The following is a 57,671-nucleotide window of genomic DNA, read 5'->3' on the forward strand; positions in this document are numbered from 1 at the left end:
GTGTATCAGTCCGTTTGGAAAAATTGCCTCGAAGCGCTCCAGGCCGAGCTACCGGCTCGTGATTTTGGAACCTGGATCCGTCCATTACAAGCTGACAGCTCGCATGACGCACTGACTTTGTATGCGCCTAACCGCTTTGTGTTGGATTGGGTGCGTGACAAATACCTGAACCGGATCAATGAACTGATCCAGGGCTACTGTGGCGATCATGCGCCACGTTTACGCTTTGATGTAGGTTCAACCCAAAAGCCTTTGGCCGCCCCTGTGAATCAATTGCCACGAGTTGCACCAGCTGCAGCTCCGGTGGCTGCTATGCCTGAGCCAGCGCCAAAAACTATAGTGAATAGCAACGTCAATGCTAAACACAACTTCGATAACTTTGTAGAAGGTAAATCGAACCAGTTAGCGCGCGCTGCAGCCAAACAAGTGGCCGATAATCCGGGCACAGCTTATAACCCGCTGTTTTTATATGGCGGTACAGGTTTAGGTAAAACTCACTTATTGCATGCGGTCGGTAACGGTATTCTGGCGAAAAATCCAAATGCTAAAGTGATTTACATGCACTCAGAACGTTTTGTACAGGATATGGTAAAAGCCTTGCAAAACAATGCGATAGAAGAGTTTAAACGCTATTACCGCTCTGTGGATGCGCTGCTTATCGATGATATTCAGTTCTTCGCGAAAAAAGATCGTTCCCAGGAAGAGTTCTTCCATACCTTTAATGCCTTGCTTGAAGGTAACCAGCAGATCATTTTAACCAGCGATCGTTATCCAAAAGAAATTGACGGCGTGGAAGAGCGCTTAAAAAGTCGTTTCGGTTGGGGTTTAACTATCGCCATCGAACCACCAGAGCTGGAAACCCGGGTTGCGATCCTGATGCGTAAAGCGCAGGAGATCAATATTCGTTTGCCGGAAGAAGTAGCGTTTTTTGTCGCTAAACGTCTTCGCTCCAATGTGCGTGAATTAGAAGGTGCGTTAAACCGTATTTCTGCCAACGCCAACTTTACTGGCCGTCCTATTACCATCGATTTTGTGCGCGAAGCATTACGCGATATGCTGGCTTTGCAGGACAAGTTAGTCACGATCGAAAATATTCAGAAAACTGTGGCCGAGTACTACAAAATACGGGTGGCGGATTTATTGTCTAAACGCCGCAGTCGTTCAGTCGCTCGTCCTCGTCAAATGGCGATGGCTTTGGCGAAAGAACTGACCAACCACAGCTTGCCAGAAATTGGTGATGCTTTTGGTGGCCGTGACCACACCACAGTCTTGCATGCGTGTCGTAAAATCGAATCGTTAAAAGAAGAGACGCATGAAATTAAAGAAGATTTCCAAAACTTAATTCGAACATTGTCTTCATAATAGGGAATGGTGATGCAATTTACTATTGAACGCGACGCTCTGCTCAAACCCTTACAAATGGTGTCAGGTGCTATTGAACGGCGCCATACTTTACCTATTTTGTCGAATGTGTTGATTGAAGCGCGCGAGGACGGTCAATTAATTCTGACCGGTACCGACTTAGAAATCGAACTGGTGGCCATGTCACCTATCCAGCAACTGATAAGCCCAGGCCGTATTACTGTGCCGGCGAAAAAGATTCTGGATATTTGCCGCAGTTTACCCGACACCTCTTTATTAAGTGTCACAGTGCAAGGCGATAACTGTGTGGTCAGCACAGGCAAAAGTAAATTCACCTTATCGACCTTAAGCGCCAACGATTATCCAAATTTAGAAAGCTGGCAAGGTGAGGTCGACTTACAGTTACCACGTAGCCAGTTGCGTCATTTGTTAGACGACACCGCATTTTCAATGGCAAATCAGGATGTGCGTTATTACCTGAACGGTTTGTTATTTGAAGTGGATAACGGTACTTTACGTTCGGTCGCAACTGACGGTCACCGTCTGGCGATGAGTTCTATTGAATTGGCTGCTACAGCTGGTCATTCAAAACAAATCATTATTCCGCGCAAAGGCGTGCTGGAAGTGATGCGTTTACTCATTGCCGATGATCAACTGGTGACTTTAAGTTTAGGTCAAAACCATATTCGTTTAACGGACACTCAGTTCAGCTTCAGCTGTAAATTGATTGACGGCCGTTTCCCTGACTATCGTCGTGTATTGCCACGCAACAGCACTAAGCTGGTGACAGCACACCGTGATGTATTAAAAGACTCCTGTGTTCGCGCTTCCATTTTATCGAATGAAAAATACCGCGGCGTGCGTTTTACTTTGAGTTCAGGCGAGCTGCAAATTGTGGCGAATAACCCTGAGCATGAACAAGCGGAAGAAAGCATTGAAGTGGAATACCAGGGCGATACACTGGAAATTGGTTTTAACGTGGGCTACTTGCTCGACGTACTGAATACCTTATCAACCGACCTGGTGGTGCTGCATTTAAGTGACGGTAACTCCAGTGCGCTGATTGAAGGTGTAGCCGGTAAGTCAGGCGCCATGTACGTTGTGATGCCAATGCGTTTATAGTGAATGGCATTAAATACGCTTAGAATTCAGCAGTTTCGCAACATTGCCGAAGCTCACTTAGAGTTTCGTTCCGGGATAAACCTGATTTATGGCGAAAATGGCAGCGGCAAAACCAGTTTGCTCGAGGCCATTTATTATTTGGCGCATGGCCGCTCTTTTCGCAGCAGCAGACCAGAAAAACTGATCCGCTACGAGCAACCGGCATTTTTACTGAATGCCAAAGTTGAAATGGCGCAGCAGATATTAACTCTCGGCTTGCAGCGTGAACGCGAAGGCGAGCTGCGGATGCGGTTAAACGGCGAAGACCTGAACCGTGTCTCTGAACTCGCGCAATTGCTGCCGGTACAATTAATTACCCCAGAGAGCTTTAAGCTGTTACTGGGCGGCCCAAAAGAAAGACGGCAGTTTTTTGATATGGGATTGTTTCACGTGGAACACAGTTTCTATTCCTTGTGGAGCAAATTGCAGCGTGTACTGAAACATCGCAATGCGTTGTTAAAAACACAAAAGCGTTATAACGATGAATATGCGTACTGGGATCAGAATCTGGCCAGTTTAGCATTTGAATTACAGGCTTTACGCCAACGTTATATTTCGGCTTTAGATGCGGCGGTTCAGCCTCTATTGGTTGATGCGCACTGGGCTTCGGGTTTAACCATGCAGTTGTATTCAGGCTGGCCCGAACGCATCGATACGCCGGAGCAACTACAGCAATTATTGCAGCAGAATTTTCTGCAGGACTTGCGCTTAGGACATTGTCAGTTTGGCCCACAAAAGGCGGATTTAAAGCTGAAAGTAGCGGGCCAGGCGGTAGAAGAAGTGTTGTCGCGTGGACAACTGAAAGTATTACTCTTTGCGCTGAAAGTTGCGCAAAGTAACGTGATTTATAACTACGGCCATAAAAAGCCGGTGTTATTAATTGATGATTTGGCCTCGGAATTAGACGATAATTCCAAGCGTCATATATTTAGTTTTTTAAACACCATTAATTCGCAGGTATTTATTTCAGCGATTAATACTGATCAGGTTCTGCCAGCAATACCGGATGTGAATCCAGCATTGTTTCACGTGGAACACGGACAGATAACAATACGGACAGAATGAAGATGGCCGAAGAACATATTTACGACTCGTCGAGTATCAAAGTATTAAAAGGCCTGGATGCCGTACGTAAAAGACCCGGTATGTATATCGGTGATACGGACGACGGTTCAGGCTTACACCACATGGTATTCGAAGTCGTCGACAACTCCATCGATGAAGCCTTAGCTGGCCACTGTACTGATGTATGGGTAACTATCCACACAGATAACTCAGTATCAGTACGCGACAACGGTCGTGGTATTCCTACAGATATGCACGAAGAGGGCGTATCTGCAGCTGAAGTCATCATGACGGTATTACACGCCGGTGGTAAATTCGATGATAACTCCTACAAAGTATCAGGTGGTTTGCACGGTGTAGGTGTCTCTGTAGTAAACGCTTTATCTGACAAGTTAGAGCTGACCATTCGCCGTAAGCAAAAAGTGCATTCACAAATCTACCGTTTAGGTGTGCCAGACGCGCCTTTAGCTGTAGTAGGTGAAACTGAAGGCACTGGTACTTCCATTCGTTTCTGGCCAAGTTCAACCATATTCAGCGATATCAATTTCCACTACGATATTCTGGCCAAACGTTTACGCGAATTGTCATTCCTGAACTCTGGTGTCAGCATTATTCTGACCGACGAACGTGACGACAAAACCGACCATTTCAAATACGAAGGTGGTATCGAAGCTTTTGTGCAGTACTTAAACCGCACTAAAACTCCGGTTCACCAGAAAGCTTTTTACTTCACCTCACACCGTGAAGAAGATGGTATTTCAGTAGAAGTAGCAATGCAGTGGAACGATTCTTTCCAGGAAGGTATTTACTGTTTCACCAACAACATTCCACAACGGGATGGTGGTGCTCACTTAGCGGGTTTCCGCTCGGCGTTAACCCGGGTGTTAAACACCTATATTGAGCACGAAGGCTACGCTAAAAAAATGAAAGTTTCGGCCACAGGCGACGACGCCCGTGAAGGTTTAACTGCTGTTATCAGCGTTAAAGTGCCGGATCCTAAGTTCAGTTCTCAGACCAAAGACAAGCTGGTTTCCAGTGAAGTGAAGTCTGCAGTTGAAAGTGCGATGCACGAAAAACTGAACGAATACCTGTTAGAAAACCCGGGTGAAGCCCGCATCATTGTTGGCAAAATTGTAGACGCAGCCCGTGCCCGTGAAGCCGCGCGTAAAGCCCGTGAAATGACTCGCCGTAAAGGCGCGTTAGATATCGCTGGTTTACCAGGTAAACTGGCCGACTGTCAGGAAAAAGATCCAGCATTATCAGAACTTTACCTGGTAGAGGGTGATTCTGCGGGTGGTTCTGCCAAGCAGGGCCGTAACCGCAAAAATCAGGCTATTCTGCCGTTAAAAGGTAAAATCCTGAACGTAGAAAAAGCCCGTTTCGACAAGATGATTTCATCTCAGGAAGTAGGCACGCTGATCACAGCTTTAGGTTGTGGTATTGGTCGTGACGAATACAACCCGGACAAAACCCGTTACCACAGCATCATCCTGATGACGGATGCTGACGTCGATGGTTCTCACATCCGTACTCTGTTACTGACATTCTTCTACCGTCAAACACCAGAGCTGATTGAACGTGGTTATATCTATATTGCTCAGCCACCTTTATACAAAGTGAAAAAAGGTAAGCAAGAACAGTATATTAAAGACGATCCGGCTTTGACTGAATACTTAACCACATTGGCGCTTGATGAAGCTACTCTGCACGTCAATGCAGATGCTCCTGGCATTGGTGGTCTGCAGCTGGAAACCTTAGTACAGCTGTATCATAAAGTGTCAGCCACTATCACTCGTTTAAGCCGTAAGATCCCTTCGAACTTATTGAACGAACTGGTGTATGTGCCTGCTATTACGCCTGAGCTTTGCAAAGATGCTGCTTTAGCGGAAAGCTGGGCCAAGAACATAGTCACTCGCTTACAAGAGCGTGAAGGCGATGGTTCAAGCTATGGCTATGCTGTAGTAGAAGACCGCGAACGTCAGCTGTTTATACCAAAAGTCATTATCCGTCAGCACGGTATCGATAACGAATACCTGCTGCATTACGACTTTATCACTTCAGTGGACTACGGCCGTATTGTTGAATTAGGTGCTGCTATAGCTGACCTGATTGAAGAAGGTGGTTATGTTCGCCGTGGTGAGAAAATCAAGCCAATAGAAAGCTTTGTTGAAGGGCTTGAATGGCTGATGGCCGAATCCAAACGTGGTTTATATATCCAGCGCTATAAAGGACTGGGTGAGATGAACCCTGAGCAGTTATGGGAAACCACCATGGATCCAAATACTCGCCGCATGCTGCGTGTGACTATTGAAGACGCCATTGGTGCCGACCAGCTGTTTAGCACCCTGATGGGTGACGACGTAGAACCACGCCGTAACTTTATCGAAGAAAACGCGCTGCGGGTTGCAAACCTGGACGTGTAAGCTGTAAAGCTTGAAAACAGAAAAGGCTCCGTAAGGGGCCTTTCTGATTTAATAAAGCTTAAAAAACCCATAAAAAACGCGGCTTAGCGCTACAGTTCAGCGGCGCAAATAGGTATACTTTTCAGTCATTTTTACCAGCAGGTCAGGCTAATGCAAAAGTACGATATGAAGACCTTCCAGGGGTTGATCCTGGCATTACAAGATTATTGGGCACGCCAGGGCTGCGTTATTGTTCAGCCGCTGGATATGGAAGTAGGGGCCGGTACTTTCCATCCTATGACTTTTTTACGTTCTTTAGGCCCAGAGCCGACCAACGTGGCTTATGTGCAGCCTTGCCGCCGTCCTACAGATGGCCGTTACGGTGAAAACCCTAACCGTCTGCAGCACTACTATCAGTTTCAGGTGATCTTAAAGCCGTCACCAGCCAATATTCAGGAGCTGTATTTAGGTTCCTTACGTGAACTGGGTATTGATACTCTGGTGCACGATATCCGCTTTGTAGAAGACAACTGGGAATCGCCAACGCTGGGCGCCTGGGGTCTGGGCTGGGAAGTGTGGCTAAACGGCATGGAAGTGACTCAGTTCACTTATTTCCAGCAAGTAGGTGGGTTAGAGTGCCGTCCTGTCACAGGCGAAATTACCTATGGTTTAGAGCGTCTGGCGATGTACATCCAGGGCGTCGACAGTATTTATGATCTGGTATGGGCTGATGGTCCTTTAGGCCGTGTCACTTATGGTGATGTGTTCCACCAGAACGAAGTAGAGCAGTCCACCTACAACTTTGAATACGCTGACGTACCAGCGCTGTTCACTTACTTCGACCAGTGTGAAGCGGAAAGCCAGAAGCTGATTGAAGCAGGTTTAGCTTTGCCGGCTTATGAAAAAGTAATGAAAGCCTCACATGCGTTTAACTTACTGGATGCCCGTCACGCCATTTCTGTGACCGAGCGTCAGCGTTATATTCTGCGGGTGCGCACCCTGGCTAAAGCCTGTGCTGAAGCCTATTTCGCTGCACGGGAAAAGTTAGGTTTTCCCCTATGTAGTGATAGCAAGAGCCGTAACCAGTCTAAGCAGGAGGCATAATGTCTGTGCAAGATTTTTTCGTAGAAATTGGTACCGAAGAGTTACCACCAAAAGCTTTAAAAACCTTAGCTACTGCTTTTTGCGATAACATAGTTGAAGAGCTTACAAAACAAAACTTAAGCCATGGCGAAGTCAGCTGGTATGCAGCGCCACGCCGTTTAGCGGTTCGTGTGAATCAACTGGCGTTGCAACAGCAAGACAAAGTGGTAGAAAAACGTGGCCCGGCTTTAGCTGCTGCTTTTGATGCCGATGGTCAGCCAACCAAAGCTGCTGCAGCTTGGGCTGCGTCGAACGGTATTACTGCCGATCAGGCTGAACGTTTAGAAACTGACAAAGGCGCCTGGTTGATTCACAAAGCGCTGATTAAAGGCGAAAGCACAGCTTCTTTATTACCAGCTGTGATCACCACAGCTTTAGCTAAGTTGCCAATTGCCAAGCCAATGCGCTGGGGTAATTCAACAGCTGAATTTATCCGCCCTGTGCACACTGTCACCTTGTTATTAGGTGACGACGTAGTGCCTGCTACTATTCTGGGCAAAGAATCGGGTCGTGTTAGCTATGGCCATCGTTTCCATGCTCCAGCTTTGGTCGAAATCAAAAATGCCGATGCCTACTTAAGCACGCTGGAACAGTCTTATGTCATTGCCGACTTCGCCAAACGTAAAGCCATTATTGCTGAAAACGTGGCGGCTCAGGCCAAAGCCTTAAACGGCGTGGCGCTGATGGATGATGCCTTGCTGGAAGAAGTTGCCTCTTTAGTTGAATGGCCAGTTGTGCTGGTCGGTTCTTTTGAAGAACGTTTCCTGCAGGTTCCGGCTGAGCCTTTAATCTCCACCATGAAAGACAACCAGAAGTATTTCCCGCTGGTTGATAACAATGGCAAGTTACTGAATAAATTCATTTTTGTGGCCAACATTGCCAGCAAAGACCCAAGCCAGATCATCTCTGGTAACGAAAAAGTAGTGCGCCCACGTTTATCTGACGCTCAGTTCTTTTTTGTGACAGATGCTAAAACCAAACTGGTTGATCGTCTGCCAGCTTTAAGTACCGTATTGTTCCAGCAAAAGCTGGGTACTTTATTAGAAAAATCAGAGCGTATCGCCAAAGTAGCAGCTTTTATTGCTGGCAAAATTGGTGCTGATGTTACTCATGCAGAACGCGCTGGTTTGTTATCTAAAACCGACTTAATGACCAATATGGTTGGCGAGTTCCCTGAAGTGCAGGGCGTGATGGGCATGCATTATGCCCGTCTGGACGGTGAAGCCGAAGCCGTTGCTGTAGCGCTGAACGAGCAATACAAACCACGTTTTGCCGGTGACAGCCTGCCAAGCCAGCTTGAAGCTTGTGCTGTAGCTATCGCCGATAAAATGGATTCGCTGGTCGGTATTTTTGGTATAGGTCAGGCGCCAAAAGGCGATAAAGACCCGTTCGCCTTACGCCGTGCTGCTATTGGCGCGCTGCGTATTATGGTGGAAAAGCAGTTACCACTGGATCTGATAGAACTGATTGAATTCAGCAAAACCACCTTCGCTGACAAGCTGACTCAACAAAGTGTATCCGACGAAGTGCTGGACTTCATGTTAGGCCGTTTCCGCGCCTGGTACGAAGGCGAAGGTTTTGGTGTAGATGTGATCCAGGCTGTATTAGCCCGCCGTCCAACCAATCCGGCCGACTTCGACCGCCGTGTTAAAGCTGTAGCCGAATTCCGCAAACTGGACGCTGCTTTAGCTTTAGCAGCCGCCAATAAGCGGGTAGCGAATATTCTGGCCAAAGTCACAGAAGCTATTCCTGCCAGTATCAACAGCGCGCTGCTGAGCGAAGACGCCGAGCAAGCTCTGTATAAGGCCATAGTGGCAGAACAGGCCTATCAGGCGACTGTACGCAGCTACGCTGAAGGTTTAAGCCATCTGGCCGCCATGCGCGATGTAGTAGACCAGTTCTTCGACAAAGTAATGGTAAACGCCGACGATGCAGCAGTACGCTTAAACCGTCAGGCCTTGTTACAGCAATTACGTGAATTATTCCTGCGTGTAGCGGATATTTCAGTATTGCAGTGATATGTCGCCTTAATGGCTAACTGGTTGATACAAAATGAAAAGGAGCTTCGGCTCCTTTTTTAATTCAAGGTTTTGTAGTATTCGTTTTATCCAGCATTACTATTAGCAAAAAATATTGAAAATCAATTAATTAAAAGCTAACTTAATTTCTTGATATAGGAACTAATGAACGACACGTTCGCATATCAAGAAGTTGAATTAGCTAATAAAAATAGTAATGAAAGGTGTAAGTATGAAAATACGGTTAGAACAACAGAATATCGGTGCTGCAGTAATGCAGATAGCAGAACACGATCAATTTACTGCTATTAACTCGTTAAAAGTCAGCGGTAAAGCAGTCAGTAATTCCTTCCTAATAAACAGTCATATTGCAATTCTCTGTAAATACGCTTCAGAACCTAATGCGAGTGGCGAGTATGCTTTTACTTTTACCGAAGATCAAATGAAGACCCTTTCTTCCCTGTTAGCGAAGCATGAGCAGCTATTCTTCGGTTTAGTATGTGTTGAGGTTGGTGAAATCTGTTGCTTGCCCAAAGCTCAGTTTCAAGAGCTCATAGGTTATAGAAAGGCTTCTGCGGGAAAAGACGAGTTACAGTACACGATCTTGGTTACTTTGAAAGCAGGCTCAAGCTTTAGAGTTTATGTGAACGCTGCTGGAACAAAAGGTAAATTTGCAGGAGAGCGATTAACTATTCCTCGTAAAGACTTCCCTGATTCAATCTTTGGTTAACTTAGTCAAATTTAGACTTTAATACTTCTCGGTGAGTAGGTATTTATTGCACCAAAAGCCGAACGTTGATTAACTTAATCTTCACTGATTCAACCACTTTCTAAACAAAGCTGTTCTGGTTTTGCTGCTGATTGCTGGTTCTTTATCACAGCTTAGCACTACGGCCACTGACTCTTTGTTGTAAGGCTCTACCTGCAAGATACTGCTGATATGCAGGATATCGCTGCGGTTCAGCCGGAAAAACTCGCTGGGGTCGAGCTGGGCTTCGATATCGCCTAAATTGGCTTCTGTCAGGATATGCACGCTGTTGTGTTTATCTGTGGCCAGTAATACGCCGTTGGCGGCACGAATAAGCAGAATATCGGCGACAGGCAAAATAGATAAGCTTTGGCCTTTGCGTAATAAAAAACGCTTTTTATAAGCCAGTGCCGCAGCTACCGCTGGCTGTTGCAGCTTATGTTTGAGCTGGGCAAAGTTCAGCATGGCTTCGGCGAATCTGGGGTAGGAGAAGGGCTTTAGTAAATAATCCACCGCCTGGTACTGAAACACCTGCATCCAGTATTGATCGTAAGCTGTGGTGAAAAGCACAGGGCAAGGCAAATCCAGCTGTTCTAACGCAGTAAATACCTGGCCATCTGTCAGCTCTACATCAGAGAGAATTAAATCCAGTTGTTGAGCTTTTTGATCCGCTCCGAAAAACTCCAGTACCTGAGCTACAGAGCTGAGTTGAGCGACCACTTCGGCATCGGGCTGATGCCGTTTCAGATAACCCATTAGTTTTTCTGCCGCTAATTGCTCGTCTTCAATAATCAGTACTTTCATGGCTTGTCCTTGCTTGTGCTGCTTGTTTACACATTATGCTGCAGCGGCACTTTCACTATAAATTCGTCGTTTTGTATCACGTCTATTGGCTTGCCAAGCATGGCCAGACAACGTTCGGATAAATTAGCTAAACCAGTGCCTGTGCCGGGCTGAGCAAAAGCCTTGGGTCGCAATGGGTGACGCACTATTAACTGGTTTTGCTGCAGTTCAAGCTGAATAATCAAAGGTTGCTCGGCTGAAGCACTGTTATGTTTTACCGCATTTTCCAATAGCAGCTGCAGACAGCAGGGCACTATTTGATTGTTGACTTGTTGCTGTGGCTCAATAGTAATTTGCAGCTGAAAACTTGCCGGAAAGCGCTGCGCCAATAGCGCCATATACTGCTGCGCAAAAGCCATCTCGTCGGCCAAAGGCACCAGCGTTTTATTGCCTTGTTGCAATTGATAACGGTAAATATCGGCAAAATGGTCAAGAAATTGCTCGGCCTGCTCCGGGCTTTTATGAATAAGCACAGAGAGCACATTTAAGTTATTAAATAAAAAGTGTGGGTCCAGCTGTTGTTGCAGCAATTGCAGCTTGTACTGCTGGTTATGTTGCTGCGCCTGCAGCAGCTCCAGTTGCTGTTGTTGTTGGCGCTTTAACGCCTGCCACAACAAGTCTGCACCCGCTATTAAGCTATGTACCAGCAGATACATCAGGCCAACCCGCAAATATTGCTGCAGTATTAATGGCTGATTTGTCGCTGTGTCTATTACCAGCTGGAGTCCTGTCATCAGGCCTACAAAAATCAGCAAACTTAAGCCGAAGCTTTGGCTATAACGTTGCAGCAATGAAGCCGCAGCGCCTTTAGCCCAAAGTACTGCATCCAGCTTACGGCTTAACCAAAGCGATAAAGCTGCCTGCAAGGTTAGCCAGACAGGAGCATCGGCATGAAACTGCAGGGGTTGCCCTGGTGCTGTTTGCAGTAGCGCCAGGTACAACATCAAGCCATAGGAAAAGGCCAATAACAGTGCAAAAGTTTTTAGCTGTTTCATTAGTTCACCTTTACCGCTTCAGGTAAGCGCAGCAGTTCGCTACCATCTTCGGCGTAAAACACCAGTTGAGGTTGACCATCTGTGCCCACAGCCATTTCAATTCGTTTATTTCCTTGTGGATCATTAAGTTGCAGCATTGCCTTTTTGTTTAATGTGCCATAAAAAGCCCTTCTGTTACCATGAATATCTGGGTGTTGTTGCTCCAGTTCTTTAATGCGTGCTGAAGCTTTGGCATCACCTTTTTCTGCGGCCAGCATCAACTGCATATAATCATCAACAGGGTATTGCGGCCTGTCTACCACGTTCAGGCCAGAGATCAGCATACCGTCCTGTTCTATATGCTGCAGTGCCAGGCTTTGGTCCTGATTGTAGCGGTCAAAGGATAAATGCAGACCATGTTCCACCTTGCCGTCTTTTTCAAAACCACGGAATACGAAACCACCGTTTTCTGTGCCTTCATCATTGTAAAAAATCATGCCTGGGCGTGGGCCCGGATCAAAAAACTCTTTGCCGTCCTTAATTGCTTTAGGCGCATGGCCTGTATTAGCGATCACCAGTCGTGGATGACCGCTGGGTTCCATCACATTAATACGCTGTACATTCAGTTCACGCACAGTGCTGCTGTCGCTTGGCAGCAATTGGGTTTTGATGGTTAGAGCAGCCAAGGCTGTGATCAGTAGCAGGTTTAAGTTGGTTTGGTTAAAGATTTTGTTGGACTGTTGCATCGTATTTTCCTTGTTTATCAGTGGTTAAGTGTTTTGATGCAGGCAGTGTGGGTGATGCGGGCAGCCCCTTACAGAGCGAACCGATAAAGGGCGGAAAACCGCATTTAAAGGGAGGATAAATTCAGATGGATCAGCACGTTTTGTTTAAATAACTGCTTACATTTAATGGCTTAAGTTGTTTTTGTTTTTCTGTCAGTCTGATTGTTATTAAAAGCTAAATAAGGAAAGCCTGATGCAAAACAAGATCAATCTAAAGCTGTTGAGTGGTGGCTTACTTATGGCGAGCAGTATTCTGACAGCTCCGGCTTCAGCTATTGTTATTCGTCACGACAAAACCCCAGAGCAGTATCTGGCGTCCAAGGCTGATTTTCCGCCTTTAGTCACCTTCTACAACATTGGTGTGCACGGTACTTTGATTGCGCCTGAATGGATACTTACCGCTGCTCATACCGTATTTTGTTTAAATCCGGGTCAGCCTGTTCAGGTGGGAGATGAACTGGTTGAAGTACAGGCGCGTTACAGTTATCCCTCTTATCAGTTGGGTGAACAAAATGATTTGGCGCTGATTAAGCTGGCAAAACCTGTGCTGAGCGTGCAGCCTGCCAGGTTATACCGCCAGCAGGACGAACGTGATCAGGTGCTGTGGTTTATTGGCAGTGGTGGCACTGGCACAGGCTTAACCGGTGAAACTGTAGGCTATAAAGAAAATAATGGTGTGCTGCGTAAGGCTCAGAATAAGGTCGTAGCAGTAACCAATTCCGATCTAGGTTTTGTGTTTGAATCTGACAGCGATGCTTTGGAACTGGAAGGTGTATCTGGCAATGGTGACAGCGGTGGCCCGGCTTATCTGAAAAAAGACGATGGTTATTACCTGTTGGGCGTGAGTTCCAGAGTGGATTCCTGGTTTAAAGATGTAGGCGAATATGGCGTCAAAGAGCTGTATACCAGAGTATCAAGCCATGCCAACTGGATAGATCAGGTGATGGCTGCTGATGACTCAGCAAGAGCAAAACTAAGCTCTGCAGATGGGTTTTTACAAGAAGGTATGACAGCTGAAAATCTGCCTGGCATTTGTGCCTCTTTAAGCCTTCAAGCTAAGCCTTAAAGCTGGAAATTCGTGCCTTAGCCTGATTTTTTTACTAAATAGCGGAAAGGTTCGACACTGGTATCGCTGGCCACCAGCTCATGCTCCATAAAACGGCAAAAAGCCGGTATATCTCGGGTGGTAGCCGGATCGTCAGCGGTAATTAATAGCGTCTGGCCCGCCGTCATCTTACGGATGGTCAATCGGGTTAACATCACAGGTTCAGGGCAACGTAAACCTAAAGTATCCAGCTGCTGATCGGCTGCTAAAAATAACTGTTCAGGGTTCGACATGGCTCGGGCTCCACAGCTTTCAGACTAAAAGGGCGCTTATGCTAACTTAGCTTATTCGTGCTGAAAAGCCGGATTTAGGCGAAAACTCCAACTTCAGGCTAAGATAGGGCAAAAGGCAGCAAATTACGCTAGCATAGCGTTAATTTCGCCTACACCTGCTGTTGTGACAAGGCTTGATACAGGACTTAGCTGATGAATGATTTGGTGCTCGATCTCACCCCTTTGCATAATGCCACCAATAGGCTGCATGAAGGTTGGTTAAGGTATCAGCAAGATATAAGTGACACGCAAATTCGCGATGGTCTGGTGCAGCGTTTTGAGTTTACCTATGAAATCAGCCATAAAATGCTGAAGCGTTATCTGGAAATGGCGTCCGCGACTCCTGAGCTATTTGATCAGATGCCTTTTCAGGATTTGATCCGCACTGGTAACGAGCAGGGTTTATTACTCGGAAGCTGGCCGGACTGGCGTTTGTATCGTGAAATGCGTGGCAAAACCAGTCATAGCTACGATGAAGCTGTGGCTTTAGAAGTGGTAGCAGGTATTCCAAAATTTTTAGCTGAAGCTAGTCATTTATCTGAGCAGTTACAAAAGAGAATGGCATGAGCATTAGTCAGTTAGATATCAGTTCTGAACATTTGGCTATAGTGCAGCAGATATTGCGACAACTGGTGCCTTCCTGTGAAGTCTGGGCTTTTGGTTCACGTGTTAAAGAAGTAGCAAAACCTTTTTCTGATTTAGATTTGGTGATTATGTCGCAGCACCCTTTGTCTTTAGCCTTAATGGCCAGTTTAAGCGAAGCCTTCTCCGAGTCTGATTTACCGTGGAAAGTAGATATTGTGGATTGGTCGACAACAAGCCCGGAGTTCAGGGCCGTGATCGATCAGCAGAAAGTAAAAGTTCAGGCTCTAGTGTTTTAAATTCTCGCAGCTGTATTTCAAAATACAAATTAAAAGGGCTGGCCAAAACCAACCCTGTTATTCAACAGCTAACTGCTGGTATTTATTCGACTCTTTCAAACACTGTCGCTATGCCCTGGCCTAAGCCGATACACATAGTGGCTAAGCCGTATTTGCCGCCTTTGTCTTCCATCACGTTGATCAGCGTGGTGCTGATACGTGAACCAGAGCAGCCCAGCGGGTGACCGAGGGCTATGGCGCCACCGTTTAAGTTCACTTTGCTATCCATCACCTCCAGTAAACCTAAGTCTTTCATTACTGGCAGAGCCTGAGCAGCGAAAGCTTCGTTTAACTCGGCGTAGTCGATATCAGCAATAGTGATACCTGCAGCTTTTAACGCTTTTTTCGTGGCCGGAACCGGACCGTAACCCATAATAGACGGGTCACAACCAGCTACGCCCATACCAATGACTTTGGCACGGATTTTTAAGCCTAAGGCTTTGGCTTTTTCTTCGCTCATCACCAGCATGCCAGAAGCACCGTCAGATAAAGCAGAAGAAGTACCGGCTGTGACAGTACCATTGGCCGGGTCAAATACCGGACGTAAAGCACCCAGTGTTTCCACTGTGGTTTCTGGACGTATCACTTCGTCGGTATCAAATACTTTTAATACGCCATCAGCGTCATGGCCTTCTACCGGAATAATTTCGTTTTTGAAACGCCCCTGTATAGTTGCTTCATGAGCTAAACGGTGTGAGCGGGCACCAAACTCGTCTTGTTGCTGACGGCTGATGCCATGCAGTTTACCTAAGAGTTCAGCTGTTAAACCCATCATACCTGCGGCTTTGGCGATGTTTTTGCCTAAACCAGGGTGAAAATCCACACCGTGAGTCATTGGCACGTGGCCCATATGTTCCACACCACCAATTAAATACACCTCGCCCATGCCGGTTTGAATGGCACGTACTGCGTCGTGTAAGGCCTGCATCGATGAACCGCAAAGGCGGTTGACCGTCACAGCCGGCACTGAATGCGGAAGACCTGCTAATAAAGCAGAATTACGGGCGACGTTAAAACCTTGTTCCAGAGTTTGTTGGGTACAACCCCAGATCACGTCGTCAATTTCGGCTGGGTTTAAAGCCGGGTTACGTTCAACCAGAGCGGCCATCACATAAGCGGATAATTCTTCTGCACGCACGTTGCGGAAGATACCTGCTTTAGAACGACCCATAGGGGTACGGATACAATCAACGATCACTGCTTGTTTCATTTGTTTCTCTCCGCCTTAAACCGGGTAGAACACGGCACCAGAAGCTGCCATGGCGCGGGTTTTGTCTGTTACCTGATAGATTTCACCTAAGTGGGCGTATTTGTCAGCTAAAGCAACAAAGTTCGCCAGACCAATGGTGTCGGCATAACGCAACGGGCCACCACGGAACGGAGGGAAACCTAAACCATAAATTAAGCCCATATCAGCTTCTGCAGCGCTGGCAACTATGCCTTCTTCTAAGCAGCGGATCACTTCGTTAATCATTGGCACCATACAGCGGGCAATAATGTCGTCCGCGCTGAATTCCACGCCTGAAGCACCAGCTTTGGCCAGTAAGTCATAGGATACGGCATCAGAATCTTTTTTCGGTTTGCCTTTAGCGTCTTTGCTGTACGCATAGAAACCTACACCGTTTTTCTGACCATAACGCTGCGCCTGATACATCAGAGCGACAGGGTCGTTTTCCACTTTGCCCATACGGGTTGGGAAACCAGCAGCCATCACGTCTGTGCAGTGGAAAGCTGTATCTAAACCAACCACGTCCAGCAAGTAAGCAGGGCCCATAGGCCAGCCGAAGGTTTTTTCCATCACTTTGTCTACTTTTGCAAAGTCAGCACCGTCTAATACCAGTTTGCTGAAACCTGCAAAGTAAGGGAACAAGACGCGGTTGACATAAAAACCAGGGCAGTCATTGACCACAATAGGGGATTTACCCATTCTGGCAGCGTACGCCACTACTGCAGCTACTGTTTCTTCGCTGGTGTCTTTACCACGAATGACTTCAACCAATGGCATTTGATGCACTGGGTTAAAGAAGTGCATACCGCAGAAGCGGCTTGGATCTTTTAAGTTGGCCGCTAAAGAATCAATGGAGATAGTCGAAGTGTTTGAAGTAATAATGGCGTCAGCCGCTACTAATTCTTCGACTTCTTTTAATACAGCGCCTTTGATTTTCGGGTTTTCAACAACGGCTTCTACCACTATATCAACGCTTTTTACCGGTTCCATGCTCAAGGTTGGCTGAATACTGGCAATCACTTTTGCCATGCCAACGGCATCTAATTTTTTGCGTTCAACCTGCTTGTTCAGCAGCTTAGTGGCTTCGCCCATACCCAGCTCTAAAGCTTTGTCGGCTATGTCTTTCATTACCACTGGCACACCTTTCAGTGCAGACTGGTAAGCGATACCGCCACCCATAATGCCTGCACCTAAAACGGCTGCTTTCTTAATTTCTTTGGTTGCTACTTTGGCGGCTTTTTTCGCTTTGCCTTTGATCAACTGGTCGTTGAGGAATAAACCAATCTGGGCAGCAGCAGCTGTAGTTTTTGCCAGCTTGGCAAAAGAAGCGTTTTCTAAAGCCACAGCACCAGCACGGTCTAAGCGGGCTGCGGCTTCAATAGTTTCTACAGCCACCATAGGAGCAGGGTAATGTTTACCTGCATTGGCAAACACCATACCTTTGGCGGTGTTGAAGCTCATCATGGCTTCAGTTTTATTCAGCTTCAGTGGCTGTAATTTGGCGGCGCGTTTTTTCTGCCAGTTCAGTTTGCCTGCTATGGCATCCTTGATCATCGACAACGCAGCGTCTTTTAATTTTTCCGGAGCAACAACGGCGTCGATAGCGCCTTCTTTTAACGCAGCGTCAGCGCCACGTTCTTTGCCTGTGGTGATCCACTCCATACCACCGTCAGCACCAATAATGCGAGGTAAACGTACTGAACCGCCGAAACCTGGCATTAAGCCCAGTTTCACTTCAGGTAAACCTACTTTGGCTGTGGTATCGGCCACACGGTAGTCTGCTGTTAAGGTCCACTCGAAACCACCACCTAAGGCAAAACCACGAATAGCAGCAATGGTTGGAACTGGTAAATCTTCAGCCAGGTCAAACACGTCAGAGGCAGATTTGATCCAGGGGATAAGTTCAGCTTCAGGCTGCTGGAATGTACCTAAAAACTCAGTAATATCAGCGCCTACGATAAAAGCGTCTTTTCCTGAGGTGTAAATCACGCCTTTCAGGTTTTTATCTGCATGCAGCAGATTCAAAGCGGCGCGACAATCTGCTAAGGTTTGTTGGTCAAATTTATTAACTGAACCGGTAGCATTAAAGGTAAACTCGGCAATACCATCCGCCAGATAGGCGACGGTGATGCTGTTACTCTGGTAGATCATGAATGTTCTCCTTCGTCCCACATGGTGGACTATTGCTTTTATTCGCAACTGGTAAGATGAGTCTATTGCAGAGTCAGTGTGTCGCGGTTCAGTAAAAATTTCAACCGTTATTTAAACACTTGTTTGAATTTGCGATAGATGTTCCAGTAACTATAGGTGGTAAATATTTGTATGTGGCGTTTCTCCTCTGTTTTCCGTCCATCGCTTTGGTTGCTGGCAACCGCCGCCTTGTCCGTCGTTTTTCCTGCCCATGCCATTAATGAGGGCATGCGTAAGCGTTTTGAACTGGCTGAAAAAAATATTCATAAACTGACCGATGCCCAGGCCAAAAAAGTCTTAAAAGAAATGCAGGCTTATCCGCTGCAGCCTTATCTGGAGCTGGAATGGCTCAGCAAATCGCTGGATGAAACAGGTGAAGTCGTGCGTTTTATGCAAGAGCATCAGGGCACCCCACTGGAACGAACCTTACGCAAACGCTGGCTGATTTATCTGGCGGACCGTCAGCAAGCTCAGCTTTTTCTGAAAAACTATCAATATGGCTCGGATGTGAGCTTAGATTGTAAGGCGCTGGAAATGCGGCTGGTGCTGGAAAAGCCAGTAGCTGTATGGCCTGCAGTGCGTGATTTATGGGCGGTAGGCAAAGCGCGACCTGATGAATGCGACCCTATTTTTGACCGCTGGCGTAAAGCCGGTCAGCGTACACCAGATGCTGTCTGGCAGCGTGTATTAGCTGCAGTAAAAGCCGACAATCAGCGCATGTTGCCTTATTTACGCAGCTTGTTGCCCAACAATCAGAAGTACCTGGCTGAAAAGTGGGTGCAGGTGATGGATAACCCGTCCTTGGTGTACCGCAAAAACTTCCTGCCACTGCGTAGCCCGCTGGAGCGTGATTTAGCCGCTTATGGTATACAAAAGCTGGTTTGGAAAAAGCCAGAACAGGCCATTGATGTCTGGAACAGATTTGCGCATGACCCGGCTTTCAGCAACGAAAACCGTGCTGTGACGGCTCGTCAGATTGCTATAGCCTTAGCCAGTAAAAACGATCCCCGTGCTGATAAATTTATCGCCATAGTGCCCAATGAATACAAAGATAAGTTATTTGTGCAGTGGCAATTAGCCAGTCTGTTACGCAAAAAGGACTGGTACGCCGTCATTGAAGCGGTAAAGGCTTTACCCACAGAGCTGGCCGAAGAAGACTCGAGCCAATACTGGTTAGCCCGCGCTTATCAGCAAGTGAACTTAAAAGAATCCTCAGTGCATATTTATCAGCAACTGGCAAAGCTGCGTAGTTATTACGGTTATCTGGCTGCTGCTCATTTAGGTCAGCCACCTAGTCTGGCGCATAAACCAGTGCCAGTATCCGCTACCGACTTTTTAGCTTTTAAAAGCAGTGCACCAGTGCGTCGGATGAAAGAATGGCAAGCAATAAAACGACCTAATGCGGCCAAACGTGAACTGACGCATTTACAGCAATATGGCAGTGACTTGCAAAAATACAGTGCCGCTAAACTGGCCTTTGAGTGGGGTTGGTACGACAACGCTATAGTAGCTCTGGCCAAAGCGGGTTATTGGGACGATGTAGATTTACGTTTCCCTATGGCCTTTAACAAAGAAATTCAAACCTATTCGAAAAAGGCCAAGGTCGATCCGGCCTGGGCTATGGCGATAGCTCGGCGTGAAAGTACTTTTATTCCAACGGCTAAATCGCCTGTTGGCGCTCATGGTCTGATGCAAATTATGCCAGCAACCGCCAAACATATTACCGGTCGTCGTGTCCCTGTTGAGCAGTTGTACAATCCGGTCACCAATATTAATTACGGTACTTATTATCTGAATTACCTGATGAAAAGTACTGACAACAATGTGGTCTTTGCCACGGCGTCTTATAACGCCGGTTATAGCAGAGTGAAATCCTGGATCCCAAAAGATGGGTCAGTGCCGCTGGATATCTGGGTAGAGACTATTCCTTTTAAAGAAACCCGTGACTATGTCAAAAACGTCATGATGTATTACCAGATCTACAGCTTAAAAATGCAGAAAAGCCAGCATATTTTTGAGCCTCTGGCCGAGATGCGGGTAGGGATCGAGGGCTAAGGCTCTCGTGGTACAATGGCTTTGAATTAATAAATATTTATTGGGATCCGAATTTATGCGTCCAGCTTATCAAGAACTTTACGCCGCTCATTTATTTGTGTTGCAGCAACGCACTAAAGCCGTATTAGCCCGCGAGAATCTGGACGCTTTAGTGATCCACTCAGGCCAGGCCAAACGCCAATTCCTTGATGACATGGATTATCCCTTTAAAGTAAATCCGTTATTTAAAGCCTGGATCCCAGTGGTAGACAACCCGAATTGCTGGTTGATTGTCGATGGTGTGAATAAACCTAAGCTGGCGTTTTATCTGCCAAAAGACTTTTGGCATAAAGTGCCTGACGCTCCTGATTCATTCTGGTCTGGTTTTTTTGATATTCAAATTCTGGAAAAGGCCAATCAGGTTGAGCGTATTTTGCCTTATGACAAAGGCCGCATGGCGTATCTGGGTGAACATATTGAAGTCGCAACAGCCCTTGGGTTTAGCGAGATTAACCCTGAAGGCGTGATCTGTTACCTGCATTACCACCGTGCTTACAAAACTGACTACGAGCTCTCTTGTATGCGTCAGGCGAACAGCATTGCAGTGGCAGGGCACAACGCTGCCAAAGCTACTTTTATGGCGGGTGGTTCAGAGTTTGATATTCAACTGGCGTATCTGGCTGCTGTGGGTCAGGGCGAAAACGAAGTGCCTTACGGCAATATCATAGCGCTGAATCAAAACGCGGCTATTTTGCATTACACAGCTTTAGAGCGAAAAAAACCGGACCAATTCCATTCGTTTTTAATAGACGCTGGTGCCAGTTTCCATGGGTATGCCGCTGATATTACTCGTACTTATAGCTTTTTAGACGACGAATTCGCTGCACTGATCAATGCCATGACGGATAGTGAACTCAAACTGGTAGATGGCTTAAAACCTGGCATCAAATACCCGGATTTACATATCGAAGCTCATCAGCATATTGCCAGGATTCTGGCCGACTTTAACTTTGTACAGATGTCCGCTGAAGGCATTCTTGAATCCGGTATCAGCCGTACTTTCTTCCCGCATGGTTTAGGTCATCACCTTGGGTTACAGGTGCATGATGTTGGTGGTTTTATGGCCGATGAACGTGGTACTCATGTGGCTGCTCCTGCTGATCATCCATTCCTGCGTACCACTCGTCTGGTCGAAGCCAACATGGTCTTTACCATAGAGCCTGGTTTGTATTTTATTGACTCTTTATTAGCTGATTTAAAAGAAACTGCCCATGGTAAAGCGGTGAACTGGGACAAAGTGGCTGAATTCCGTAAATACGGCGGTATCCGTATTGAAGATAACGTCATAGTGCACAAAGACCGCAATGAAAATATGACCCGTGAGCTGAAGCTGGCTTAAGGTGTTTTGATGTCCGGTTGTTGGGTATTGGCTAAAACGGCTTCGTCTGAGCAAGAAATCAAACGCAGCCGTTTTTTATGTACTTTATGGCCGATACAAAGTCTGGCAGAAGGCCAGCAGATTATTCGTCAGCAAAAGCAGCAACATCCACAAGCAGCTCATGTCTGCAGTGCTATGCTGTTGCCTGCAGGTGCAACAGGTCAGCCGCAAGCCTTCAGTGATGACGGTGAACCTTCTGGTACCGCAGGCAAACCTATGTTGGCTGTATTGCAAGGCTCTGGCATGGTAGGGCTTTGTGCGACTGTAGTACGTTATTATGGCGGCATTCAGCTGGGCACTGGCGGATTAGTCCGTGCTTACAGTGATGCAGTACGACAAGCTCTGACGCTGGCACAACGCGAATTTATACCTATACGGCATCAGGCCACTTTGTCTATGCCTTATGCCGTTTTTGAAGCCATACAGCGCCTGTGGCAAAACCGCTGGTTGATAGACCAGCAAGAGTTTGACCAGCAAGTGCGATTAACAGTACGTATCGCTCAAAGCGACCAACAGGAATTTGAACAGCAGTTTATGCAGACCATACTCAGACTCAAAGAACCGCAAGCCACCTTGATGTGGCATAACCCGTCAGAGCAGGATTCCTGATGCAATACCGTTCCATCATCCGTATTTTAGGTCTGCTGGTTACCATCTTCAGTATTACCATGTTGCCACCAGCCTTTGTTGCCTATTGGTATCAGGACGGTGCTGGCGTACCTTTTTTATTGTCTTTTTTCCTGTCCTTGTTGATTGGTTTTGTCGTTTGGTATCCAAACCGCAATGAGAAATCTGAACTGAAAGTGCGGGAAGGCTTTTTAATAGTGGTGTTGTTCTGGACCGTATTAGGTGCAGTAGGTGCCTTACCTTTCTGGCTGACAGAAAATCCTGATATGAATCTGGCGGCCAGTATGTTTGAGTCTTTTTCAGGCTTAACCACCACAGGCGCTACAGTGCTGACCGGTTTAGAAAGTCTGCCCAAAGCGATTTTGTATTACCGCCAGCAAATGCAGTGGTTTGGCGGTATGGGGATCATCGTATTAGCTGTGGCTATTCTGCCGATGTTAGGGGTAGGGGGCATGCAGTTGTACAGGGCTGAAACTCCGGGTCCGGTGAAAGATAACAAAATGACGCCCCGTATTGCTGATACGGCTAAGCATCTGTGGTTTATCTATCTGGGGATTACTATCGCTTGTGCTGTATCTTTTTATGTCGCGGGTATGAGTGTTTTTGATGCGATTTGCCATGCTTTTTCTACCGTCGCTGTAGGTGGTTTTTCTACCTACGACGCTAGTATTGGCTACTTTAACAGCGTCAGTATTAATATGATTTGTGCCATCTTTTTATTGATTAGTTCAGTCAATTTCCCTCTGCACTTTGCCGCGGTAAGAGGCAAAAACATTAGAACCTATTGGCGCGATCCTGAATTTAAAGCCTTTGTTGCTATTCAACTGGCGTTGATGGTGATCTGTTTTCTGGTGCTGTTGGAAGAGCAAATTTATCCTGACTGGCAAAGTGCCTTAAACCATGGTTTGTTTCAGTCTGTGTCTATGTCGACTACAGCAGGCTTCTCCACCGCAAGCTTTTCCAGCTGGCCGTTGTTTTTGCCTATTCTGTTAATTTTCGCCAGCTTTATCGGTGGTTGTGCTGGTTCTGCTGCTGGTGGTTTAAAAGTAGTGCGGGTGATGTTGTTATTCCTGCAAGGTAAAAGAGAGCTGAACCGTTTAGTGCATCCACGTGCTGTGTATTCCATTAAACTCGGTCGTCGGCCAGTGCCGGATCGGATAGTCGAAGCTGTCTGGGGCTTTTTTGCCGCTTACACTTTTGTCTTTGTGGTGATTATGTTGTTGTTGCTGTTGGTCGGTATGGACAATATCAGCGCTTTTACCGCCACAGCGGCCTGTTTAAATAACTTAGGGCCTGGCTTAGGGGAAGTGGCAGCCAATTTCGCGTCAGTGCCGGATGCCGGTAAATGGGTGCTGATTATGGCGATGATCTTCGGTCGTCTGGAAGTATTCACCTTGCTGGTATTATTCACTGCCGTCTTCTGGAAGGATTAGATCTCCCGTCGTCCTTGCAGGCCAATCTTTTTCGACATCAATTTGGAATTTTAGAGAGGGGCGGGGATAAACCGCGCCCTTGTGGTGCAGGTATAAGCTGGGTATTAAATAAATATCGCGCTGACCTGGAATAAGCGTTCTACTTCGGTGATGTACTTTTTATCCACCAAAAATAAAATCACATGATCGTCAGTTTCAATCACTACGTTATCGTGAGCTATTAAGACTTCGTCGCCACGCACTATGGCGCCTATGGTCGCGCCAGGCGGTAGTTTGATTTGGCCTATAGCCTGACCTACCACTTTTGACGTCGATTTATCACCATGAGCTACAGCCTCAATGGCTTCAGCAGCGCCTCTGCGCAGTGAGTAAACGTTCACTATGTCACCGCGACGGATATGAGTCAGCAGGGCTGAAATAGTCGCTTGCTGCGGCGATACCGCTATATCGACTTCGCCACCTTGCAGTAAATCGACATAAGCGCCGCGTTTAATCAGCACCATGGTTTTTTGTGCGCCCATACGTTTGGCCAGCATGGCCGACATAATATTGGCTTCATCGTCATTGGTGACGGCTAAAAACACGTCGACCTGCTCGATGTTTTCTTCTTCCAGCAGCTCTGGGTCTGAAGCGTCACCAATATAAACCACAGTATTGTCCAAAGCGCTGGACAGGTATTCGGCGCGCTCTTTACTGCGTTCGATCAGCTTCACGCTATGGTTCTTCTCTAAAGCACGAGCCAAACCATAACCGACATTACCACCACCTGCGATCATAATGCGGTGATAGCTTTTCTCCAGCTTTTGCAGCTCGCTCATTACAGCGCGAATATGCTTAGTGGCGGCGACAAAAAACACTTCATCATCTGCTTCTATCACCGTAGTGCCTAAAGGCTTAATAGCGTGACCACGACGGTAGATAGCGGCAACACGGGCATCCACATGCGGCATATGCTGTTTTAAGGTGGATAAAGCGTGACCTACCAATAAACCACCATAATAGGCTTTTACCGCTACTAAACTAACCCGGCCTTCGGCAAATTCCACCACCTGCAAAGCACCAGGGTAGTCGATCAGACGTTTGATATAGTCGGTAACCAGGGTTTCAGGGGAAATAAAGTGATCGACCGGCATATCGTCTTTGTTAAACAACTGGTCGCGGTATTTCAGATACTGGTTGGTACGGATACGGGCAATTTTCAGCGGAGTATTAAAAATACTGTAGGCCACCTGACAAGCGACGATATTCACTTCGTCGCTGCTGGTGACCGCAATAATCATATCGGCGTCTTCAGCACCGGCACGTTTTAATATATCCGGGTGCGCACTATGGCCATGCACCACCTGCAAATCGTATCTGTCTTGCAGGGCACGTAGCTTTTCAATATTGGTGTCGACGACAGTAATGTCGTTTTGTTCACCAACCAGGTTTTCCGCTAAAGTGCCACCAACCTGACCTGCACCCAGAATTATAATTTTCATAAAGCCTCTGCGTTACCGCTTTGTCTTGCGAAGTTTGGCATAAAAGAAACCATCCATCTGCTGCTGTCCCGGCAAAATTTGCCAGTGCAAATCCGGGTGACTGTCGGCCAACGGGATTAATTTTGCATCTGGGTAGTCTGCTAAAAAGGCCTGGATTTGTTGCAGGTTTTCTTCCGGTAACACAGAGCAGGTGGCATACAACAATTCGGCATCAGGTTTTAATAAAGGCCAGATCTTGCGCAGAATTTGTTGCTGCAACTCGACTAATGGCGCTATATCGGTTTTTTTCCGTAACCAGCGAATATCAGGGTGACGACGGATCACGCCGGTAGCCGAACATGGCACATCCAGCAATATACGGTCAAAGGTCTGAAAGCCTGCCCAGTCGTCCGGATCTGCAGCGTCAGCAGCCATCACACGGGCATCTAAACCTAAGCGGTCCAGATTGTCGTATACCCTGTCTAAACGGCGTGGGTCTTTATCCAGCGCTAATACATCGGCTTCTGGCGCCAGTTCCAGAATATGGCAGGTTTTGCCACCTGGAGCACAGCAGGCATCTAATACCGAATCTTTATTGCGTGCGCCAAGGAAATAAGCGGCATGCTGAGCTGCGCCATCCTGCACTGAAAACCAGCCATCGGCATAACCTGGTAATAAGCTCACATCAGAAGCTTGTTCAAGCAATAAGGCACAAGGCAAATAAGCAAAAGGCTGACTGGCAGCGATGCCTTCAGCGGCAAGAGCTGCCAGATAAGCTTCGGGTGTTGTGCGTAACTGATTTACCCTCAGCCACAAGGGGGCTTTTTGCTGATTTTCATCAAGTATTTGCTGCCACTGCTCTGGGTAAGCGTGTTGCAGCTGGGTGATGATCCAGCTTGGGTGGTTATACTGGACTGGTAAAGGTGCGTCCTGAAAATCAAAAACTTCAGGTTTACGCTGTACTGAACGTAATACGGCGTTAATTAAACCCGTCAGGCTTTGACCTTTTAATTCACGGGCCGCTTCCACTGTTTCGCCTATGGCGGCATGGTCTGGTACGCGCAAAAATTTCAGCTGATACAAACCAACGTAAATTAAAAACTGCAGCGGGCGCAGGTGTTTGACCAGCGGTTTATCCATCAGCTTCTGACAGACAGTTTCCAGCTGAGGCAAATAGCGCATCACACCAAAACAGATTTCTTGCAGCAGGGCTTTATCTAAAGGCGAGTCCAGCTCTTGCTGAGCTTTATGCAGAACCTCTGATAAGGATTTACCCTGATCCACCACCTGATAACAGGCTGTTGCCGCCAGAGCGCGTAAATTTTTACTCATCAGCTCTGCCCATCAACAGGGCTCAACATCTGGCCTGGCTGAAACCAGTCTGCGCGGCCATTGAGGAAATCCATCACTTTCATGGCTTTTTTGCCGGCAGGTTGTAATTCGGTGATCACCAATACGCCATCAGAGGTTTGAATGGCGATGCCTTTTTTATCCACCCGCAGTACCTGACCTGGTAAACCAGAGCCTGGCTCTGTTACAGCGCGCCAGATTTTCAGCTGCTGAGCACCCAGTTGCAGATAACTGATAGGCCAGGGATTAAAAGCACGGATTTCGCGCTCCAGCGCTATAGCTGGTTTGCTGAAATCTAATAAAGCTTCTTCTTTTGACAGCTTTTCAGCGTAGTTGGCTAACTCATCCTGTTGCGGCTGAGCTTTGGCCTGCAGTGCTTCCAGATTGGCTAAAGCCTCTACTAATGCGACTGGGCCTGTTAAGGCCAGTTTGTCATACAAGCTGGTGCTGGTCTCATCCACAGCTATAGGCGTGCTGACTTTGCTCAGCATAGCGCCGGTATCCAGGCCTATATCCATCTGCATAATAGTCACGCCAGATTCGGCGTCACCTGCCCAAATGGCACGTTGAATAGGCGCTGCACCACGCCAGCGTGGTAATAATGAGCCATGCACATTGATACAACCTAAACGTGGTGCATCGAGCACGGCTTGTGGCAGGATCAAACCATAAGCCACCACTATCATCAGATCAGCATTTAACGCCGCTAATTCTTGTTGAGCCGCAGCTTTTTTTAACGACTTCGGCTGATACACCGGAATATCGTGTTGCAGCGCTAGTTGTTTTACCGGGCTTTGTTGTAGCTGATGACCACGACCTGCAGGTCTGTCGGGTTGGCTGTAGACGGCAATCACCTGATGAGGAGAATCCAGCAGGGCGGCGAGATGGCGGGCAGCAAAATCTGGTGTGCCCGCAAAAATAATACGTAAAGGAGTGGTCAAAATAGTTCCTGCTTGGTTAACGGGCTGCGAGGCGAGCTTCTTTTTCCAGCTTTTTCTTAATACGGTCACGTTTCAACGGTGACAGATAATCAATAAACAATTTGCCCATTAAATGGTCCAGCTCGTGCTGTAAACAAATCGCCAGTAAACCTTCAGCCTGAATTTCAAACCACTCGCCTTTGGTGTTTTGCGCTTTGACTGTCACAGCTGCGGCGCGTTCTACTTTGGCGTAGCTTTGCGGCACAGACAAACAGCCTTCTTCGTATTCAGTGTCACCACTTTTGGCAATGATTTCCGGATTGATAAAAATCATCGGCTCGTCACGGCTTTCTGAGATATCGATTACGACAACACGCTTGTGCACATTGACCTGAGTGGCGGCTAAGCCTATGCCATTTTCGGCATACATAGTGTCCAGCATATCTGCTGTCAGTTGCTTAATTTCGGCCGTAACTTCAGGCACAGCAGCGGCTACTGTGCGTAAACGGTCGTCTGGATAATGTAAAACTGTTAATACTGTCATGGAACCTACAAAAGTCGTCTATGTTCAATTGGCTGTGCTATGGTCTAATTTTAGCCATTTATGCACAGTATGAATAGCTTAGTGTGCAAGAATTACTATAAGTACGGATGGGGATGGTGTTATGCGACAGCAGCTTCTTGCTATTTTAGTCAGCTTCTCTGTGTTTTTCAGTACTATTCTGCTGGCTGATGAGCTGAAACTCAAGGCTGATGCGCCTACCTTGTATCAGGTCAAAGCTGGCGACACCTTATGGGATATAGCTGGTTTGTATCTGCAACACCCCTGGTTATGGCCACGTTTATGGAAGTTAAACCCACAAGTCAATAATCCACATCTTATTTACCCCGGTGATGAGTTGCACTTACAGTTCGATGCCGACGGCCAGCCGATACTGACGTTAAATAGTCAGCGAGTGGCAGCCACCACCTCCGGAGTTACGCAAGTTCAAAGCAATACCGCAGCTGCAGGTGCTATTAAATTAACCCCAAAAATCCGTCGGTTGGCCAAAACAGATAAAGCTGTGCCTTCTGTCTCGCTTGCCGGAATCGAGCCTTTTCTATCAGAAGAACAACTGGTCTCTGAAGACCAATTGGAAAGCCTGCCTTATGTATTGGGTGGAAAAGACAATGTGAAAAACGCTGTATCCGGTCATCTGCTTTATGTGCAGGGCGAGCTGGATCAAACTCAGCGTTATGGCATTTACCGCCAGGGTGAAGTCTACGAAGATCCACAAAGTGGTGATGTCTTGGGTTATGAAGCCGTATTACTGGCAGAAGCAAAAGTGTTACCTCCTGCTATGGTAGACGAGCAACAAATCAGTCGGATTGAAGTGCAAAAATCCAGACGGGAAGTGAAACAAGGTGATCGTTTATTGCCTATGCCACAGCAGTCGATGTATCCGGACTTTTTTCAGCTGCAATCGCCAGAAACTTTAGTCTCCGGAGTGATAGTGGATAGCGCATCTGAATGGCGCGAGTTTGCCAAAGGCGAAATTGTGCTGCTGAACCAGGGTCAGAATGCTCAGCTGCAACCTGGTCATCTGCTGGGGATCTTCCGTCCGTCACCCGCTGTGGTAGATTTTGGTGATAAACCCTCTTATCCGGAAGACAGCGACAAGCTGCAGCGTATTTTGCATGAAGTGGTCGGTTCTGCCGATGAAATGCCCACCGAATTAGTGGGCCAGCTGATGATAGTCAAAGTGAGTGAACACAGTAGTTTTGCGATGATATTACGCACAGAGCAACCGGTACGGGTCGGAGATTTAATAGGTAATCTCTGATGTTCCAGCAAAGGAGAGGAACATGGATGACCTCGAGCATTGGATACGTTTAGCTGCTATTCCGTCTATGGACAGGCTAAAGCATCAGCAGTGGGCAGAGCTGGTTTCTTCAGCTGACTTCCATCAATTGGATGATCACCAGCTGCAGCAGCTGGGTTTTACCGCAGGCCAAATCCAGTGTCAAAGAGCCATCACGCCGCAGCGTATTGAGCATTGCCTGGAGTGGCTGCAAACTAGCCCCGATCACCATTTTATCCGTTACACAGACCCACTTTACCCTGAATTACTCAGCCAGATTAAACAGCCGCCTTTTGCTTTGTTTATCAAAGGTAACCCGGCTTTGTTAAATGAAGCACAGATTGCAATAGTGGGTAGTCGTCAGCCCACCGCCACTGGTAAACAAGTGGCCTTTAACTTTGCCGCCGATTTATGCCGCTTAGGTTTAACTATCACCAGCGGTATGGCCAAAGGTATAGATGGTTGCAGCCACAGAGGGGCTTTGTCTGTGCAGGGTAATACCATAGCTGTACTTGGCCATGGTTTTGATACGGTTTATCCGGCGCAGCATAAAGAGCTGGCAGCGGAAATTGCCACCAGCGGCGCTTTGGTCTCTGAGTTTTTACCTGATGTGCCACCGAAAGGAGATCATTTCCCGCTGCGCAATCGTATAGTCGTAGGATTAAGCTTAGGGACTTTGGTGGTGGAAGCAGCTATTAAAAGTGGTTCTTTGATCAGCGCTGGTTATGCCGCTGAGTACAGTCGCGAGCTTTTTGTGATCCCAGGTTCTATCTACAATCCACAGGCGGCGGGCTGCCATCAGTTAATTCAGCAAGGTGCTAAATTAACTACTTGTGTGGCCGATATCATAGAAGAATGGAGCTTTTTGCAAAATAACAGTCTAAGTACTGTAAAGGACAAAGAAAAAAATTTACAAACGGACTTGTTTGACGACAGCTTGTTGGCTAACGTAGGTGATGAGGCCACTGCGATTGATCGTATAGCAGAACGTAGTGGTTTATCTGTAGCGCAAGTCTCAATTGAATTACTTCAACTGGAATTGGCCGGTGAAGTGGCAGCAGTACCTGGTGGTTACATCAGAGTGAGGAGGGCCTGACTATGTTTGATATCCTCATATATTTATTTGAAAACTACATCCACAACGAGTCAGAAATTTATGTGAATCATGCCGATCTGCAGCGTGAGCTCAGCAAAGCTGGTTTCCATGATGATGATATTTTTAAGGCCCTGCGTTGGCTGGATTCTTTATCTGCCTTGCAGGAAAGTCATGTTAAGCCCTATTTAACCAAAGTGAATTCGACCGCAGTGCGTATTTATACTGTGGAAGAGCAACGTAAGCTGGAGACTGAGTGTCAGGGTTTCCTGCTGTTTCTGGAACAAATCAACGTGCTGGATGCGCCCACCCGCGAGATGGTATTGGACAGAGTCATGGACCTGGATCAGAGTTCTGTCAGTCTGGACGATTTAAAATGGGTGGTGTTGATGGTGCTGTTTAATGTGCCTGGTCGTGAAAATGCTTATGCCCAGATGGAAGACCTTATTTTTGACGAACCTACAGGGCCGCTGCATTAAGCGGCCTTTTTCGTTATAATCCTGCCAGTTTTCTTCTATGGCCTTTGTATGTCCCAGTCTGACGATACACTTTTTCAACACGAAAAAACCGCAGAGCCTTGTCCTCTGTGTGGCCATGCTTTGCAGATAAAAAGTGGCAAAAACGGGCCTTTTTTAGGCTGTAGTAACTATCCGGTCTGTAATTACCTGAAAGCGCTGCATCCACATGAAAATACAGTGGTAAAAGTGTTAGAGGATCAACTTTGTCCAGAATGCGGAAACGAGTTGGCGGTTAAAAATGGTCGCTATGGTATGTTTATTGGCTGTAGCCATTATCCACATTGTGATTTTATAGTGCACGCCGATGAACCTGAACCCAGCGATGTACCTTGTCCTGAATGCAAAAAAGGTCAGTTGCTGGAGCGTACCAGTAAATATGGCAAGGCTTTTTATGGCTGTAGCAGATATCCGGACTGCAAATGCCTGCTGAATTTTAAGCCTGTTTTAGGGCAGTGCCAGTTCTGCGATTATCCACTTTTAATGGAAAAACCTTCGGCTTCTGGTGTGAAGTTACTCTGCGCCAGTAAGAAATGTCAGAAAGTGCAGGGCAGTTAAAGCGCAGTATAAGGATTGATGGCAAATAAAAAAGGCCCACAAGGGCCTTTTTGCTAACTGCAGATCTGCTATTGCAGTTGCTTCAGGCGTGCCGCCACTAAATCCAGTTCAGGGAATTCTTGTTCTGGTAAATGTTGGCGCAGCAAATCAAAACGTTGTGCCAGTTCGCTGGTGCTGGTGGCGCTTAAATTGATATGGCCCATTTTGCGGCCTGGTCTTTTGCCTTTGCCGTACCAGTGCAAATGGCAGCTTGGTAAGCTTAATACTGCAGGGCTGACATGATCTTCACCCAGAATGTTCACCATCAAAGTGGGACGCACTAAAGCTGTGCTGCCCAAAGGCAAACCACAGACAGCCCGTAAATGGTTTTCAAACTGACAGGTGTCGGCACCTTGTTGGGTCCAGTGTCCTGAGTTATGCACCCGTGGCGCTATCTCATTCACCAGCAGTTGGTCTCCCACCTGAAAAAACTCCAGTGCCAATACACCCACGTAATCCAAAGCGCTAGCTACAGCTTCAAACATCAGTTTGGCTTGTTGCTGCAACTCCTGCTGACCAGGTAAAGCGAGCGATACCGCCAGCACACCTGCTACATGATGATTTTCCGTCAGAGGGTAGACCACCATATCGCCAGCCTGATTACGGGCTCCAACTAAACTGACTTCACGGTCAAAACGAACAAACTGCTCCGCCACTATAGCTTGAGGTAAAGTGTGATCAGCGCCCGCCATAAACTGCTGGATGTCAGCCCAAACCGCTTGCGCGTCAGCCTGAGTTTTTAAGCGCCATTGGCCTTTGCCGTCATACCCAGCCAAAGCGCTTTTCAGCACCAGTGGCAAACCCAGCAGTTCAATCGCCTGATAAAAATCCTGTTCAGTCACGACAATTTTATAAGCAGCGTTGGTCACGCCCGCTTTATCCAGCAGTTGTTTTTCCTGACGGCGATCGCCACCTGCTTTTATCGCAGTGCTGTTTGGTAAAAACTTACCGCTTTGCTGACAAAGCTCCTGCACCGGATAAGGGATATGTTCAAACTCAGAGGTGATTACATCTGCATTGGCAATAGCTTGTGCCAGACCTGTCCCCAGTTGTTGCTGAGTGACAGGATCAACAATAGTGTCGCTGTTCACATCATAAGCCGAGACTTTTAAATTCAGTGGTGTACCTGCCAGACTCATCATACGAGCCAGTTGACCAGCACCTAAAACCAGAACCTTCATCAATTATTCCTCGGCTGGATTCGGGTGAGCCAATACAGAGTCGGTTTGTTCTTTACGGAAGGCATCAATTTTGCTCATCAGCTCAGCATCAGAGGTCGCCAGAATTTGTGCTGCCAATAAGCCAGCATTGGCTGCACCTGCATCACCAATAGCCAGCGTACCCACGGCAACACCTTTTGGCATTTGCACTATGGATAACAAGGAATCCAGACCTTTTAAGGCTTTAGACTGCACTGGCACACCTAATACTGGCAGGCTGGTAAAAGCGGCTGCCATACCAGGTAAATGCGCTGCACCACCTGCACCGGCAATAATCACTTTTAAACCACGACCTGCGGCATTAGTAGCGTAGTCGGCCAGCAGTTGAGGGGTTCTGTGAGCTGAAACAACAGTAGTTTCATAGGCAATTTGAAAACGATCTAACATATCGGCCGCGTTTTTCATTGTGGGCCAATCAGATTTAGACCCCATGATAATACCTACTTTCATCGTTGTTTCCTTAAAGCTGCAAAGAACTGGCATAATAAGGCCGCTATTATAGCCATCTGGCGGCTGCCAGGAAAACTTTTGATCAAAAACCTCAGATACAGGACTCAAAAAAGTGACAGATATCCAATCTGCCGTTAACGCCCTGCGACAAGGTCAGGTGATTGCCTATCCAACCGAAGCTGTGTTTGGAGTCGGCTGCGACCCGGATAATAGTTTGGCCATCGAAAGCTTGTTGCAGGTCAAACAAAGGCCACAATCCAAGGGCTTAATCTTAATAGCTGCAGACTTTTCCCAGTTGATTCCTTATATTGCAGCCGACAAGCTAAGCATAGAACAAACTCAGTTGATGCTGGACTCATGGCGCGACAGTGCAGGTGTCAAAGACAAAGCTGCGGTGACCTGGGTAGTGCCTGCTTCGAATCTGTGCAGCGACTGGCTGACAGGGCAGTTTGATAGCGTTGCGATTCGGGTTTGTGATCACCCTGTTGTGCAGCAGTTATGTCTGGCTTTTGGTAAACCTATCACATCCACTAGCGCGAATTTATCTGGCCTGGAACCTTGTCGCAGCACAGTCGAAGTTCAGCAGCAACTGGCAGATAAAGTTGCTGTAATAGTGGATGCGCCAACAGGTGGGCGCGCTGTGCCGTCAGAAATACGTGATATCACTACGGGCCATATTTATCGGGCGGGTTAATCGCCGCCTGTGAATCAAGAGATAAGCAAATGCAAAACGTCGATAAACATCAGGTAAAAGCTTTTTTAATGGCACTGCAGGACAGCATTTGCGCTGAACTTGCCGCTGCTGATGGTGTTTCAATTTTTGTCGAAGAAAGCTGGGATCGAGCCGAAGGCGGTGGTGGTCGTAGTCGTGTACTGACTCATGGTGCTGTGTTTGAGCAGGCTGGTGTGAATTTCTCACATGTGTTTGGCGATAAGATGCCTGGTTCAGCCACGGCGCACCGACCTGAACTGGCTGGCCGTAAGTTTGAAGCTATGGGCGTGTCTTTAGTGATCCATCCGCTGAATCCACATATCCCAACCAGTCACGCCAATGTGCGGTTTTTTATCGCCGAAAAAGAAGGTGAAGCACCGGTCTGGTGGTTTGGTGGTGGTTTTGATTTAACTCCTTTTTATCCGGTTGAAGCTGATGTGCTGCATTGGCATCAGGTCGCCAAAGATTGTTGTGATAGTTTTGACGCCACTTATTACCCTAAATATAAAAAATGGTGTGATGAATACTTTTACTTAAAACACCGCAACGAAACCCGAGGTGTAGGTGGTTTGTTTTTTGACGATTTAAACGAGCCTGGTTTTGAGCAAAGTTTTGCTTTTATGTCTGCAGTAGGTGAAGCCTTTACTAAGGCTTACGTGCCAATCGTCGAACGCAATAAAAACAACGCTTATTCGGAAGCACAACGCCAGTTCCAGCTGTATCGCCGTGGCCGTTATGTAGAATTTAACCTGGTGTTTGACCGTGGTACTTTATTTGGTTTGCAAAGCGGTGGTCGCACTGAATCTATTTTAATGTCGATGCCACCTTTAGTGCGCTGGGAATATGGTTATCAGCCGGAAGCAGGCAGTGCAGAAGCAAAGTTGTACGAGCGTTATCTGCAACCTCAGGATTGGTTAGGGCTTAATCACTCATAAGTACAGAGTAACTACAGGCGCTTCGGCGCCTGAGTTTTATCCCTAAATCATCATCAGCAAATCATTACCTGTTGATCATATGGCTGGCCAGTTGCGCCAGCGAATGACTTAAGCCTTGGCGTAATAACTTGTCTTCTACCACTTCAGCCAAAGCTTTATCCATACAAAACATCCACTGATCGCGCATCTGCTGATCCACAGCAAAAGGCATATGGCGCATCCGCAAACGTGGATGACCGTATTTTTCTTCAAACAAAGAAGGGCCGCCCAACCAGCCTGATAAAAACTCAAAAAACTTTTGCCTTATCGTATCCAGAGGCAGAGGATGGATAGCATACAATTCAGCGGCTTCTGGTGCTGTCGACATAATGTCGTAGAATCTGTTGGCCAGACGTCGTGTTGCTGCTTCGCCGCCAATCAGCTCGTAAGGCGTGGTCGCCGGAGTCGGATGTGGCTTGCTATTTGGCTGGCTTTTATTAAAAATCGCGTCAAACAACTTTTTCATGGTGAACCTGTGGACCGTTACGCTGTATTTGGAAATCCTGTTGGGCACTCAAAATCGCCGCTGATCCATAGCTGGTTTGCCAAACAAACCGCACAAGCTTTGAGTTACGAGGCCATTTTAGCACCGGTCGACGCCTTTGCCGACAGCTGGTTTAGCTTTGTCGCTGCTGGTGGCCGGGGCGGCAATGTCACAGTGCCTTTTAAAGAGCAGGCCTATCAGTTGGCAGAACAACTCAGTGAACGTGCTTTGCAGGCTGGTGCTGTTAATACTCTCTATATAGATAAAGATGGAGTGCTCTGTGGTGATAACACCGATGGTTTAGGTTTAGTCGCCGATTTAACCCGACTGGGCGCAGAGCTTCAGGAAGCTTCCATTTTGTTATTAGGTGCTGGCGGAGCTTGCCGTGGTGTAGTCGGGCCTTTATTGGCTGCTGGTGCAAAGCACATTCATATAGCCAACAGAACTGCAGCTAAAGCGCAAGTCATAGCCGAACTTTTTGATAAGCGAGTAACTGCGTCAGGTTATAACCAAGTTCCAGCGGAAAAATGGGACATAGTGATCAATGCGACCTCAAGTGGGCTGGACCAGCAAAGACCAGCTTTAGCAGAACTACATCTTCAGCACTGCTTTTTGGCTTACGATATGTTGTATGGCAAAGAGCCGACAGCTTTTCTGATCTGGTGTCAGCAACAAGGTGTGCCGCACTGTGCTGATGGCTTGGGGATGTTAGTCAGTCAGGCCGCTGAAAGTTTTGCGATATGGCGTGGTGTTAAACCTGATGTCACTTCGGTACTACAGCAACTGACGGCTATGGTGAAAGCATGAACCAGCAACTGATCTTTAATCATGACTTCAGTTTTGATGAAAACACCGATTCAGTCAGCTGTAGTTGTTTAGCAGCAGGCATGCGGTTACGTATCTATATAAAGAAGCCACAAGGCTGGGATAACCAAAGCTGGCTTGAGCAAATAAAAGAAGACTGCTTTTATTGGGAAGAACAAATAGAAGAAGCGGCCAAAGCAGACCGCTTTAATACAGATGGGATCTTGTATCTGGATGGCTCAGCTTAACGGCTCAGCCAGATACTCATCTTTTAATACCACATAGTTAATAGCAGACTGCGTCAGAAAACTACGTTCTGCTTCATTAAGCACCCTGGCTTGTTTCACCGGGCTGCCTACATAGAGATAACCAGACTCTAATCTTTTGCCAGGTGGTACCAAACTACCGGCACCAATAATGACATCGTCTTCTACTATCACGTCGTCCATCACTATAGCGCCCATACCAACCAGAATACGATTGCCCAACTGGCAGCCGTGCAACATCACTTTATGTCCTACTGTGACATCGTCTCCTATAAGAAGAGGAGAACCGTCCGGGTTCTTTGTGGTCGGACGCGATACATGAAGTACAGAACCATCCTGCACATTAGTACGTTCACCAATACGGATAATGTTCACATCACCCCGTGCTGCTACTAATGGCCAGATACTACTATGAAGGCCAATTTGAATATCGCCGACTAAAACAGACGATGGATGCACATAAACCCCGTCAGCAAGCTGTGGAGTTTTACCTTTATATGAAGTTAATGACATAAGAATTTCCTCTGCTGCTGCAGGATTATGCGACAAATGTTGAAAAAAAGCACGGTTCGATTGAATTTCATGCTGTCGCACTCAAAAGTATAAGTTTTCTTAAAAAGAGTATTGCACGCCGCCAAAAACTCCCTATAATGCGCGCCATGCCAAACGGGGTGATGCGAAAGCAGCTCTGAGGTGGTTTTGAAATGAAGTGAAAAATGATGCAAAACATCGCTTGACACGACGATGAAAATCACTAAAATGGCCGCCTCGCAACGCGGTGGAGTCGAAAGGCTCAAAAGTGAAGCGAAGCAGTTTAAGTGGTGTGTTTGATAAATAAATTCAAATCGCTACCTTGACGCAAATTCTGGGAAGTGTAAGATACGCCTCCCGCTGAACAAGGTCTTAACCGGTTCAGCACTGCTCTTTAACAATAAGCAATCAATCATCTGTGTGGGCACTCACGGTTTAGATTCTGCAGCGAGCAATCGCACAAAGAATATATATCAGTGAAGTGACTAACAGATACTCTGTCCGAAAGGATAGATGTTTTAAGTCAGTGATACTGAGCATGCTACTTCGGTGGCAAATTAAACTTTAATTGAAGAGTTTGATCATGGCTCAGATTGAACGCTGGCGGCAGGCCTAACACATGCAAGTCGAGCGGGGTTTTCGGACCTAGCGGCGGACGGGTGAGTAATGCGTAGGAAGCTGCCCGATAGAGGGGGATACCAGTTGGAAACGACTGTTAATACCGCATAATGTCTACGGACCAAAGTGTGGGACCTTCGGGCCACATGCTATCGGATGCGCCTACGTGGGATTAGCTAGTTGGTGAGGTAATGGCTCACCAAGGCGACGATCTCTAGCTGGTTTGAGAGGATGATCAGCCACACTGGAACTGAGACACGGTCCAGACTCCTACGGGAGGCAGCAGTGGGGAATATTGGACAATGGGCGCAAGCCTGATCCAGCCATGCCGCGTGTGTGAAGAAGGCCTTCGGGTTGTAAAGCACTTTCAGCGAGGAGGAAGGGATGTATGTTAATAGCATGCATTTTTGACGTTACTCGCAGAAGAAGCACCGGCTAACTCTGTGCCAGCAGCCGCGGTAATACAGAGGGTGCAAGCGTTAATCGGAATTACTGGGCGTAAAGCGCACGTAGGCGGTTGGTTAAGTTGGATGTGAAAGCCCCGGGCTCAACCTGGGAATTGCATTCAAAACTGGCCAACTAGAATACGGGAGAGGGGGGTAGAATTCCAAGTGTAGCGGTGAAATGCGTAGAGATTTGGAGGAATACCAGTGGCGAAGGCGGCCCCCTGGCCCGATATTGACGCTGAGGTGCGAAAGCGTGGGGAGCAAACAGGATTAGATACCCTGGTAGTCCACGCCGTAAACGATGTCTACTAGCTGTTCGTGGTCTTGTACTGTGAGTAGCGCAGCTAACGCACTAAGTAGACCGCCTGGGGAGTACGGTCGCAAGATTAAAACTCAAATGAATTGACGGGGGCCCGCACAAGCGGTGGAGCATGTGGTTTAATTCGACGCAACGCGAAGAACCTTACCTACTCTTGACATCTACGGAAGACTGCAGAGATGCGGTTGTGCCTTCGGGAACCGTAAGACAGGTGCTGCATGGCTGTCGTCAGCTCGTGTTGTGAAATGTTGGGTTAAGTCCCGCAACGAGCGCAACCCCTATCCTTAGTTGCCAGCGAGTTAAGTCGGGAACTCTAGGGAGACTGCCGGTGATAAACCGGAGGAAGGTGGGGACGACGTCAAGTCATCATGGCCCTTACGAGTAGGGCTACACACGTGCTACAATGGTACGTACAGAGGGAGGCAAGCTGGCGACAGTGAGCGGATCTCTTAAAGCGTATCGTAGTCCGGATCGCAGTCTGCAACTCGACTGCGTGAAGTCGGAATCGCTAGTAATCGCAAATCAGAATGTTGCGGTGAATACGTTCCCGGGCCTTGTACACACCGCCCGTCACACCATGGGAGTGGGTTGCAAAAGAAGTAGGTAGCTTAACCTTCGGGAGGGCGCTTACCACTTTGTGATTCATGACTGGGGTGAAGTCGTAACAAGGTAACCCTAGGGGAACCTGGGGTTGGATCACCTCCTTACCTAAAGCAGATTTAGTTCGTGTAGTGTCCACACAGATGATTGATTGATACGTAGAGCAAACAGTAAGAACCATTGCGGTTACGGCTGGTCTGTAGCTCAGGTGGTTAGAGCGCACCCCTGATAAGGGTGAGGTCGGTAGTTCGAGTCTACTCAGACCAACCAATTCGCTTTATGCTTCGTTACGGCGAATGTAAAACGAATGACCGAATATCCCAAATGGGGTTATAGCTCAGCTGGGAGAGCGCCTGCCTTGCACGCAGGAGGTCAGCGGTTCGATCCCGCTTAACTCCACCATTACTTAAGAATATTCTGAAAGTAAAATTACTGTTTGAAAACTCAAAGACAAGTTCTTCGGTATGAAGTATTTCTCTTTGAGCTTTATGCTCGAAGTGCTCTTTAACAAATTGGCAAGCTGATAGAAAGAAAACAAGGTAACAATATTTATTTGTGAACCTTATCACACCTTCAATTCCAGACATTTTGGGGTTGTATGGTTAAGTGACTAAGCGTACACGGTGGATGCCTTGGCAGTCAGAGGCGATGAAGGACGTGCTAACCTGCGAAAAGCTGTGAGAAGTCGGTAAGAGACGTTAGACTCACAGATGTCCGAATGGGGAAACCCACCTGATTTATCAGGTATCGTATGATGAATACATAGTCATACGAGGCGAACCGGGAGAACTGAAACATCTAAGTACCCCGAGGAAAAGAAATCAACCGAGATCCCCTTAGTAGCGGCGAGCGAACGGGGGCTAGCCCTTAAGTTGATAAAGAGTTAGTGGAACGCTCTGGAAAGTGCGGCGATACAGGGTGATAGCCCCGTACACGAAAAGGCTTTATCAATGAAAACGAGTAGGACGGGACACGTGGTATCCTGTTTGAACATGGGGGGACCATCCTCCAAGGCTAAATACTCCTGACTGACCGATAGTGAACCAGTACCGTGAGGGAAAGGCGAAAAGAACCCCTGTTAGGGGAGTGAAATAGAACCTGAAACCGTGTACGTACAAGCAGTGGGAGCCCCTTCGTGGGGTGACTGCGTACCTTTTGTATAATGGGTCAGCGACTTACATTCTGTAGCGAGGTTAACCGAATAGGGGAGCCGTAGGGAAACCGAGTCTTAACTGGGCGAATAGTTGCAGGGTGTAGACCCGAAACCGGGCGATCTATCCATGAGCAGGTTGAAGGTTGGGTAACACTAACTGGAGGACCGAACCCACAAATGTTGAAAAATTTGGGGATGACTTGTGGATCGGAGTGAAAGGCTAATCAAGCTCGGAGATATCTGGTTCTCCTCGAAAGCTATTTAGGTAGCGCCTCGAGCGAATACCATTGGGGGTAGAGCACTGTTAAGGCTAGGGGGTCATCCCGACTTACCAACCCTTTGCAAACTCCGAATACCAATGAGTACTACTCGGGAGACACACGACGGGTGCTAACGTCCGCCGTGAAAAGGGAAACAACCCAGACCACCAGCTAAGGTCCCAAAGTCATGGTTAAGTGGAAAACGATGTGGAAAGGCATAGACAGCTAGGAGGTTGGCTTAGAAGCAGCCACCCTTTAAAGAAAGCGTAATAGCTCACTAGTCGAGTCGGTCTGCGCGGAAGATGTAACGGGGCTAAACCATGCACCGAAGCTGTGGACTTGCACTATGTGCAAGTGGTAGAGGAGCGTTCTGTAAGCCGTTGAAGGTATCTCGTGAGGGGTGCTGGAGGTATCAGAAGTGCGAATGCTGACATAAGTAACGATAAGGGGAGTGAAAAACTTCCCCGCCGGAAGACCAAGGGTTCCTATCCCATGCTAATCAGGGTAGGGTAAGTCGGCCCCTAAGGCGAGGCAGAAATGCGTAGTCGATGGGAAACGGGTTAATATTCCCGTACCGACAATACTGCGATGGGGGGACGGAGAAAGCTAGGCAGGCATGGCGTTGGTAGTCCATGTGAAAGTGCGTAGGAAGGGGGATTAGGCAAATCCGGTTCCCTATATTCTGAGACACGAGACGAGCCACTACGGTGGTGAAGCTGTTGACGCTACGCTTCCAGGAAAAGCCTCTAAGCTTCAGGTATTGTCGACCGTACTCGAAACCGACACAGGTGGTCAGGTAGAGCATACCAAGGCGCTTGAGAGAACTCTGGTGAAGGAACTAGGCAAAATAGTACCGTAACTTCGGGAGAAGGTACGCTCTTGTGTGTGAAGGACTTGCTCCGTAAGCACGTGAGAGTCGCAGTGACCAGCTGGCTGCAACTGTTTATTAAAAACACAGCACTCTGCAAACTCGTAAGAGGACGTATAGGGTGTGACACCTGCCCGGTGCCGGAAGGTTAATTGATGGGGTTAGCGCAAGCGAAGCTCTTGATCGAAGCCCCGGTAAACGGCGGCCGTAACTATAACGGTCCTAAGGTAGCGAAATTCCTTGTCGGGTAAGTTCCGACCTGCACGAATGGTGTAATGATGGCCAGGCTGTCTCCACCAGAGACTCAGTGAAATTGAAATTGCGGTGAAGATGCCGTATACCCGCGGCTAGACGGAAAGACCCCGTGAACCTTTACTATAGCTTGGCACTGAACATTGACCCTACATGTGTAGGATAGGTGGGAGACATTGAAGTTGCGACGCCAGTCGTGATGGAGTCGTCCTTGAAATACCACCCTTGTATGTTTGATGTTCTAACGTAGGCCCCTAATCGGGGTTGCGGACAGTGTCTGGTGGGTAGTTTGACTGGGGCGGTCTCCTCCTAAAGAGTAACGGAGGAGCACGAAGGTTGGCTAAGTACGGTCGGACATCGTACGGTTAGTGCAAAGGCAGAAGCCAGCTTAACTGCGAGACAGACACGTCGAGCAGGTACGAAAGTAGGTCTTAGTGATCCGGTGGTTCTGTATGGAAGGGCCATCGCTCAACGGATAAAAGGTACTCCGGGGATAACAGGCTGATACCGCCCAAGAGTTCATATCGACGGCGGTGTTTGGCACCTCGATGTCGGCTCATCACATCCTGGGGCTGAAGTCGGTCCCAAGGGTATGGCTGTTCGCCATTTAAAGTGGTACGCGAGCTGGGTTTAGAACGTCGTGAGACAGTTCGGTCCCTATCTGCCGTGGGCGTTGGATGATTGATTGGAGTTGTTCCTAGTACGAGAGGACCGGAATGAACGAACCGCTGGTGTTCGGGTTGTCATGCCAATGGCACTGCCCGGTAGCTACGTTCGGAACGGATAACCGCTGAAAGCATCTAAGCGGGAAGCCGGCCAAGAGATGAGTCATCCCTTGTACCTTGAGTACACATAAGGGTCGTTGGAGACCACAACGTTGATAGGTGAGGTGTGGAAGCGTGGTGACACGTTAAGCTAACTCATACTAATTGCCCGAGAGGCTTAACCATACAACGCCCAAGGTGTTTGTGTGTGGTGTGAAAAGAATTCTATCTAGCTTGCTTGTTAAAGACCTAAAAACAGTTTTTGCCTGGTGGCAATAGCGCTGTGGAACCACCTGACTCCATTCCGAACTCAGAAGTGAAACGCAGCCGCGACGATGGTAGTGTGGCAGATGCCATGCGAGAGTAGTTCACCGCCAGGCTCCCAATTAAGCCAGAAGGCCCAGTCGAAAGACTGGGCCTTTTTGCATTTTATTCCCATGCGACCAGTTCGTCTGGAACGAACTGGAACGGCGCAGCCGGCCCGAAGGGTGCAGGGCAGGATGCCCGGAATAATGTAGTTCACCGCACCAGAATTCAGAGCAGTTCTGCTTGAATTGCGAACAAAACCCGCTCAACAATCAAACACGGCCGCCCACAAAGAACGCCCCCACAGGTGATTTCATCAATACCCAACCCCAAAACACCCCCATTAGCCGCATCAGACTGGCAATAACAATCGAACCCAACCTAGTATCTGCTCAACCCATAATCAGAATAACGAGGTCCAGGTGCATTTATTTATTAAAACTGCTGTTTTTGCAGCGATTTCAGGTATCAGTCTGAGCGCAATGGCAGAACAACAACCATTACAGTATGAAGATGTCTTCCAGTTAGAGTTTGTATCCGAACCGCAGATCAGCAGTGATGGCGATCAGGTGGTCTTTGTGCGTAACCGTTTTGATCAGGAACTGGATAAACGTATCGGATCTTTATGGCTAAGTGATACCAAAACAGGTCAGCTACGACCTTTAGTATCAGAACAAGCGGATATCAGTTCACCTGTATGGTCACATGATGGCAAGAAGTTGGCTTTTATTTCATCAGCTTCAGGCAAACCACAGATCCATATTCGCTGGATGGACAATGGTCAGAGTGGTCAGGTGAGTCATTTACCAGCAACTCCTTCAGGTTTAAGTTGGTCACCAGATGGGAAATGGCTGGCATTTTCGATGTTTACGCCGAAAAAAGCCACTAGTCCGGTGACTTTACCTGGTAAGCCTGAGAAAAATGACTGGGCCAAAGCGCCGGTTTATATCGACACTATGCAATATCGCGCTGATGGTCGTGGTTATTTGCCTGCCGGATACAAACATATCTATCTGATGGCCGCAGAGGGGGGCACACCTATACAACTGACCAGCGGAGATTTTGATCACGGTGGTGAAATCAGTTGGCAAAACGACAGCAAAGCTTTCTATTTTTCAGCCAATCGTCAGTCAGATAAGAGAGCTCAGGCCCAAAATAGTGAAGTGTACAAGCTTACTATTGCTGATAAAAACCTTGCTCAAGTGACTGAACGGTTTGGTCCTGATCATGCGCCCGCTTTATCCGCCGATGGTAAATGGCTGGCTTATCTTGGTTATGATGATAAGAAACTGGCGCATCAGGCCGACCAGCTTTACGTAAAAAATCTGCAGTCTGGTGAAGTTAAAGTCCTTACTGCAGATCTAGACCGGGCTATCGATAGCTTTAGTTGGGACGGTGATAGTGACGCGCTTTATATTCAGTACGACGATCAGGCTCAGGGTAAAATTGCCTTACAACCTCTGAACGGTAAACGCAAAGTTCTGGTCGATCAGGTTGGAGGTGGCTCGTACAGCCGTCCTTATACCGGCGGCAGTTTTACAGTGTCAGAGGATGGTGATATAGCCTATACCCAAATGTCGACTCAGGCGCCAGCTGAACTTGCTTTATGGCAGGACGGTAAAAAGAAGCAACTGACCGAACTGAACAAAGACTTGCAGTTATCCCGTGATATAGGCGAAGTGGAAGAGTTTTGGGTGACGTCTTCTGTTGATCAGCGCAAGTTACAAAGTTGGCTGATTTTGCCGCCAAAATTCGATAAAACCAAAAAATATCCGTTAATTCTGGAAATTCACGGAGGCCCTCACACCGCCTATGGTCCGATCTTTGCTATGGAATTGCAGTTGATGGCTGCTCAGGGTTATGTGGTGTTGTATACCAACCCTCGTGGCAGCAATAGTTACGGTATGGAATTTGCCAATTTAATTCACCATAAGTTTCCAAGTGAAGACTATAACGATCTAATGGATGCAGTGGATGCCACTGTCGCTAAGGGTTTTATCGATGCGGAGCAGTTATTTGTCACGGGTGGCAGTGGTGGCGGCCTGTTAACCAGTTGGATCGTCGGTCATACCGACAGATTTAAAGCCGCAGTGGCGGTAAATCCTGTGATTAACTGGTTTAGTTTTGTACTGAATGCCGATATGTACAATTACTTCAGCCAGTACTGGTTCCCTGGTATGCCGTGGGAAAAGCCAGAACATTACCTGAAACATTCACCTATCAGCTACGTCGGTAATGTGAAAACTCCAACCATGCTGATGACCGGAGAGTCCGATCACAGAACGCCTATTTCTGAGACTGAGCAGTTTTATCAGGCGTTGCAATTACGGGGTGTTGAAACCGCTATGGTGCGGATCCCGGGTGCTTCGCATGGTATCCATATCAGACCCAGTAATATGATGGCGAAGCCTGCCTATATCACCTACTGGTTTAACAAATACAAAAAGTAGAGTTGTGTCGTCATAAATAAAAAGGGCCGCCTTTAATAAAGCGGCCCTTTTGTTTTATTAATTAGTGGGTTACTCAGATATAAGCAAAAGCATCAGCAAACATTTGTTCACGTTTTGCGCCTTGCTGGAGAAAAGCGTCCCGTACTACACCGACCATAGGGAAAGGACCTGCGATGTAGATATCGTAAGCATCCAAGGAGACAATATCGTCCAACACCGCCTGATGCACCAAACCTGAACGGCCTTGCCAGTTATCTGTTGGACTTTGTACAACAGGAACCAGCTTAAAGTCATGATGGGCTGAAGCCCATTGCTGCAGTTCAGGCATATGGTACAAAGCTTCTTCGTGACGCACACCCCAGTATAAAAACACTGGTCTTTTTACACCTGCTGCTGCTATCGCCTGCGCTATGCTGTAGACATAAGAGAAACCTGTACCACCAGCCAGCAATAAAATGGGGTTATGGCTGTCTTCACGCCAGAACGCTTGACCTAAACCTACCTCGACCGTCACTTCATCGTTGCTTTGCAGATGGGCTAAAGCCTGACCTGAATATTGATCGGCCACAGCGCCACCAATTTGCAGCTCCAGTTGAGTTTGACCCGGAATTGAAGCCACAGAAAAAGGCCGCTTATCTTCATCAGTTAAACACAGTTGTAAATATTGGCCTGGTTTAAACTCCACTTTTTGTTGTGGCGTCAGCAGAACCTGATGCACACCAGAGGTTAACGGCTGAATTTTATCGACGGTACAAATCACTTTGGTCATGAATAATCCTGCGGCTTAGCCACGAATAAAAGGGTGGTGTAAGGTCAGATCTGACTCGGCATAAGCCAGACAACAATAGGTAAAGTTCTGCGCTTTATCCAGATCAGACAAAGGTTCGGGTGGCAGATAAGACACAGAGCCAGAGCGCAGTCGGCAGACACAGGAGGTGCAAACACCCTGCTTACAACGAAACGGAAAGTCGATGCCATGGCGCAAAGCCGCTTCGAGAATAGTTTCATTCGCGTCTACCTGAAAACTCAGGCCACTGGGCAATACTGTCACCTGATGACTCATTTTTGGCCTGGTACTTTTAATGTAGGAACCGTTTTGTCTACAGGCAATATACCCAGTGCGGCCCAGATATCATCTACTTTGGCTTTGACGGCTGGATCCATCACTATAGGTTCGCCCCATTCACGGGTGGTTTCACCTGGCCATTTATTGGTGGCGTCTAAGCCCATTTTTGAGCCTAAACCCGATACCGGCGAAGCAAAGTCCAGATAATCTATTGGTGTGTTTTCTATCAAAGTAGTATCACGCGCCGGATCCATTCGGGTGGTAATAGCCCAAATCACATCCTGCCAGTCGCGGGCATTGATATCGTCATCACAGACAATGACAAACTTGGTATACATAAATTGCCGCAAGAAAGACCAAACCCCCATCATCACGCGTTTGGCATGACCTGGGTACTGTTTCTTCATCGTCACTACGGCCATACGGTATGAACAGCCTTCAGGCGGCAGATAAAAATCGACGATTTCCGGAAACTGTTTTTGCAAAATAGGCACAAAAACTTCGTTTAATGCCACACCTAAAATCGCAGGTTCATCCGGTGGACGACCGGTGTAAGTGCTGTGGTAAATCGGATTTTCTCTGTGCGTGATATGAGTCACGGTAAATACAGGAAAAGAGTCCACTTCGTTGTAATAGCCAGTGTGATCACCATAAGGACCTTCAGGCGCCATTTCACCAGGCTCGATATACCCTTCCAGTACATATTCTGCTGTGGCTGGCACTTGTAAATCGTTGCTGATACAGCGGGTCACTTCGGTATTATCACCCCGTAATAACCCGGCAAAAGCGTATTCAGACAAAGTATCTGGCACAGGAGTGACAGCGCCTAAAATAGTGGCGGGGTCTGCACCTAAAGCGACAGCAACCGGAAAACGTTGGCCCGGATTGGCTTTTTGCCATTCTAAAAAGTCCAAAGCGCCACCGCGATGCGATAACCAGCGCATAATGACTTTGTTTTTACCCAGCACTTGCTGGCGATAAATACCTAAATTCTGTCGCTCTTTATGCGGGCCTTTAGTAACAGTTAAACCCCAGGTGATCAAAGGCGCTGCATCCCCAGGCCAGCAGGTCATCACCGGAATTTTGGTTAAATCAACCTGCTCGCCAGAAAGCACCACTTGCTGGCAAGGGGCGCGTTTCACTTCTTTGGCAGGCATATTCAGCACTTGTTTGAAGATAGAGAACTTGCTAAAGGCGTCTTTTAACCCTTTTGGTGGTTCTGGTTCTTTCAAAAAAGCCAGTAACTTGCCAACTTCACGTAGCGCGGCCACATCGGTCTGACCCATACCCAAAGCAACACGCTCTGGCGTGCCAAATAAGTTCGCCAGCACCGGAACATCAAAACCTTTAGGGTTTTCAAATAACAAAGCAGGGCCACCAGCACGTAAAGTGCGGTCAGCGATTTCGGTCATTTCCAGATAAGGGTCGATTTCCATCGAAATTCGTTTGAGCAATCCACGTTGCTCCAGCTGACTGATAAAGTCGCGCAGGTCTTTGTATTTCATAAGGCTCGGGCTCTGCTAGATATGGGGCTATTATACATGGCTGACATAGGCAAACCAGCCTGTGCTGCTTTGCTGTTCTGACCAATACGAAGCAAAGGGCAGATAAGACCAATCTGATATCGTCACGTATCAGCTTGATATGAGCGCAGCTGACTTGCGTTTTATCTGTAGTGTCATCTACTGTGGTACATAAAGTTCATTATGGGGTCAGTTTTATGGATTTTCCTGAACAAATTAAACAACAAAGCTGTATGGATTGCTTAAGTGGTCAGTCACTTGGTTTTGAAATTCGTATGGCATTTCAGCCTATTATCGACTGGTCAGTGCAAGACATCATTGGTTATGAAGCCTTGGTACGTGGGCCTGAGGGGCAGGGCGCTGGTTGGGTGTTTGAACAAATCAACGATAGCAATAAATACTATTTTGATCAGGCCTGCCGGGTCAAAGCCATAGAAACGGCTTCCAAGCTGGGCTTGAAAAAACTGTTAAGTATTAACTTTTTACCTAACGCTGTTTATAACCCTGAAACCTGTATTCGCGCCACTATTGAAGCTGGTGATCTGTTTGGCTTTGATATCACCCAAATTATGTTTGAAGTGACGGAAGGTGAGCAAATAATAGATCAAGCCAAACTCAAACGCATTTTCGAAAGTTATGCCAAACGTGGTTTTATCACAGCGATAGACGATTTTGGTTCGGGTTACGCTGGCTTAGGCTGGTTAACTTCGTTGAGACCTGCGGTATTAAAACTGGATATGGGATTAATACGGGATATTGATCAGGACACAGTCAAGCAGGCTGTGCTGAAAGGCATTTTGACTGTTTGTTGCGAACTAGGCACCAAAGTGCTGGCTGAAGGCGTGGAAAGCAAAGCTGAACTGGACTATCTGGTGGCTTCAGGCATCAACTGGTATCAAGGGTATTATTTTGCCAAGCCTCAATTAGAAAAGCTATTAGCTCACTCCGAGATCAACGGCTGGCTTTAAGCAGAAAAAAACTGTAGATTATCAGACATCTGGATGTCTAAGGTGTTTCTCATGAAAAAAGCAACTCAACTGATCCATGCTGGTCGTGGCAAAGAATGGACAGGCTCTGCGGTAAACCCTCCTGTGGTGCGTGCTTCCACTATTGTCTTTGATACTATGGCCGAGCTAAAGCATGCGACAGCTCATCGTGGTGACAGAGTGCCTTATTATGGCCGTCGCGGTACTGCGACCCACTTTGCGTTGCAGGATGCCATCTGTGATTTGGAAGGTTCCGCCGGCTGTGCCTTATACCCTTGTGGTGCTGCGGCTATTAACGCCGCTTTGTTGAGTTTTTTAAAACAGGGTGATCATCTCTTAATGGTCGACACCGCCTACGAACCAACCCGTGCTATCTGCGATAAGTTGCTGGCAGGTTTAGGCATAGAAACCAGCTATTACGACCCTTTGATTGGTGCAGGTATCAGCGCCTTAATTAAAGCTAATACCAAAGTAATTTTTCTGGAATCTCCCGGTTCTCTGACGATGGAGCTGCAGGATATTCCAGCCATCAGCGCAGTAGCAAAAGCACATAACATAGTGCTGATGCTGGATAATACCTGGGGCACCCCTGTGCTGCTGGATGCTTATGCTTTGGGTGTGGATATATGTATTCAGTCAGCGACCAAATACATAGTGGGACACTCAGATGCCATGCTGGGTATTGCGACAGCGAACGAAAAACACTGGCCACAACTACGCGAACACAGCTATCTGATGGGCTATTGCGCTTCGGCGGACGATGCCTATCTGGCCAGCCGGGGTCTGCGGACCTTGAAGGTGCGTTTAGCTCAGCATGAGGCGAATGCATTAAAAGTGGCGAAGTGGTTACAGCAACGACCCGAAGTGGAAACAGTGCGCCATCCGGCTTTGCCTGAAAATCCCGGTTATGACCTTTTCCAACGTGACTTTAGTGGCAGTAATGGTTTGTTTTCTTTTGTATTAAAACAAGGGGATGCGAAAGCTGTGGCCGCTTTTATAGAAGGCATGGAACATTTTAAAATGGGCTTTTCCTGGGGCGGTTATGAAAGCCTGATTATTCCGAACTTAAGCATTCAGAAGCTCAGGACAGCCAGCAGTTGGCCTTACAGCGGACCTTTGATCCGGCTACATATTGGCCTGGAAGATACAGAAGATTTAATCGCCGATTTAGCTGCGGCCTTTGAACGTTTTAACAGCGTTATTTAACCTGGTGCTTTGATAAACAAAAGGCGCTGTTTTTGCAGCGCCTGCTATTGAATGGTGTTACTGGCGTAAAAAAGATTCAATGCTTTCACCTGTCACTTTGCCTATCTGGCTAAACAGATACCAAATGGCGACCATCAGCATAATGGTGCAAGGTAAAGCAATTACCGGGAAACTTAGCGCTGTCATCTGTGCCAGCTCTTCGTTAAATGCAGCGGTACCTGGGGGGCTGACCAGTAAGTATTTCGCCAGGCCATAGTTTAATACGGAAGACACCACAAAAGATCCCGCCACCAGATAAGCACAGTTTTGTAGTTTGGCCGCAAATAATTGTTCTGCGTTGTGAGCTTTTAAGCTGGCTTCCAGTTTTGTTAAATCCATCAGCTCGTCGTTCAACAGGATTTTTTTCACCAGCGGGTACTTGCTGCGTTGGCTGATTAAAACAACCAGCGCAATAATGCCTGGAACCGCAGCTTCTTTTATGGCGATATAGGCTGGGTCGAGCTGTAGTAAGCTGATCCCTCCGGTAAATAACACACTGATCACGCCCAGCACGGATAAAAAATTCACCTTTTTACTTTGCTGCAATTCCCACAAACCAAAACCCAAAGGAAAAGCTAAAGCGACCACTAAAGCCCAGACCGGTCCTAACTGATGATCTTCACTTAATTTGCTCAAAATCAGCGTGGGGATAATGATGTTAAATGCCAGGTTAATTAAAAACCCTGATGATTTTTTCTTTTCTGTCTGACTCATAAATTCTGGCCTTGCTGCCTGTTTTACTCTAACAACCGCTTACTGTGGCCCGAGTATATCTGATTTGGTCACTATTACGCAGTATCACGCCGAATAGTACAAGACGTTCGATGAAACACAAAACCTGCTGCACGCAGTAGCAAAAGCTTTAAGCTACTGATTTGTGGACTATTGTAAAAACTTAGCAAGAACTCTGGCACTAAAGCGAACCATTCGCAATGCCATCTTATTGATTTTGTTGGTTTTTTCTTGAGTTTGTTGATTTTTTGACTACAATAAGCACAGTTTTTGAATTTGCAGGTATTCGCTATGAAAGGCCAACCTTTAGTGCTCGCTAAACTTAATGAGGTGCTGACCTCTGAGTTAACGTCCATTAACCAGTATTTTTTACATGCTCGTATCTATAAAAACTGGGGCTTGGCTCAGTTAAATTCGGTTTGCTATAAAAAATCGATCAAAGATATGAAGCAGGCTGATGAGCTGATTGAGCGTATTTTATTCCTGGAAGGCCTGCCAAACCTGCAAGCTTTAGGCAAATTACGTATTGGTGAAGACACCGAAGAAATGCTGCAGTGCGATATGGATTTCCAATACGATCAACTGCCGTTATTACGTGATGCCATCAAATTATGCGAACAGCATCAGGATTATGTCAGCCGCGAATTGTTGCAGGAAATTCTGGAACACGAAGAAGAGCATGTGGACTGGATTGATACTCAGCAGCAACAAATTACTTTGGTAGGTCTGGAAAATTACCTGCAAAGCCAAATGGGTTCAGGAGACTAACAATGAAAGGCAATACACAGGTTATAGCAGCGTTAAACGAGCTGCTGTCGAATGAACTCAGTGCTATGGATCAGTATTTTATCCATGCCCGTATGTATCACGACTGGGGTTTAAGCAAGTTGTTTGAGCGTATCGATCACGAAGTGACCGACGAAAAAGCTCATGCGGCAGCCTTGATTGAACGTATTTTATTTTTAGAAGGCACACCTGATTTATCCAAACGTGATCCGTTGCAGGTGGGTACTGACGTGCCGTCCATGTTGCAAAACGATTTAAACGTGGAGTATTCAGTCGGTGCTTTGCTGAAGAAAACTATAGCTCTGTGTGAATCTGTGCAGGACTACGTCACCCGCGATTTGCTGATGACCTTGCTGGACGATACTGAAAACGATCACGCCCATTGGCTGGAACAACAGCTGCGCCTGATCAAACTGATTGGTTTGCCAAACTATATTCAGTCGCAAATCTAAGGCTGTTGCCTGTTAGTAAAAAAGCACCTTCGGGTGCTTTTTTATTTAAAGTCGTTTGAAATTGGAGCGGGTGGCGGGAATCGAACCCGTGTCTAAAGCTTGGGAAGCTTTCATTCTGCCATTGAACTACACCCGCATGCGGCTTAAAGTACAAAGCCCTGTGGATACTGTCAATCAATGCTTGAAGGACTTATGTTGTGACTCCAGAACAAATTCAACTTTCTGCGGCCTGGCTGGCGGATTATCGGCAACGTGGAGAAGCCGCGCCTTTATTACCGGCCGAATTGCGTCCAACTTCTCTGGCTGAAGCTTTTGCTATCCAACAATGGTTGTTTATTGAATTAGACTTGCCTGTTGTGGGTTGGAAAGCCGGACTGCCCGGCCCGGATAAATGGGTGCTGGCACCTATAGCTCATCTGCAACAAGGCGAGCTTTGCCTGTTTGAGCAACAATCAGAGCAGTACAGCATTGAACCTGAACTGGCGTTTTTGCTGGCGACCGATTTACCTGCCCGCACTGAACCTTATAGTGAGGCAGAGATCAAAGCGGCAATAGCCGCGACCCATTTGGCATTAGAGCTGATTATCCGACCTTACAAAGCAGACGCTGGTGCAGAATTTTTCGATCAACTGGCGGCAGGGTTATTTAATCAGGGCTTATATATTGGTCCGCAGTTACCAGACCAGTGTTTTCCGCAAGAGTTTGAACTGGTGGTGCAGCATTCTGGTGAGCAACATCAGTTTGCCGCTAAACATCCTAATCAGGACCCGTTATTGCCTTTGTATTGGCTGGTGAACCATTTAAGCAGTCAGGGTATTGGTTTAAAACAAGGCGAATGGGTGATCACAGGCTCTTACGCAGGTGTATTACAGGTACCGGCTAATACGGATCTGAAGTTGCAGTTTGGGCCTTTTGGCCAAATCAACACCCGCTGTAGTCATAAGGCTGTGATAAGCTAATCGGCTGATTTGTTTTTTTGTTTTGCCACGGAGAGATCTGGATGGAGTTTTTACCGGCCTGGCCACTGACCATTACGCCGCTGTCATCCTTTGGTTTGCTGCTGTTGATTGGCAGTTTGGGTGGTTATCTGGCGCATCGTATTTCCTGGTTACCCAGCATCACCGGTTTTATGCTGGTGGGTTTTTTAGTCGGACCCAGCGGCTTAGGTTTACTTACCGAGTCTGTGCTTAAAGACTCCCGCATATTAATAGATATCACGCTGGCGCTGATTTTATACCGGCTGGGTTCTTCACTCGATTTGCGTTTTCTGCGTCAGTCACCACGTTTACTGGTGATTGCGCTGGTGGAAAGTACCTTAACCTTCAGCGCCGTTTTTACTGTGTTGTGGTTGTTTCAAATTCCATTAGCCTTGGCCGCTTTAATTGCAGCTATTTTGGTGTCTTCTTCCCCTGCTGTGTTATTGCACGTTGCACATGAAGTTGGAGCCAAAGGTCCGGTTACTGAAACTGCCAAGTCCTTAGTCGCTTTGAATAACCTGCTGTCTTTCCTGGCCTTTGCTTTTGTTGTGCCAGTCTTGCTGGCCGAACAGGATGCGGGTTGGCAGCAAATCGTGTTGCAGCCTATGTATTTATTGTTGGGATCGGCCTTGTTAGGCGGTGCTATTGCCTATGGTCTGCATTTCTTAACCAGCAGAACTCAAACAGCTACCCAGTATAAACTGGCGTTAGTGGTCGGGGCTTTGATGTTGTGTCTGGGGCTGGCGCAGCAATTAAAACTATCGGCGCTTTTTGCGCCCTTGGTTGTCGGTATAGTAGTACGCAGTATGGAACGTGAAGAAGTGGTGTCTGCGTTGGAATTTGGCAGCGCTTTTGAGCTGTTTTTTATCGTCTTATTTGTGTTTGCCGGCGCTAACTTACATTTTGCAGAACTGGTAGCTTTTGCCCCTGTCATTATGGTGCTGGTTGCTGTGCGCTGTGCGGCCAAATGGTTTGGCGTCAGTATCAGCTCAGTGTTGTTGGGGCAAACAGTGCGGACTGGTGCCTCTTCCGGTTTATTATTGATCCCGATGGCGGGTCTTGCTATTGGGTTGGTGCAAAGCTCCAGCCAGTTGGTACCAGAACATGCTGCTGTCATCAGTGCCATAGTGCTCGGTGCTGTCACAGTATTTGAAACCATAGGACCTCCTATAGCCTCTTATGCCTTTCGTCTTGCCGGAGAAACTGAGGCCCAGGCGTCCGCTGCTGTGGCAGAGCAGCAACCACAGCATCCATGGCAAGCCGAAGGCACTGTAGCTGTTGACCTGTCATCTTTACATGCGCCTGAACCCGCAGATGCAGTGCTGCTGGAACAGTCTGAACCCAAAAGATTCAAATTCTGGCGCTGGTGATCACCAGTGCCAGCGACCACTTTGTATCAGACCATAAATCAGTCCAAAGAAGCCTGTACCGTAACCTAAGGTCATTCCCAGCAAGCACCAAAGTGTATTTTTTCGCTTCACTCTGGCAAGCTCTGCGGCATTGGGGTATTGCCGCTGCAGACGTGGGCTGATGATCTGCTGCACCTGCAGCTGGTTATGGATCAGTCCTGCTATCAACAGAACAAAAGCTGCTATCGGCGCCCAGGCCCCACTGGTCAGTTCGTAGGCTGCTGTTAATAACAGGCCTGATAACAAGACCCAGAGGATAGTTTTGTTGCGTAAGGCTTTTAACGCTGTTTTTTCATCTTCGTTGTCTGTTTTGTTCATTACAGCTCGCATACCTAAGACGACGCCAGCCACCGCAACCAGGGCACCTATCATAGCGCCACCCAGTAATACGGCAATTTTGGCCAGCCAGCCACTTTGTTGTGCGGCAACAGAGACAGAAGTTGCTGCAGCTACAGGAGGTGCAACGCTGGTCAAAGCTGCGGCTACCACAGCGCTAAAGCCTAAACCCGGTGCTGTGCTTAACACTAACTGGCCGTAACGTGCTAATAAGCTGTCTTTTAACTGTTCCCGCACTCTCGACAGCTTTTTCCGTACATTGGCATCACTTAAACCCAATAAATCAGCTACTTGCTGACTGGATTGCTCTTCACGGTAGTAGAGTAAAACGATTTCCCGGCTGTCTTCAGGCAATTGGCTAATAAAGTCCTGCATAATAATTTGCTGCTGCTCCCGCTCCAATAAATCCTGCATCGAGGCTGCTGGGTCGGCAAAGTTTTCCAGCAAATTTTCTGCCTCTTCTCCCAACACTTTTTGTTTTACCTTGTTGTCCCGCAGGTAGTTGTAACTGCGATGCCTTGTCATTTGCCGGACCCAGGGTAAAAAGCTGGCAGGTTCACGCAGCGTGCCTAATTGTTGCCAGATATAAATAAACACCTCTTGTGCCACTTCTTCGCTGGCGTCCAGATCTTTGACTATCGCCAAAGCTATGCCTGTGACTGTATGGCGACACTGGCTGATCAGGCGTTCAAAGGCGCTGCGATCACCTGCTGTGGCTGCCATCACGTCGGGTAATAATCTCTGTTCCACAGTAGTTAACATTTTAATTATTCCTTTATAAAATCAGTGATTTGCGCCATCAGCCAGTCAGGCTGGTCCCACATAATAAAATGCCGTGCCTGCCAGTTAAAGTCCAGCTTCGCCTGTGGAATAGTGTTAATTTGTTGTTGATACAGAGCCTGAGCTGCAGGGCGCATGCTGTCTGAAGGTAAAGCTCCGCCAGCGCCTAACAGCAGCACAGGTTGCTGAATTTTATGCACTTCGCTTCGCAGGTCTGTGGTTAAGAGTTCAGCTATAACAGCACCAACAGTAGCCGGATCGGACGCTGCTGCCATTTTTGTGACTATTGCGGCATGCTCGGCACTGCTGACCTGAATAGCCATACCTTGTTTTGCACTCTCAGCCAGTTGGGCTGATGTCATTTGTTGATAATACTGTTGCATCATTTTCGCTTGTGGAGCCATTTGCGCCACAGTGGTGGAGCTGTCGCGGCTAAATACCGGCGCCAGATAAGGCAAGCCATCCACAGCTATCACTTTGCCAGTTAGTTTTGGATAAGAGCTTGCAAGCTGAAACGCCAAAAACGCACCCATGCTGTGGCCAATGACTATCGGCTGATTTAACTGCTGGTGCTGAATATAAGCGGCCAGTTCACTGGTCACTTGTGTTAGCTTTAAAGGTGTTGTCAAAGCAGGAGTTCCGGCAAAACCCGCCAAACTCACTAAATGTAGCTGGTAGTCTGGTTTTAACGCTGTTGCCAGCTGCTGCCATACCCGTTGATCAGACATCAGACCCGGGATCAGAATAATGGCTTTGCCCTTGCCTTCTACCTGCACCTGAAAGCTTGGTGCTTGGGTTTCATCTGCTTTAAGGCTTTGACTTAGCAGCATAAAAGCTGTGTAACACAGCAGAATAAGGTTTTTTGTTTTTAACATCATAGTCACTCCGCAAGTTTAATTAAGCTGCTAGTGGTTGCAGCACTAAAGCTAAGTACCCGCAGCTGTGGGGGATGTGACAGCTATCTGAATAAATATTTCAGACTTCTAAACTTCTGGCTTTCTATTTTGTTGGTCGTTTTGTAATCTATCAGGCTTGAGCACTAAACAAATACCCGTTAGGGTGGGTAAGAAAACTATAAGCAACGATAGAAACCGCAGAACAAAACTGCAGGCAGTGCAACGAGGAGAGTGGGTTATGTCGCAATATGCTGCCTTGAGGGCAAATGTCGGATTATTGGGTACCCAGCTGGGTGACACCATACGCAATCAATTAGGTGATGCGGTTTTAGAACGTATTGAACAAATTCGCGCTTTAGCCAAAGAAGCCAGGCAGGGTACAGAGCTGCAGGATCAACAACTGAAGCAAGTGCTGGCCAGTTTAACGGATCAGGAAATTCTGCCGGTAGCCCGCGCTTTTGCACAGTTTTTAAATTTGGCGAACTTAGCTGAGCAACACCATACCATCAGTAAAGCGGGTCGCGCTTCTATTGAAAAACCAGAACCTGTCGCCGAGCTACTGCAACTGCTGCAGGATAAAAACATCAGCAAAAGCCGGATTGAACAGGCTGTTGCTGATTTATCCATAGAGTTGGTGCTGACTGCGCACCCGACTGAAGTCACCCGTCGTACTCTTATTCATAAGCTGACCGAAATAGCAGCCTGCTTAGCAGAACTGGAGCAGGATTTAGCGCCTGTACAGCAGAAAAAAGTGGAAAACCGTTTATATCAGCTGATCACTCAGGCCTGGCATACCAACGAAATCCGCGAACAACGCCCGACACCGGTGGATGAAGCCAAGTCTGGTTTTGCTGTGATTGAAACCTCGCTGTGGGACGCTATCCCAGAGTTTATCCGCGAATTAGATACTGCCTTGTTGCCTGTGTTGGGTCATGGTCTTGCTTTAGAAGCCGCTCCTATCCGTTTTTCGTCCTGGATGGGTGGTGACAGGGACGGTAACCCTTTTGTTACTGCCAAAGTCACCCGTCAGGTGCTGCTGCTAAGTCGCTGGAAAGCCGCTGATTTATTCAGCCGTGACCTGGATGTGCTGGCCAACGAACTATCGATGAATCAGGTTAATGATGCGGTACGAGCTGTAGTGGGGGACGTATCAGAACCTTACCGTAAGCTGCTGAATGATTTTCGCCATAAGTTGCTGCACACCAGAGACTGGCTGACCGAAGCCTTAAAACATGACAGATTACAACGACCAGACGATTTGATTTGGCATAACCAGCAACTGCTGGAACCTTTGCTGCTGTGTTATCAATCTCTGCTCGACTGCAAAATGCAGGTAGTCGCTGAAGGTTTACTAAAAGACACCATTCGCCGCGCTTATGCCTTTGGTTTAACCTTACTGAAGCTGGATGTTCGGCAGGAATCCGGCCGCCATACCGCCGTATTCAGTGAATTTACCCGTTATCTGGGGATAGGTGATTACGC

Annotated in this window: 50 protein-coding genes, 3 tRNA genes and 3 rRNA genes (1 of these 56 running past the window's edge); 35 read left to right on the forward strand and 21 right to left on the reverse strand. The window is 47.4% G+C overall.

Features of this window, described 5'->3' with window-relative positions; genetic code table 11:
- The 7 genes from dnaA (at position 1) to OM978_RS00035 (ending at position 9,881) form a co-directional block, all read left to right on the forward strand.
- Entirely contained in the window at positions 1-1,362 is a 1,362-nt protein-coding gene (gene dnaA, locus OM978_RS00005) for a chromosomal replication initiator protein DnaA (RefSeq protein ID WP_233010039.1), read from the forward strand.
- A 12-nt stretch (positions 1,363-1,374) separates the two neighbouring features.
- A complete protein-coding gene (dnaN, locus tag OM978_RS00010) occupies positions 1,375-2,484 on the forward strand; it encodes a DNA polymerase III subunit beta (RefSeq protein WP_233010038.1) in 1,110 nt (369 codons plus the stop codon).
- Positions 2,485-2,487: 3 nt separating this feature from the next.
- A complete protein-coding gene (recF, locus tag OM978_RS00015) occupies positions 2,488-3,588 on the forward strand; it encodes a DNA replication/repair protein RecF (protein ID WP_264344444.1) in 1,101 nt (366 codons plus the stop codon).
- A 2-nt stretch (positions 3,589-3,590) separates the two neighbouring features.
- Positions 3,591-6,011, forward strand: a complete 2,421-nt coding sequence (gyrB, locus tag OM978_RS00020; RefSeq protein ID WP_264344445.1) for a DNA topoisomerase (ATP-hydrolyzing) subunit B — start codon at positions 3,591-3,593, stop codon at positions 6,009-6,011.
- A gap of 150 nt (positions 6,012-6,161) precedes the next feature.
- Positions 6,162-7,094 carry a glycine--tRNA ligase subunit alpha gene (gene glyQ, locus OM978_RS00025; protein WP_264344446.1) on the forward strand — a complete coding sequence of 311 codons (933 nt, stop codon included), beginning with the start codon at positions 6,162-6,164 and terminating at the stop codon, positions 7,092-7,094.
- Entirely contained in the window at positions 7,094-9,151 is a 2,058-nt protein-coding gene (gene glyS / locus OM978_RS00030) for a glycine--tRNA ligase subunit beta (RefSeq protein ID WP_264344447.1), read from the forward strand. Before glyQ ends, glyS begins: the two co-directional genes overlap by 1 nt.
- A 232-nt stretch (positions 9,152-9,383) precedes the next feature.
- A complete protein-coding gene (locus OM978_RS00035) occupies positions 9,384-9,881 on the forward strand; it encodes a hypothetical protein (RefSeq protein ID WP_264344448.1) in 498 nt (165 codons plus the stop codon).
- An 81-nt stretch (positions 9,882-9,962) separates the two neighbouring features.
- On the opposite strand, the gene OM978_RS00040 is transcribed toward OM978_RS00035, so the two are convergent.
- The 3 genes from OM978_RS00040 to OM978_RS00050 are packed head-to-tail and all read right to left on the reverse strand — an operon-like array spanning position 9,963 to position 12,462.
- Entirely contained in the window at positions 9,963-10,703 is a 741-nt protein-coding gene (locus tag OM978_RS00040) for a LytR/AlgR family response regulator transcription factor (protein ID WP_264344449.1), read from the reverse strand.
- 26 nt (positions 10,704-10,729) lie between these two features.
- Positions 10,730-11,737, reverse strand: a complete 1,008-nt coding sequence (locus tag OM978_RS00045; RefSeq protein WP_264344450.1) for a sensor histidine kinase — start codon at positions 11,735-11,737, stop codon at positions 10,730-10,732.
- Positions 11,737-12,462 (reverse strand): hypothetical protein, encoded by a 726-nt coding sequence (locus OM978_RS00050; RefSeq protein ID WP_264344451.1) that lies wholly within the window; start codon positions 12,460-12,462, stop codon positions 11,737-11,739. The genes OM978_RS00045 and OM978_RS00050 overlap by 1 nt, the downstream gene beginning before the upstream one ends.
- A 232-nt stretch (positions 12,463-12,694) precedes the next feature.
- On the opposite strand from OM978_RS00050, the gene OM978_RS00055 reads away from it, so the two are divergent.
- A complete protein-coding gene (locus OM978_RS00055) occupies positions 12,695-13,567 on the forward strand; it encodes a S1 family peptidase (RefSeq protein ID WP_264344453.1) in 873 nt (290 codons plus the stop codon).
- Positions 13,568-13,584: 17 nt separating this feature from the next.
- Here the strand turns inward: OM978_RS00055 and tusA are convergent, their stop codons facing one another.
- A complete protein-coding gene (tusA, locus tag OM978_RS00060) occupies positions 13,585-13,839 on the reverse strand; it encodes a sulfurtransferase TusA (RefSeq protein WP_264344455.1) in 255 nt (84 codons plus the stop codon).
- 192 nt (positions 13,840-14,031) lie between these two features.
- Here tusA and OM978_RS00065 point away from each other — a divergent pair, with 192 nt between their 5' ends.
- Together OM978_RS00065 and OM978_RS00070 are read left to right on the forward strand one after the other, a co-directional pair.
- Complete coding sequence (locus tag OM978_RS00065) at positions 14,032-14,445, forward strand: nucleotidyltransferase substrate binding protein (protein WP_264344457.1); 414 nt, start codon at positions 14,032-14,034, stop codon at positions 14,443-14,445.
- Positions 14,442-14,759, forward strand: coding sequence for a nucleotidyltransferase family protein (locus OM978_RS00070; RefSeq protein WP_264344459.1), 318 nt, complete (start codon positions 14,442-14,444; stop codon positions 14,757-14,759). Before OM978_RS00065 ends, OM978_RS00070 begins: the two co-directional genes overlap by 4 nt.
- A gap of 82 nt (positions 14,760-14,841) precedes the next feature.
- Here OM978_RS00070 and fadA read toward each other — a convergent pair whose 3' ends face one another.
- Together fadA and fadB are read right to left on the reverse strand one after the other, a co-directional pair.
- The gene (gene fadA / locus OM978_RS00075; protein WP_264344461.1) at positions 14,842-16,008 is read right to left on the reverse strand and encodes an acetyl-CoA C-acyltransferase FadA; all 1,167 of its coding nucleotides are present in this window, start codon (positions 16,006-16,008) and stop codon (positions 14,842-14,844) included.
- A 15-nt stretch (positions 16,009-16,023) separates the two neighbouring features.
- The gene (gene fadB, locus OM978_RS00080; protein ID WP_264344463.1) at positions 16,024-18,177 is read right to left on the reverse strand and encodes a fatty acid oxidation complex subunit alpha FadB; all 2,154 of its coding nucleotides are present in this window, start codon (positions 18,175-18,177) and stop codon (positions 16,024-16,026) included.
- A gap of 171 nt (positions 18,178-18,348) precedes the next feature.
- Between fadB and OM978_RS00085 the strand changes: the two genes are divergently transcribed.
- From OM978_RS00085 to OM978_RS00100, 4 genes are read left to right on the forward strand one after another with little or no spacing between them, the layout of a single operon-like run.
- A complete protein-coding gene (locus tag OM978_RS00085) occupies positions 18,349-20,271 on the forward strand; it encodes a transglycosylase SLT domain-containing protein (protein ID WP_264344465.1) in 1,923 nt (640 codons plus the stop codon).
- 55 nt (positions 20,272-20,326) lie between these two features.
- On the forward strand, positions 20,327-21,649 hold the full coding sequence (gene pepQ / locus OM978_RS00090; protein WP_264344467.1) for a Xaa-Pro dipeptidase: 1,323 nt from the start codon (positions 20,327-20,329) through the stop codon (positions 21,647-21,649).
- Between the two features lie 9 nt (positions 21,650-21,658).
- Positions 21,659-22,297 carry an IMPACT family protein gene (locus tag OM978_RS00095; protein WP_264344469.1) on the forward strand — a complete coding sequence of 213 codons (639 nt, stop codon included), beginning with the start codon at positions 21,659-21,661 and terminating at the stop codon, positions 22,295-22,297.
- Complete coding sequence (locus OM978_RS00100) at positions 22,297-23,748, forward strand: TrkH family potassium uptake protein (RefSeq protein ID WP_264344471.1); 1,452 nt, start codon at positions 22,297-22,299, stop codon at positions 23,746-23,748. The genes OM978_RS00095 and OM978_RS00100 overlap by 1 nt, the downstream gene beginning before the upstream one ends.
- Positions 23,749-23,852: 104 nt before the next feature.
- Here the strand turns inward: OM978_RS00100 and trkA are convergent, their stop codons facing one another.
- The 4 genes from trkA to def are packed head-to-tail and all read right to left on the reverse strand — an operon-like array spanning position 23,853 to position 28,022.
- Positions 23,853-25,229: a Trk system potassium transporter TrkA gene (trkA, locus tag OM978_RS00105; RefSeq protein ID WP_233010017.1), complete on the reverse strand. Its 1,377-nt coding sequence runs from the start codon at positions 25,227-25,229 to the stop codon at positions 23,853-23,855.
- A gap of 12 nt (positions 25,230-25,241) precedes the next feature.
- A complete protein-coding gene (gene rsmB, locus OM978_RS00110; protein WP_264344474.1) occupies positions 25,242-26,540 on the reverse strand; it encodes a 16S rRNA (cytosine(967)-C(5))-methyltransferase RsmB in 1,299 nt (432 codons plus the stop codon).
- Positions 26,540-27,499, reverse strand: coding sequence for a methionyl-tRNA formyltransferase (gene fmt, locus OM978_RS00115; protein ID WP_264344476.1), 960 nt, complete (start codon positions 27,497-27,499; stop codon positions 26,540-26,542). The genes rsmB and fmt overlap by 1 nt, the downstream gene beginning before the upstream one ends.
- A 16-nt stretch (positions 27,500-27,515) precedes the next feature.
- Positions 27,516-28,022: a peptide deformylase gene (def, locus tag OM978_RS00120; protein WP_264344478.1), complete on the reverse strand. Its 507-nt coding sequence runs from the start codon at positions 28,020-28,022 to the stop codon at positions 27,516-27,518.
- Positions 28,023-28,143: 121 nt separating this feature from the next.
- Between def and OM978_RS00125 the strand changes: the two genes are divergently transcribed.
- Genes OM978_RS00125 through OM978_RS00140 form a run of 4 tightly spaced genes read left to right on the forward strand, consistent with a single transcriptional unit; the run spans position 28,144 to position 31,485 of the window.
- Complete coding sequence (locus OM978_RS00125) at positions 28,144-29,301, forward strand: LysM peptidoglycan-binding domain-containing protein (protein WP_264344480.1); 1,158 nt, start codon at positions 28,144-28,146, stop codon at positions 29,299-29,301.
- Between the two features lie 22 nt (positions 29,302-29,323).
- Positions 29,324-30,415, forward strand: coding sequence for a DNA-processing protein DprA (gene dprA / locus OM978_RS00130; RefSeq protein WP_264344482.1), 1,092 nt, complete (start codon positions 29,324-29,326; stop codon positions 30,413-30,415).
- A 2-nt stretch (positions 30,416-30,417) separates the two neighbouring features.
- Positions 30,418-30,891 (forward strand): DUF494 family protein, encoded by a 474-nt coding sequence (locus OM978_RS00135; RefSeq protein WP_046519776.1) that lies wholly within the window; start codon positions 30,418-30,420, stop codon positions 30,889-30,891.
- A 48-nt stretch (positions 30,892-30,939) separates the two neighbouring features.
- Positions 30,940-31,485: a type I DNA topoisomerase gene (locus OM978_RS00140; protein WP_264344486.1), complete on the forward strand. Its 546-nt coding sequence runs from the start codon at positions 30,940-30,942 to the stop codon at positions 31,483-31,485.
- Positions 31,486-31,553: 68 nt separating this feature from the next.
- Here OM978_RS00140 and OM978_RS00145 read toward each other — a convergent pair whose 3' ends face one another.
- Positions 31,554-32,705: a 5-(carboxyamino)imidazole ribonucleotide synthase gene (locus OM978_RS00145; protein WP_264344488.1), complete on the reverse strand. Its 1,152-nt coding sequence runs from the start codon at positions 32,703-32,705 to the stop codon at positions 31,554-31,556.
- Between the two features lie 3 nt (positions 32,706-32,708).
- Positions 32,709-33,194, reverse strand: coding sequence for a 5-(carboxyamino)imidazole ribonucleotide mutase (purE, locus tag OM978_RS00150; protein ID WP_233010009.1), 486 nt, complete (start codon positions 33,192-33,194; stop codon positions 32,709-32,711).
- Between the two features lie 112 nt (positions 33,195-33,306).
- Between purE and OM978_RS00155 the strand changes: the two genes are divergently transcribed.
- Together OM978_RS00155 and hemF are read left to right on the forward strand one after the other, a co-directional pair.
- On the forward strand, positions 33,307-33,888 hold the full coding sequence (locus tag OM978_RS00155) for a Sua5/YciO/YrdC/YwlC family protein (protein WP_264344490.1): 582 nt from the start codon (positions 33,307-33,309) through the stop codon (positions 33,886-33,888).
- 29 nt (positions 33,889-33,917) lie between these two features.
- Positions 33,918-34,841: an oxygen-dependent coproporphyrinogen oxidase gene (hemF, locus tag OM978_RS00160; protein WP_264344492.1), complete on the forward strand. Its 924-nt coding sequence runs from the start codon at positions 33,918-33,920 to the stop codon at positions 34,839-34,841.
- Between the two features lie 64 nt (positions 34,842-34,905).
- On the opposite strand, the gene OM978_RS00165 is transcribed toward hemF, so the two are convergent.
- On the reverse strand, positions 34,906-35,346 hold the full coding sequence (locus OM978_RS00165; RefSeq protein ID WP_264344494.1) for a group II truncated hemoglobin: 441 nt from the start codon (positions 35,344-35,346) through the stop codon (positions 34,906-34,908).
- Positions 35,347-35,355: 9 nt separating this feature from the next.
- Here OM978_RS00165 and aroE point away from each other — a divergent pair, with 9 nt between their 5' ends.
- Both aroE and OM978_RS00175 read left to right on the forward strand, forming a co-directional pair.
- The gene (gene aroE, locus OM978_RS00170) at positions 35,356-36,171 is read left to right on the forward strand and encodes a shikimate dehydrogenase (protein WP_264344496.1); all 816 of its coding nucleotides are present in this window, start codon (positions 35,356-35,358) and stop codon (positions 36,169-36,171) included.
- The gene (locus OM978_RS00175) at positions 36,168-36,416 is read left to right on the forward strand and encodes a DUF1488 domain-containing protein (RefSeq protein ID WP_264344498.1); all 249 of its coding nucleotides are present in this window, start codon (positions 36,168-36,170) and stop codon (positions 36,414-36,416) included. The genes aroE and OM978_RS00175 overlap by 4 nt, the downstream gene beginning before the upstream one ends.
- Here OM978_RS00175 and OM978_RS00180 read toward each other — a convergent pair.
- Positions 36,408-36,947, reverse strand: coding sequence for a gamma carbonic anhydrase family protein (locus OM978_RS00180; protein WP_264344500.1), 540 nt, complete (start codon positions 36,945-36,947; stop codon positions 36,408-36,410). The two genes, OM978_RS00175 and OM978_RS00180, sit on opposite strands and share 9 nt — an antisense overlap.
- A 583-nt stretch (positions 36,948-37,530) precedes the next feature.
- Between OM978_RS00180 and OM978_RS00185 the strand changes: the two genes are divergently transcribed.
- The 6 genes from OM978_RS00185 to OM978_RS00210 all read left to right on the forward strand — a co-directional run bounded on the left by OM978_RS00185 (position 37,531) and on the right by OM978_RS00210 (position 45,001).
- Positions 37,531-39,055, forward strand: a 16S ribosomal RNA gene (locus tag OM978_RS00185).
- Positions 39,056-39,141: 86 nt separating this feature from the next.
- Positions 39,142-39,218: transfer RNA gene (locus OM978_RS00190), tRNA-Ile, on the forward strand.
- Between the two features lie 56 nt (positions 39,219-39,274).
- Positions 39,275-39,350: transfer RNA gene (locus OM978_RS00195), tRNA-Ala, on the forward strand.
- 198 nt (positions 39,351-39,548) lie between these two features.
- Positions 39,549-42,431: ribosomal RNA gene (locus tag OM978_RS00200) — 23S ribosomal RNA — on the forward strand.
- Between the two features lie 79 nt (positions 42,432-42,510).
- Positions 42,511-42,625, forward strand: a 5S ribosomal RNA gene (rrf, locus tag OM978_RS00205).
- The 16S, 23S and 5S rRNA genes sit together here with 2 tRNA genes alongside, the layout of an rRNA operon.
- A gap of 348 nt (positions 42,626-42,973) precedes the next feature.
- Positions 42,974-45,001, forward strand: a complete 2,028-nt coding sequence (locus OM978_RS00210) for a S9 family peptidase (RefSeq protein ID WP_264344502.1) — start codon at positions 42,974-42,976, stop codon at positions 44,999-45,001.
- A 73-nt stretch (positions 45,002-45,074) separates the two neighbouring features.
- Here the strand turns inward: OM978_RS00210 and fre are convergent, their stop codons facing one another.
- From fre to ubiD, 3 genes are read right to left on the reverse strand one after another with little or no spacing between them, the layout of a single operon-like run.
- On the reverse strand, positions 45,075-45,770 hold the full coding sequence (gene fre / locus OM978_RS00215) for an NAD(P)H-flavin reductase (protein ID WP_264344504.1): 696 nt from the start codon (positions 45,768-45,770) through the stop codon (positions 45,075-45,077).
- Between the two features lie 15 nt (positions 45,771-45,785).
- Complete coding sequence (locus OM978_RS00220; RefSeq protein WP_264344506.1) at positions 45,786-46,064, reverse strand: 2Fe-2S iron-sulfur cluster-binding protein; 279 nt, start codon at positions 46,062-46,064, stop codon at positions 45,786-45,788.
- Positions 46,061-47,572: a 4-hydroxy-3-polyprenylbenzoate decarboxylase gene (gene ubiD / locus OM978_RS00225; protein WP_264344507.1), complete on the reverse strand. Its 1,512-nt coding sequence runs from the start codon at positions 47,570-47,572 to the stop codon at positions 46,061-46,063. The genes OM978_RS00220 and ubiD overlap by 4 nt, the downstream gene beginning before the upstream one ends.
- A gap of 215 nt (positions 47,573-47,787) precedes the next feature.
- On the opposite strand from ubiD, the gene OM978_RS00230 reads away from it, so the two are divergent.
- Both OM978_RS00230 and OM978_RS00235 read left to right on the forward strand, forming a co-directional pair.
- Positions 47,788-48,558, forward strand: coding sequence for an EAL domain-containing protein (locus OM978_RS00230; protein ID WP_264344509.1), 771 nt, complete (start codon positions 47,788-47,790; stop codon positions 48,556-48,558).
- A 51-nt stretch (positions 48,559-48,609) separates the two neighbouring features.
- On the forward strand, positions 48,610-49,782 hold the full coding sequence (locus OM978_RS00235; protein ID WP_264344510.1) for a cystathionine beta-lyase: 1,173 nt from the start codon (positions 48,610-48,612) through the stop codon (positions 49,780-49,782).
- 57 nt (positions 49,783-49,839) lie between these two features.
- Here the strand turns inward: OM978_RS00235 and OM978_RS00240 are convergent, their stop codons facing one another.
- Positions 49,840-50,535, reverse strand: coding sequence for a VC0807 family protein (locus OM978_RS00240; protein ID WP_264344511.1), 696 nt, complete (start codon positions 50,533-50,535; stop codon positions 49,840-49,842).
- A gap of 309 nt (positions 50,536-50,844) precedes the next feature.
- On the opposite strand from OM978_RS00240, the gene bfr (OM978_RS00245) reads away from it, so the two are divergent.
- The gene (bfr, locus tag OM978_RS00245) at positions 50,845-51,321 is read left to right on the forward strand and encodes a bacterioferritin (protein ID WP_233009992.1); all 477 of its coding nucleotides are present in this window, start codon (positions 50,845-50,847) and stop codon (positions 51,319-51,321) included.
- A 2-nt stretch (positions 51,322-51,323) separates the two neighbouring features.
- On the forward strand, positions 51,324-51,791 hold the full coding sequence (bfr, locus tag OM978_RS00250) for a bacterioferritin (protein WP_233009991.1): 468 nt from the start codon (positions 51,324-51,326) through the stop codon (positions 51,789-51,791).
- Positions 51,792-51,853: 62 nt separating this feature from the next.
- Here the strand turns inward: bfr (OM978_RS00250) and OM978_RS00255 are convergent.
- Positions 51,854-51,927 (reverse strand) — tRNA-Gly (locus OM978_RS00255).
- Between the two features lie 61 nt (positions 51,928-51,988).
- On the opposite strand from OM978_RS00255, the gene OM978_RS00260 reads away from it, so the two are divergent.
- Together OM978_RS00260 and OM978_RS00265 are read left to right on the forward strand one after the other, a co-directional pair.
- Entirely contained in the window at positions 51,989-52,750 is a 762-nt protein-coding gene (locus OM978_RS00260) for a fumarylacetoacetate hydrolase family protein (protein WP_264344512.1), read from the forward strand.
- A 41-nt stretch (positions 52,751-52,791) separates the two neighbouring features.
- Positions 52,792-54,138, forward strand: coding sequence for a cation:proton antiporter (locus OM978_RS00265; RefSeq protein WP_264344513.1), 1,347 nt, complete (start codon positions 52,792-52,794; stop codon positions 54,136-54,138).
- On the opposite strand, the gene OM978_RS00270 is transcribed toward OM978_RS00265, so the two are convergent.
- A complete protein-coding gene (locus tag OM978_RS00270) occupies positions 54,139-55,275 on the reverse strand; it encodes an RNA polymerase sigma factor (protein WP_264344514.1) in 1,137 nt (378 codons plus the stop codon).
- Between the two features lie 5 nt (positions 55,276-55,280).
- Entirely contained in the window at positions 55,281-56,171 is an 891-nt protein-coding gene (locus tag OM978_RS00275; RefSeq protein WP_264344515.1) for an alpha/beta fold hydrolase, read from the reverse strand.
- A 256-nt stretch (positions 56,172-56,427) separates the two neighbouring features.
- Here OM978_RS00275 and ppc point away from each other — a divergent pair, with 256 nt between their 5' ends.
- Positions 56,428-57,671 carry the start of a phosphoenolpyruvate carboxylase gene (ppc, locus tag OM978_RS00280; protein ID WP_264344517.1) on the forward strand. It continues 1,387 nt past the right edge of the window, so the window shows 1,244 of its 2,631 coding nt (coding positions 1-1,244); the start codon lies at positions 56,428-56,430; the stop codon falls past the right edge of the window.

The organism is Rheinheimera sp. MM224 (assembly GCF_947090785.1).
Classification (GTDB): Bacteria; Pseudomonadota; Gammaproteobacteria; order Enterobacterales; family Alteromonadaceae; genus Pararheinheimera.

What these genes read in the sequence shown, in the direction of transcription:
- dnaN (WP_233010038.1), top strand. Translation starts at nt 1,375, where the DNA reads ATGCAATTTACTATTGAACGCGACGCTCTGCTCAAACCCTTACAAATG.
- recF (WP_264344444.1), top strand. Translation starts at nt 2,488, where the DNA reads ATGGCATTAAATACGCTTAGAATTCAGCAGTTTCGCAACATTGCCGAA.
- gyrB (WP_264344445.1), top strand. Translation starts at nt 3,591, where the DNA reads ATGGCCGAAGAACATATTTACGACTCGTCGAGTATCAAAGTATTAAAA.
- glyQ (WP_264344446.1), top strand. Translation starts at nt 6,162, where the DNA reads ATGCAAAAGTACGATATGAAGACCTTCCAGGGGTTGATCCTGGCATTA.
- glyS (WP_264344447.1), top strand. Translation starts at nt 7,094, where the DNA reads ATGTCTGTGCAAGATTTTTTCGTAGAAATTGGTACCGAAGAGTTACCA.
- OM978_RS00035 (WP_264344448.1), top strand. Translation starts at nt 9,384, where the DNA reads ATGAAAATACGGTTAGAACAACAGAATATCGGTGCTGCAGTAATGCAG.
- OM978_RS00040 (WP_264344449.1), bottom strand. Translation starts at nt 10,703, where the DNA reads ATGAAAGTACTGATTATTGAAGACGAGCAATTAGCGGCAGAAAAACTA.
- OM978_RS00045 (WP_264344450.1), bottom strand. Translation starts at nt 11,737, where the DNA reads ATGAAACAGCTAAAAACTTTTGCACTGTTATTGGCCTTTTCCTATGGC.
- OM978_RS00050 (WP_264344451.1), bottom strand. Translation starts at nt 12,462, where the DNA reads ATGCAACAGTCCAACAAAATCTTTAACCAAACCAACTTAAACCTGCTA.
- OM978_RS00055 (WP_264344453.1), top strand. Translation starts at nt 12,695, where the DNA reads ATGCAAAACAAGATCAATCTAAAGCTGTTGAGTGGTGGCTTACTTATG.
- tusA (WP_264344455.1), bottom strand. Translation starts at nt 13,839, where the DNA reads ATGTCGAACCCTGAACAGTTATTTTTAGCAGCCGATCAGCAGCTGGAT.
- OM978_RS00065 (WP_264344457.1), top strand. Translation starts at nt 14,032, where the DNA reads ATGAATGATTTGGTGCTCGATCTCACCCCTTTGCATAATGCCACCAAT.
- OM978_RS00070 (WP_264344459.1), top strand. Translation starts at nt 14,442, where the DNA reads ATGAGCATTAGTCAGTTAGATATCAGTTCTGAACATTTGGCTATAGTG.
- fadA (WP_264344461.1), bottom strand. Translation starts at nt 16,008, where the DNA reads ATGAAACAAGCAGTGATCGTTGATTGTATCCGTACCCCTATGGGTCGT.
- fadB (WP_264344463.1), bottom strand. Translation starts at nt 18,177, where the DNA reads ATGATCTACCAGAGTAACAGCATCACCGTCGCCTATCTGGCGGATGGT.
- OM978_RS00085 (WP_264344465.1), top strand. Translation starts at nt 18,349, where the DNA reads ATGTGGCGTTTCTCCTCTGTTTTCCGTCCATCGCTTTGGTTGCTGGCA.
- pepQ (WP_264344467.1), top strand. Translation starts at nt 20,327, where the DNA reads ATGCGTCCAGCTTATCAAGAACTTTACGCCGCTCATTTATTTGTGTTG.
- OM978_RS00095 (WP_264344469.1), top strand. Translation starts at nt 21,659, where the DNA reads ATGTCCGGTTGTTGGGTATTGGCTAAAACGGCTTCGTCTGAGCAAGAA.
- OM978_RS00100 (WP_264344471.1), top strand. Translation starts at nt 22,297, where the DNA reads ATGCAATACCGTTCCATCATCCGTATTTTAGGTCTGCTGGTTACCATC.
- trkA (WP_233010017.1), bottom strand. Translation starts at nt 25,229, where the DNA reads ATGAAAATTATAATTCTGGGTGCAGGTCAGGTTGGTGGCACTTTAGCG.
- rsmB (WP_264344474.1), bottom strand. Translation starts at nt 26,540, where the DNA reads ATGAGTAAAAATTTACGCGCTCTGGCGGCAACAGCCTGTTATCAGGTG.
- def (WP_264344478.1), bottom strand. Translation starts at nt 28,022, where the DNA reads ATGACAGTATTAACAGTTTTACATTATCCAGACGACCGTTTACGCACA.
- OM978_RS00125 (WP_264344480.1), top strand. Translation starts at nt 28,144, where the DNA reads ATGCGACAGCAGCTTCTTGCTATTTTAGTCAGCTTCTCTGTGTTTTTC.
- dprA (WP_264344482.1), top strand. Translation starts at nt 29,324, where the DNA reads ATGGATGACCTCGAGCATTGGATACGTTTAGCTGCTATTCCGTCTATG.
- OM978_RS00135 (WP_046519776.1), top strand. Translation starts at nt 30,418, where the DNA reads ATGTTTGATATCCTCATATATTTATTTGAAAACTACATCCACAACGAG.
- OM978_RS00140 (WP_264344486.1), top strand. Translation starts at nt 30,940, where the DNA reads ATGTCCCAGTCTGACGATACACTTTTTCAACACGAAAAAACCGCAGAG.
- OM978_RS00145 (WP_264344488.1), bottom strand. Translation starts at nt 32,705, where the DNA reads ATGAAGGTTCTGGTTTTAGGTGCTGGTCAACTGGCTCGTATGATGAGT.
- purE (WP_233010009.1), bottom strand. Translation starts at nt 33,194, where the DNA reads ATGAAAGTAGGTATTATCATGGGGTCTAAATCTGATTGGCCCACAATG.
- hemF (WP_264344492.1), top strand. Translation starts at nt 33,918, where the DNA reads ATGCAAAACGTCGATAAACATCAGGTAAAAGCTTTTTTAATGGCACTG.
- OM978_RS00165 (WP_264344494.1), bottom strand. Translation starts at nt 35,346, where the DNA reads ATGAAAAAGTTGTTTGACGCGATTTTTAATAAAAGCCAGCCAAATAGC.
- OM978_RS00175 (WP_264344498.1), top strand. Translation starts at nt 36,168, where the DNA reads ATGAACCAGCAACTGATCTTTAATCATGACTTCAGTTTTGATGAAAAC.
- OM978_RS00180 (WP_264344500.1), bottom strand. Translation starts at nt 36,947, where the DNA reads ATGTCATTAACTTCATATAAAGGTAAAACTCCACAGCTTGCTGACGGG.
- fre (WP_264344504.1), bottom strand. Translation starts at nt 45,770, where the DNA reads ATGACCAAAGTGATTTGTACCGTCGATAAAATTCAGCCGTTAACCTCT.
- OM978_RS00220 (WP_264344506.1), bottom strand. Translation starts at nt 46,064, where the DNA reads ATGAGTCATCAGGTGACAGTATTGCCCAGTGGCCTGAGTTTTCAGGTA.
- ubiD (WP_264344507.1), bottom strand. Translation starts at nt 47,572, where the DNA reads ATGAAATACAAAGACCTGCGCGACTTTATCAGTCAGCTGGAGCAACGT.
- OM978_RS00230 (WP_264344509.1), top strand. Translation starts at nt 47,788, where the DNA reads ATGGATTTTCCTGAACAAATTAAACAACAAAGCTGTATGGATTGCTTA.
- OM978_RS00235 (WP_264344510.1), top strand. Translation starts at nt 48,610, where the DNA reads ATGAAAAAAGCAACTCAACTGATCCATGCTGGTCGTGGCAAAGAATGG.
- OM978_RS00240 (WP_264344511.1), bottom strand. Translation starts at nt 50,535, where the DNA reads ATGAGTCAGACAGAAAAGAAAAAATCATCAGGGTTTTTAATTAACCTG.
- bfr (WP_233009992.1), top strand. Translation starts at nt 50,845, where the DNA reads ATGAAAGGCCAACCTTTAGTGCTCGCTAAACTTAATGAGGTGCTGACC.
- bfr (WP_233009991.1), top strand. Translation starts at nt 51,324, where the DNA reads ATGAAAGGCAATACACAGGTTATAGCAGCGTTAAACGAGCTGCTGTCG.
- OM978_RS00265 (WP_264344513.1), top strand. Translation starts at nt 52,792, where the DNA reads ATGGAGTTTTTACCGGCCTGGCCACTGACCATTACGCCGCTGTCATCC.
- OM978_RS00270 (WP_264344514.1), bottom strand. Translation starts at nt 55,275, where the DNA reads ATGTTAACTACTGTGGAACAGAGATTATTACCCGACGTGATGGCAGCC.
- OM978_RS00275 (WP_264344515.1), bottom strand. Translation starts at nt 56,171, where the DNA reads ATGATGTTAAAAACAAAAAACCTTATTCTGCTGTGTTACACAGCTTTT.